This is a genomic window from Microbulbifer maximicatervae (SeqCode) (assembly GCF_052467695.1).
Genome location: NZ_CP174320.1, coordinates 930,240 through 987,910 on the forward strand (window position 1 = coordinate 930,240; position 57,671 = coordinate 987,910).

Sequence of the window (57,671 nt, forward strand, 5' to 3'; positions counted from 1 at the left end):
GAGACTGACGTTGATTTTCCGGGGTATAAAAACTTACGCCTCCGGCAAAAAGTGCTGCCAGGGATTCTAAATTGACACTGATACCGCTAATACCGCCTTCAATAGATATCCCTGAACTATTCCAAAAGCGGCTGCCCCGATGAACCAGATAGGCATATTCACGACGAATAAATAATTCGATACTGACTTCAGTTCCGTTTCGATCCAAACGGTAATCCGCTACCTGACCGACTCGCAACTGACGATAATATACTGGCGATCCTCGACTTAAAGAGCCCAAACGACGGGACTGCAAAACAACACGCAAACCATCCCCACGGATAAATGCAGGAGGCTGATCCAGGGCAACAAAGTTGCGCTTGCGCTTTCCACTACCTGATTCAACGGCAATGTAATTGCCTGAAAGTAGAGTTTCCAAACCGCTAATACCGGTAATAGATAACTCGGGTTTTACTACCCAAAACTCAGTGCCCTCTACCAATAAATATTCGGCACTGCGATTTAAACTAACTTCGGCCAGAACGCCATCGGCTCCATTCAGCTCTTTCGCATTAGGTACAAGGCTCACATCCTGGACCATACCAATATCGACCCCGGAATATTTGACCACCGTTTTTCCTTTTACCAGGCCATCGCCAGAATGAAATAAAATAGTGGCTTTAACGTCTCCCTCTGACAAATCCTGATAGAGCAACCAGAGAGCAATCAGCCCCGCGATCAAAGGTAAAATCCACACTAGGGGTAACCCCCTACTTGCGCGCACTACTCCCCGCTGAGCGCCTCCATCCAAGCGAGACGCATCACTCGTATCCTGCGGGGGCAGCTCATCAGCCATTTTCTGCGGCGCTCCTATGAGCCGTTTCTGGCTCTACTGCAGACTCATATAAATCTCCGTCATAGGCATCCCAAATTAAACGGGAATCGAAAGTTCGTGCCGCCAACATGGTTACCACTACCACAGAGGCAAAAGCTGTCGCACCAGCTCCAGCAGTTACCTGGGAAATAAATCCCATATCCACTAGCGACACCAGAATTGAAATCATAAATAAGTCTAAGAGTGACCAACGCCCGATGCCGGAAACTACTCGATATATTTTCATGGACTGAATGGGGTCGAAGGACAGACGCAACTGAATTTGAATCAGGAGCACTCCCAATCCCAGTAGCTTCATCACAGGAACTGCAATACTGGCAACAAAGACAATTAAAGCTATTCCCCACATTCCCGAGTTATAGAGTTGCATGACCCCGCTAATGATAGTGCTGGGATCACCGGCACCTAAATAAACAACCGTCATTATCGGTAACACATTGGCAGGTAAAAGCAATAAAGTGCCAGTAATCGTCAGAGCCCAAGTTAACATCAAGCTTCCTTCGATTCTGCTGTGTACTCTCGCTCCACAGCGCGGACATCGGCAACGACCATTTTGGGGAAGAATAATTAATTGATGACAGCACAGGCAGCTGGTTAAGCCTTTTTTTAAACCTTTATTTGGTACGCTATTCACAAGCTTGTCCCTTAAGCGCACGACGCTGTGCCAAGCGGTGCCAAATTTCTGTTTGGTCAAAACTCAAGGAAGAGAGATTTGCCAGTAGCATCATGGCACCAAAACAGTACAGCCCCGGTTCTACCTCCATCTTGCCCAAATCCCTTAATTTAATCAGGGCCACCAAAATTCCGAGCATATAGACATCGAGCATGCCCCACTCTTTCAAGTGCTGGTAAAAACGAACAGCATTGGATACCGGCCGGTCAAGCCAGGCCCAAGCACTGCCCCAACAAATAAATAACAACAGGGCAAATTTACCTACCGGAGCCAGAACGCTACAGAAAAGCACCAGCGCCGAGAGCCAAATAAACCCCGCCTTGAAAAGAGAGTAAACGCCATTTAGCAATGTACTTTCTGCACCAAATGAGAACAGGGAGAAGTCGAGCAATGGCAAGCTGACAGAGGGAATAAACAGTAATAGGCCGGTTAGACTGAGAGCCAGTGTGTAGTAAATACTATGATTGCCATTGCGATGCAAAGTACAGCGACATCGTGGGCAAATTAGCTTTTGTCCCGGAGGCGCCAAGCCGCCGGTTAAAAGTAGATCGCATTCGTGACAGACCCTCTGCCAATTGGTCAGCACTGCGTTGCGCCCCTCATTCATGGACAGTCAGTCCTTGCCTTATTCTGCACAATTTTTGCCGCATCCAAATGCTTATGAGGCGCGTCTATTGAAATATAGGCCCTCAACCTTATTCAATGGGCCCTAGTTATTGCCAAGAAATTACCGATAAACGCACATAGGTGTCGGTTTAACGAAGATATAGCAAAAAGCCGATTGCCGTCTCGACGGTCGGTTTGACCCCGGGTAAACTCTCGCGACTGCTATTGGGGAGACTGGCAATATTAGTAATAACCGCAAGCTGGAGCCCTCTATATCCCCACTACATGACACCAGCTCCAAATAACTTGCAAAAGCTTGAAGACCGTACCCTCCACAGGAAGTCGAAACAGATGAAAAGAAGTAACCGCACAGAGCCGCAAGGCCGCAAGTTGCGTCCGCTGAAAAAACTAATCGCCGCTACGCTGCTGGGCCTGGGCGCCATGCAGGCGCAAGCCGACACCCTGTGGGATATCTATACACAGGCCCTGGAGAATGATCCTCAATTAGCAGCTGATCGCGCCGCTTACCACGCGGGTATCGAGGCCAAATATCAGTTCCGCGCATTCCTGCTTCCTCAGGTTAATGCTACTTTCGAAGCCGCTAGAACTCACTCTGATAGCAGCCGGAATTCTGCTCAGTTACTGGATTTGACTGATAATGACGACGACAATGATGTCGAACTAGTGGATTTTAGAAGCCAAACTAGCAATTCCTTACAGGAAAGAACCTATAGTGCCAACCTGACCCAGGCTATTTTTGACGCTCCAGCCTGGTTCGATTATCAACAGGGCAAGAGATTAACAGAGCAGGCGACAGCAGAATTCAGTGCTAATCAGCAAGAAATGATGATTCGTGTCGCCACCGCCTACTTTGATGTATTGCGTGCTTATGACGTCCTCGAGGCAGCTGCTGCCGAAGAACAAGCCCTGGCTAAACAGCTGGAACAGACGCAACAGCGCTTTGAAGTCGGTCTAACAGCAATTACTGATGTCTACGACTCCCAGGCTGCCTATGACAGTTCCGTTGCCCGGCGCTTAACAGCTCAAGACAACCTCCTCAGTAACTTTGATGCCCTATCAGTATTGACTGGAGGCTACCATGATCAAGTAGCTCCTTTGGTAGATGACTTCCAGGTAGCTCCGCCGGTGCCTTCAGATCGCGCCGATTGGGTTGAGTTTGCCCTCGCCAACAACTTTGTCCTTAAAGCTGCACGACTTGGCGCCGATGCCGCCCGCTATAACGCTCGGGCAGAAGCCAGTGAACACCTACCCACTGTCACTGGCTCGCTTTCTTATAATAAACTCACTCAAGATGGTAACGAGAAAAATCGATTCAGCGACATAACGGGCAGCCAATTTGTACGTTACCCGCAAGATATTGACCAATGGGGAACAAGTGCAGGGGTAACTGTAAATGTGCCCATCTTTACTGGTGGCCTTCTCAGTGCCAACCGTCGCCAGGCTAGAAACCAAGCCTTCCAGGCCCAGGACCTTAGCGTCCTTGCAGAGAGAGATACCATACAAACCACGCGCACCCTGCACCGCGCTGTTGTCACCGATGTATCGAGAGTAGCGGCCCGAGAGCAAGCCGTCGTTTCTGCCAAGAGTGCATTGGATGCCACTCAGGCAGGATACGAAGTAGGCACCCGAAATATTGTAGATGTGCTCCTGGCTCAGCGGACCCTGTTTGACTCACAAACTGACTACGCCAACTCGCTGTACGACTACATTCTAAACTCACTGAGCTTGAAGCAAGCTGCAGGACTCTTATCTCCTAAAGACCTTCAGGATCTGGATATGATGCTGAACCCTGCAAGTAACGTCTCTCGCGTGGAGGAAACTGGCGGTACCAGTCTTCCAGCACCTTCGAAGTAACTGCGTATACGCGTCTACCAGAGAGCAGGATTTTTATTCTCTCTCTGGTCTTCATTTTGTGTAGCCAGCCGCTCCACCTCGCCCAGTAAGCGCTGCAAAGCACCACTATTTTCTGAAGCTACTTTTTTCCCTCTCTGACCGGCGGCTTTTCTTTGCCCCACATCTTCCAGCCAAGCCTGAACTTGTAAAGCCATCGATTCACTGTCTTCGACTACAACCATGGCTCCAGCCTCCTGCAACAAACTGGATACAGTGGCGAAGTTATGCAGGTGGGGACCGGAAATAACTGGTACACCCCAGGCAGCGGGTTCAATCATATTGTGGCCACCAACAGAGACCAGGCTACCTCCCACAAAAGCAATATCACTGGCCCCATAGAAGCGCAGCAACTCCCCCATGGTGTCTCCCAGAATAACCTCATCACTAGCTTTAACGGCTGTGCCTTCACTCCTTCGAGCCAAGGTAAAGCCACGCTCCCGACACAGGCGGGCAACACTATCAAAACGCTGTGGATGCCTGGGCACTAGAACGAGCAATAGATCTCTATATTTTTTCTTTAAAATAGAGAAAGCTTCCAGGATAACCTCATCTTCACCCACATGGGTACTAGCCGCCAGCCATATAGGCCTGGAAGACTCCCCCCGCCACTGGTGCGCCAGCGCCTGGGCTTCACTGGCCAGTCCCATATCAATACTGAGGTCAAACTTGATATTGCCGTTAGCTACTGCTCTCTCCGTTGGTAATCCCAGATCGATAAACCGCTGCATATCCGCAGGGTATTGCGCAACAACACGATCCAAGTTGCTCAACATTGTTCGACTCAAAGAGGGAAAACGCCCGTAACCTCGTGCAGATTTTTCACTGAGACGTGCATTGGCCAATAAAATTGGGATCTTCCTGCTCGAGCAGAGCTTGAGTAGGTTGGGCCAAAGCTCAGTCTCTATAATCACCAATGCACTCGGGCTAAGCGCATTGAGAAATGGCACCAGGCATTCAGGGAGATCATAGGGAAGGTAATAGTGAAGTAAGCGGCCACCAAGAATTGGCTGCAGGGCTTCCTTCACCCGCTCAGACCCGGTTGGAGTTGTAGTCGTTACCAGCCACTGCCAGTCTGTATGTCGCGCAGCCAATTTAGAGATCACTGGAACGGCGGCTAGGGTCTCCCCTACAGATACAGAATGGACCCAGATTAACGGTGCCCGGCTATGCCTTTTTGGAACCTGACCCAGACGCTCTCTTAAGCGCAACCGATAGGCCGGCTGGCTACGCCCTCTCCACCAGAGACGTAGAAGGACAACAGGTAAAAACAGGCGGAAGAGCCAGGAATAAAATATTTGCATGAAGCAGGGGTCACCTAAAGATCAATATTGCCACCAGAGAAAACGTTATGATGACGGTTATCTCTCCCAGGTAAAACACCCCCCACAAGGAAGACCTCAGGCTATTAGTGATCGACCACCCGGTAAAACTCAGAGCGCACCCCAAAAACACCACAAGCCATGCCGGCTGAACGGCAGGCGCGGAGCCAAGGCCCAGAACCCAAGCGCTTACCACCGAAAATCAATCCTAAAATACAGCCTATGCTGGAGATCAAAAGTTGCCCCAGAGCCGATACAAAGATACTGGTATGACCGCGACCTTTGGCAAGTTTATGCTTTGCCAGAGTGATACCAGCGGAGAATTTTCTACGCGACAACCAACGCATATTGGCGCGACTCTCCGGTACAGCCTCGTAAACCCTCGCCTCCAGGCAGTAAACAATCTTTCCGCCCTTGGCCTTAAACTCTGTGAAAAAAATCACATCTGTACCGGCACCAAGAGGATCCTGCTCATTAAACCTCAGTCCTAACGAGCGAATACTGCTCATCGGTATTAATACATTGCTGGTCGCACAGTAGTTGAGCTGATCTCCAGTCTTTCGTTTCTGCCGATAAAAAATACGTGAATAATAGGCAGGTACAGAATCCGGCCAACGCCGAACAACACTGCCACAAACCACGCTACTGCCCCCCAGCTTCTGCGCGTAATCATATAGCTGGATTAACCAATCGGGCTCGACCCACTCATCATCATCGATGAAAACCAGATAGTCAGCCCCCATGTTATCCAGTTCATTGATACAGCGATTGCGTGCACAAGGGATTCCCCGCCGCTCTTCTACGGCACAGTTGAGGGAGAAGGGAAAGCTTCCCGACAACTCCTCCACAACTTCTCTACCAGCCTGAGTGTCCGAATCATTATCGACAACCAGTGCAGCCACATTTAAACCTGAAGGTAGCTGCAGGTTGGCCAAGCTTTGCAGAGAACTGCGAAGCCGCTCTGGTCGCTGATAAGTACAAATACAGATCACTAACAAAGGGTGCAATGTAAACTCCAGATTACGACCAAGGACAAATCGGATAAAAGCTTTGTGAGCTGGGTTAAGCAAGAATCAGCCTATACCCTTAAGAATGACCTGTCTATAATACCACTTTTGCCAAACGCTTTATCAGGGCATCTATGCTCTGTATCATGTACTTGTGCCTGACCTTCCCTGCTGAAACACAACCCATTAGTCAAATTAATTAAAAAACTGAACTCATAAGCCCTGGTATATCTCCCCATGAAAATTATGCAGCTTTTACCCGCCTTAAATTCTGGGGGGGTTGAGAGGGGGACCGTTGATCTTGCCCGCTACCTAGTAGCAGGCGGTCATAAGTCAATCGTCGTTTCCAGTGGGGGGAGCATGGTCGAGCAACTGAAAGCTGAAGGCTCAGCCCATATTGAACTTCCAATCCACAAAAAGTCTCTCTTCAGCCTGTTACAGGTCAAACCACTTCGAGAGGTTATCTCTCGTGAGAAGCCCGACATCATCCATGTGCGTTCCAGGGTTCCGGCTTGGCTAGCCTATCTTGCCTGGCGAAACCTTGACCCAGCTGAGCGCCCCTGCCTTGTAAGCACGGCTCATGGCCTTTATTCGATAAATCGATACAGTGCGATTATGGCGAAAACTGAACAGGTAATCGCAATATCAGAGTGTGTGAATAGCTACTTACTGGAGAACTATGCAAACGATCTAAAGCGTCCCCCTCAGATCGTTTACCGGGGAGTAGATACAGATGAGTTCAATCCCGATGTCCAGCCATCGGAGTCCTGGTACCAAAAAGTTCACCAGGATTTCCCCCAGCTTGCTGGCAAGCGCTGGCTCCTCTTACCCGGCCGGCTGACCCGCTGGAAGGGACAAGAAGACTTTATCGATCTAATCCATCAACTAGTCAGAAACCGTTCTGATATTCACGGCATCATTCTCGGCGGAGCGGAGAAGAACAAGCAGCACTACGCCGATGAATTGGAGCAAAAAATTTGCTCAATGAAGCTTGAGAACCACCTTACCCTGGTTGGTCATCGTAGTGATATACGCCACTGGTATAGTGCCTCCAGTTTGGTGTATAACCTATCACGTCGGCCTGAGCCATTTGGCAGAACCGTTATAGAGTCCGCAGCAATTGGCACACCTATCATCGGTTATAACATTGGGGGCCCAGCAGAATCGCTGAACGCCTGTTTCCCTCAAGGGCTAGTTGATATCAATGATCCAGAAGCTTTATTCACGCGTACTCAAGAATTGCTCGACAGCCCGGGGCAAAAGCCTCACTTATCTACCGATTTCACATTGGGGAGGCAGGCCGAACACACTATCGAAATCTACAAAAGCCTACTCACAGAGCGTACCGGAGCGAACCCGCGTGATTAATTTGAGCCAGAGCGAGCCGTTTGCCAGCGGAGGCAATCGCTTTTGCTACCGACACCCGGAGCGGTCTGAACTCTGTGTCAAGGTGATGCGACCCGGCCGAACAGCGGAACTATTGGGACGAGCTCCCTGGTACAAAACCTGGCGAGGGGAATCATATTTTGATGACAACCTTCGCGAACAGGAAGGTTATAGCCAGCGAGCCATTGCAACTAATCGAGATGGACTTTGGCAACATCTGCCTCGATGGTTTGGGATACAGGAGACCAGCTTAGGTCCCGCGGCCGTCACTGATATGATTCTTGACGCTGATGGCAATCCGGCACCTACTCTTCGCCAATACCTGAACAAATATGGACTCAATGCCGAGGTACGCGCATCTTTACAGCATTTTTCTGAGTGGCTGCTTGAGTATGAAGTACTCACCAAAAATCTGATTGCCCACAATCTGGTCCTACGAAAAGAGCAGGGAAAACTACAAACCTATTTGATTGATGGATTGGGTTGTTCCTCTTTCCTGCCTCTGCCAAAAATTTCTAGCTACTTTGCGAAACGCTATATCCATCGCCGCATCGAGCGCATGTGGCTGAGAGTCGAGTGGGAAATTTCCGACAAGGAAACCCCCTGGCGAAAATATGAAGCTGAGGGACTCAAGCGCTAACGGCTTGGCAATCCTGATCGACGCAACAATGCTTGGGCACACAATAAGTATTGATCCAGGGGGTCACGCTGGCCTCCTGCCTTCACCTCGAGCTTTTCACTAACCAAACCTTGATCCAAAAGTCGTAATACCGCTGAACGCACTTTATTGGATTTTCTGCGACTCGGAACCCGAATTACACCGACTTGGGCCCGACTTTGTAACGACTCGAATAGCATGGAGATACTGTCCTCTGTGACCCAGATTGTCTCCGCTTCCGACAACTGCTTCTGAAGCCAGCCCGCCGGACAAGAACGCCAGTCAACCAACTCAACACGGCTTTTCTCCAGCTGCTCCATGGTGCCTACCGGTGTTCTCCGACTATCAGAGATACACCAATTCAAGGGTTGAGCCAATAATTTCTCAACCTGCTCCCGGATTGAGATTGTATCCCAACTGTAGTGCTTGCTGGGTCCACCCAATAAGATAAGCCCCCTTCCGGGCTGCAGCACATCGCTCTCAAGCGGTTCAGTCAGCGCACCCTGACTCACAATCACATTAGGTAGAGGGGGCGGACGATCGTGTTCGGGGACGACCGTAAAATCAAACCAGCTGTAGGGTAACAAAGGGCGGTTAATTGCCACCGTGCGACCACCAAACCGGCAACGGGCAGATAGCATCGGTAGTCGGCTGCGGCGACCTGTGCCAATCAGAAAGTCGGGGAGTGGGAACTCTTCCAGCTCCTCTCCCGCTTTTAGGAGAATACGGCTGGCTGTATATTCTGGCGATATATCAAAAGCCTGCACTTCTCCGATATAGCTCCTGCGCAACCCTTCAATCAGAGCTGCGCTCTGCTTTTCATGGGCCCGGTTGCCATCTAAAAAACGCCAAATAGTAAGTTGCAAGATAGGACCCTAAACTACTAAAACACCGGAATACAAGGCAGTGTACCTAGCGCATTCCAGTGGAGCTACTGTAACAAGGCTATGGGAGCCCCAAAACATCCAGTATACTCCTTCCAGGGAGTTCCAAAGGGTGCCCCAGGTGAATCCATGCCTCTCAGGAGACCCCGTTAAAGCGCTCAGCCAAACAGGCATCCGCTACTACTTTGTGTAAAGCCCCACAATTATCACCAAAAAGCAAAATTAGAGCGTTCATGGACAACAGACTTTTATATAGTACCCACCCACACAGCCTATTTCCGCGCATCTAAATACAAAATTTTCTGAATGGCCGACAGTTGCACCTATGCCTGAACTTGGAAGTACTCTAAACAAGCTTTCCCAGCCCGTTTATCGCCATCAAAGCTCACTGTGGATTTCAAGTCTGCTCAAATGGGCCTTTCTTGGGTTATTTCTGCTGGTATGTGGCTACTATGTTTCCCCCAAAGTTTCAGGGGTACAAACCAGCTTTTATCTAACTTTACTACCCACAGCCTTTCTACTGCTGGCATGGAGGAAGAGCTATCACTTCTTAATTTCCTGGCAATTCCTAACCTTTTGTAGCCTGCCAATCACTCTAGCGCTATCAACACTGTGGGCCTCTCCGGATACCGCAGATGTTTATAGGCAATCTGATTACTACTGGAAATTGGTATTATACCTAGCTCTATTTTACTGCGCTGTTTTCTTCCTGTTGGAGCAGTACGGCGACAACATCCTCCATAAGCTATTACTCTCGCTTATTGTGATTGGACTGCTATCCGGTATTGCCTCGCTAATTGCTTATTCCCTTGATGGCGGTCTCCAGGATCTCCGCCGGATTGGCGGTATATCTCTTGAGGGCAATATTGATAAAACAGGAATGCTATTTGGCTTCCACGCTCTTTTTTGTTGCTATGGTCTCTACCAAAAGCCCCGTATTTGGCGCTGGTTATCAGGAGCAGGCTTACTCACTTCCTGTATCTACATAGTTTTGTCACAAACCAAAGTCCCAATTGTTATGGCGGGCTTTTCAATTTTCTTGGTTGTATTCGGCAACCTTTCGCGCCTGCTGAAAATTTTAGTTGTTGTGGCTATCGTCTGTGTTTTGCCATTGACTTATTTTGCCTTGTATGGTGACTTGCCCCTCCTACACCGGGGTAGCGCTTACTCTATACGTCTGACACTCTGGCAAAAAGCCTTTGAGGAGTTCCTGCAAGCGCCACTATTTGGCCAGGGATTAGTGCATAAGAAATTTATTGCACTAAACAGGATGGTGCCCCATCCACACAATTTTCTTCTGGATATCGCGCGTTTTAGCGGGCTATTAGGGCTGGCAGCCTGTATCTGGCAGGGGCTTGCAACTCTGTGGACCGTGAGATCCAAAGAAAGACTTTTGAGTTGGATTCCTGGTTTGTATTTCACTTGGTTCCTGTTCGGTGTACTGGCAATGCTGATATACGCCCAGCAACCTTTGGCTAAGCCCAATTATATTTGGTTCTTTTACTGGATCCCCCTGGCTATCCTGCTGGCGCGAAGCAGCATTGAAGACCGGGGTTTGAGCCAATGTAAAACTATTCAGGAAAGTAACCCTCAAAAACAGTAACCGCTGAGAGATAGAGTCACACTGATGAATGTAACCGTATTTGGCACCGGCTATGTGGGCCTGGTGCAAGCAGCAGTCTTAGCTGAAGCTGGGAATAAAGTAGTTTGTATCGATATAGACTCGGACAAGATCAACTGCCTCAAGCAGGGAATTATCCCTATTTATGAGCCCGGCCTGGAGCCTATGGTGAAAAACAGTATCACCACAGGCAATCTATCTTTTTCAACCGATGCCGCCTTTGGTGTAGAACACGGTGAGCTAATTTTTATCGCTGTGGGCACTCCTCCAGATGAGGACGGCTCAGCAGATCTTCGCCATGTGTTAACTGTTGCAAGAACCATCGCCAAATACATGGAGTGCAAGAAATATATTATCAATAAGTCCACAGTACCTGTGGGGACTGCCGATAAGGTGCGGGCTGCCGTTGAGGAAGAACTCACCAAGCGGGACCGGTCTGATCTGCCATTCGATATTATTTCCAATCCTGAATTCCTCAAGGAGGGGTCGGCGCTCAATGACTGTATGCGCCCGGATCGAATTATTATCGGCACCTCCGAAGAGGAATCAGAGCAGAAGCTTCGCCACCTGTACGCACCATTCAACCGAAATCACGAAAAAATCCTGGTGATGGACGTAAAAAGTGCGGAGCTGACCAAGTATGCCGCCAACTGCATGCTGGCAACCAAGATCAGCTTTATGAATGAAATGGCAAATATTGCCGATAAAGTGGGCGCTGATATTGAAGCAGTTCGGGCCGGAATCGGCTCAGACCCACGAGTTGGCTACCAGTTTATCTACGCAGGTATCGGCTACGGTGGCTCCTGTTTCCCGAAAGATGTGAAAGCCCTGATTTCCTCGGCTCAACAGCTGGGCATTGCTGCAGATATCCTCGCCGCCGTGGAATCCCGCAACGAGCGCCAGAAACACTATCTCGCCGAAAAAATACAACGTCATTTTAACGGAGATATTCAGGGCAAAACTTTTGCGCTCTGGGGCCTGTCATTCAAACCCAATACAGATGATATGCGCGAAGCCCCAAGCCGTGTGCTGTTGGCTCGATTGTGGGAGCAGGGTGCGAAGGTGCGGGCATTTGACCCTGAGGCCATGGAGGAGTGTCAGCGAATTTTTGGCGATCGCGAAGACCTGACCCTTTGCGACTCCAAGACAGAGGCTTTACAGGGTGCCGACGCCCTGATTGTCGCGACCGAATGGCAACAGTTCAAATCTCTTGATATCGATGAAGTAAGCAGCGCTCTCAGTGCCCCGGTTGTGTTTGACGGACGCAACCAGTACGAACCAGAGGAAATGCGCGAGGCAGGCTTTGATTATTACTGCGTAGGGCGCCCGGACACCACCAGCTCTTACTAAGTAAACCTTACTTAAAATAAAAACCCGGCATTTGCCGGGTTTTTATTTTCCGTCATGCTATTCGCATTTTTACTTCCGCCTGGCCCGCCACATCACTGAGCCAGCCCCGATGCGCGGCACTACGCCCATGTACCACATCAAAATAAAGGTTTTGCAAACGCCCTGTGATAGGGCCGCGACGACCACTGCCGATAGAACGCCCATCCAATTCACTAATGGGCAATACTTCCGCCGCTGTGCCAGTAAAAAACGCTTCGTCAGCGATATAGACTTCGTCCCGGGTGATACGCTTCTCTAGCACCCTATAGCCGCACTCCCGTGCCAGCTCAATAACTGTATCGCGGGTAATTCCATCCAGGCACGACGTCAGCTCCGGGGTATATATAGTCCCATCGCGAACAATGAAGACATTTTCTCCACTACCCTCAGCAACATAGCCCTCGGGGTCCAGTAATAGCGCCTCCTCGCAGCCATTGCGCACTGCCTCCTGTAACGCCAGCATCGAGTTTATATAGTTACCATTGGCTTTCGCCTTACACATGCTGATATTCACATGGTGTCGGGTATATGAGGAGGTATTCACCTTAATCCCCTGCTCCAGCGCCTCGGGGCTCATGTAGCTGGGCCACTCCCAGGAAGCGACAATCACATGGGTTGAAAGATTTTCTGCGCGCAACCCCATTCCCTCTGACCCGTAAAATACCATTGGCCTTAGATACGCTTGGCGCAGGTTATTTTCGCGCACCACAAGCCGCTGAGCTTCATTCAGCTCATCAGTGCTATAGGGCATTGGGATATTCATTATTTTTGCAGAGCGAAACAACCGACGGGTGTGCTCTTGCAAACGAAAGATACTGGTGCAGTTACCGGTTTCATAAGCCCGTACGCCTTCAAACACCCCCATTCCATAGTGCAGGGTATGAGTGAGGACATGCACCCGGGCATCGCGCCAGGGAACCAATTCACCATCAAACCAGATAACGCCGTCGCGGTCGGCAAAAGACATGGGTAACTCCTACAAATCCTGAAAAACAGTTTAATCGGGCAGCAGGTAGAAACCCGGTGTTAACCGAGTAATTGCTGCCAGTTTGTTTGAACGGTCTTTCTTTCCGCTGTGAATTGGTCATCGCTCACAATCCCTGGCAGTTGTTGTAGTGCCAGGCGATGACCTTCAGATCGGTAGGCTTTGTAGGCGTCGATCAGATGTCCGGCTTGTTGGGCCGGCATCAGGCCTGCGTCAATTAGACTTTCGAGAATGCGAATATTATCGGTATACCGCACGATCGAGGGCGAAGTTTTTGCCCAGGCCAGAGCAGCATATTGAACCATAAATTCAATATCGACAATACCGCCCTCACCGTGCTTTAGATCAAACTTTTTATCGTTGCTCTTATCGAGGTGCGCACGCATTTTATTGCGCATTTCCACCACCTCATCACGCAATTTATCGCTCTTTCGCGACTGGCAAAGCAATTGCGTACGCAACTGTTGAAACGACTCACTCAGGCGGAGACTACCGGCGACAGATCGAGCTCTCACCAGCGCCTGATGCTCCCAGGTCCAGGCACTCTCCCTCTGGTATTTTTCAAAGGCAGCCAATGAAGTCACCAAGAGCCCTGAATTACCCGAAGGGCGCAGTCTTGTGTCTACCTCATAAAGAGGCCCGCTCAATGTACGGGTTTGCAATATGTGGATAAGTCGCTGTGCTAGTCGGGTAAAAAAGCTCAGGTTATCAATACTGGTTTTACCGTCGGTAACCTGCATCGCATCTGCATCGTGCACAAAAACAATATCCAGGTCAGAACCGTGGCCAAGCTCCAATCCCCCCAGCTTTCCGTAGGCGATAATGGCAAAGTGCATATCCTCTGCCGAGGCCCCCGCAGGCGCACCGTATTTATCCACCATCTGTGCCCAGGCGAGTTGCAATGACTGCTGCAATATCGCCTCTGCCAACCAAGTAAGGGAATCACTGACTTTCATCAAAGGCAGGGCACCATTCACTTCTTGTGCCGCAATGCGCAGGCTTTGACTCTGTTTAAAATATCGCAGCGCCTCCATTTGCAATTCCAGATCTTCGGGATCAATCCGCAACAATTCGAGACGCAACTCATTGGCAATATCTGCCGCCGTAGAGGGTGCCAACAACCTACGCGAATCCAGCAGCTCATCCAGCAGAATTGGATGGCGTGCCAGTTGCTCAGCAATCCACGGACTGGCACTACAGAGGCGCACCAGCTGGTTGAGCACGGGGGGATTTTCATTAATCAGGACGAGATAGGCACTGCGACGCAGTACTGAGCGCACTAAAGGTAAAACACGGGTTAGCACTAACAAGGGATCAGCCTGTAACCCTGCTGCGGCCAGTAGCGTAGGCATAAATTGGTCCAGGCGCGCACGGGAAGAAGCAGGTAGTGCCGCAACCATTGTTGACTGGCACAGCTCCTTTAAGTGCTCGAGTGCCTGCGGTGGAGGAAGAAACCCTGCACTTTCCAAAATCTGCAAATTCTCTTCATTCGCAGTTTCATCGGCGCAACTTGCCCAGAGTCCCTGCCACTCTTCAGCCACACTGGGGGCGGCCATCTCCTCTGGTGGAGCGATTACAGTATCGAACTCCCGCTCAACTAAGGAACGAACATCGATCAGCTCAATCTCCAATTGCACCCAATTGTCGCGGCCCAGGGCAAATGCCAATTTTTCCCTTTCACCCTCCTCAGCTGGGAGCGCCTGTGTCTGCTGATCCCGGTAAGCTTGAAGTGCGTGTTCAACTCTCCGCAATAGCAAATAACAACTGGTCAGTTCACTGGCCACTCCCGGTTCAACATGGCCATCACTTTCCAAGAGGGGCAGTAGCTTGAGCAAGCTGCGCTCGCGCAGCGCGGGTTCGCGCCCTCCGCGAATTAACTGGAATGCCTGGGCAATAAATTCCAACTCGCGTATGCCGCCCCGCCCAAGTTTGATATTGTCCGTTAAACCGCGAGCGCGCACTTGCCGCTGTATCAGGGCTTTCATTTCACGCAAAGCATCAATAGCACTGAAATCGATATAGCGGCGATAAGTAAATGGGCGCAACAGCTCCATCAACTCTTCAGCAAACTCCTCCCTGCCGGCAACAGGGCGAGCTTTGACCATGGCGTAGCGCTCCCACTCACGCCCTTGAGTCTGGTAATAGTCCTCCAGAGCGGCGAAATGGCTTACCAAGGGGCCACTGTCACCGTAGGGGCGCAAACGCATATCTACACGGAAGACAAAACCATCCGCATTGATTCCATCCAATGATTTAATCAAGCGCTGGCCAAGCTTTTGGAAAAACTGCTGATTCTCTATGCTCTTTCCACCATCGGTATAACCGGGCTCTGGGTAAGCAAAAATCAGATCGATATCCGATGAAAGATTGAGTTCCCGGGCTCCCAATTTGCCCATTCCCAACACCACCATCGACTGACTATCGCCAGCTATACTACGAGGCTCGCCATAGCGCTCAACTAATTTCTCATGGTGCCATTGCATCGCCGTACGAATGGATAGCTCAGCCAATTCACTGAGCCGCAGACATGCCTGGGGAATATCCCACTGGCCGGCAAAATCGCGAAATATGACTTCAGCCGTTACCCGGTTACGCAATAAACGCAATTGAAGATCCAGTTCCTCATCACTTCCTATGATCGGCAGGGAGAGCCCAAGATCTTGTTTAAGTAACAAATCCCGGAAAAACTCTGGGCGGCGACAGCACTGTTGATAAAAAAATTCTGAACCGATAAAACTCCGGGCCACTCCTTGAGCAAGCCGTGAATCTGACAGCAAACTTTCCACCTCAACAACAAGCGCGGCCTCCGTCAGTTCACACCAGTCATGCCAAAGCGACTGAAGTTGAGCGCGGATGGGTTTTGGGCACGGAATGTTGTCAAACATGAGGGTCAATCCTTGGTGCGAATATCAGCGGGCAATTCTGCCTAGCTATCGGCATTCCGATAGCTAGCGGTGGTATCGGATAATGATGAGTGGCCGAGCAAGCCCTCCTATAAGGTCACTTCACTGGCCTCTACATCTTCAAACAGTTATCTCAGAGAGGCCACCCAAGCTAGAAAGCGATATCCGGCGGTGGGGCCACCCTCAATACCTCTGCCACAGTGGTCAAACCCGCCGCTACTTTTTTCGCACCGGAAAGCCTCAGACTATTCATACCTTCGCGCATCGCCTGGCGCCGCAGTTGCTGTAGATCACAATCGGAGGTGACAATAGCTTGTACCGACTCGCTAAATGGCAGGATTTCATAAATTCCCTGACGCCCACGATAGCCCGTATTACGACATTCCAGGCAACCTTCCGGCCGGTAGACTTTCTCCGGCAACGGCGCTCTCCAGGGTTTCACCAGAGACTGCCAATCGGCCTCTTCAATTTTGTCCTCCTGCTTGCAACTGGGACATAGTGTCCGTACCAAGCGCTGGGCCATCACCCCGAGAATGGTGGACTTCAATAAATAATGCGGCAAGCCCAGATCCAATAAGCGGGTAACCGCTGTTGGAGCGTCATTAGTATGCAGGGTTGAGATAACCAGGTGGCCTGTCAGTGCCGCTTGAACCGCCATCTGAGCGGTTTCCAGGTCACGAATTTCACCAACCATGATGATATCGGGGTCCTGACGCATCAGGGTTCTGATACCTGCAGCAAAATCAAAGCCAATCGAGTGGTGAACCTGGGTTTGGTTAAAGCTCTCTTCCACCATTTCGATAGGATCTTCAACCGTGGAAACATTCACTGCACTGGTGGCCAACTGCTTAAGACCAGTATACAAAGTGGTGGTTTTACCCGAACCGGTAGGGCCGGTGACCAGTACGATACCATTGGGTCGTGACAGCATCGCCTGCCAGCGAGCCAAGTCATCACCACCCAGTCCCAGATCGGAATAAGATCGCGCGAGAACCTCTGGATCGAAGATCCGCATTACCAGCTTCTCGCCAAAGGCTGTGGGAAGAGTGGAGAGGCGCAACTCCACTTCGCTGCCGTCGGGCCTTTTTGTCTTGATGCGGCCATCCTGGGGTTTGCGCTTCTCCGCCACATTCATGCGCCCTAGAATTTTCAGGCGACTGGTAACCGCAGCATTCACTTGATCTGGTAACTCATGGATTGGATGCAGTACACCATCAATACGAAAGCGAATACGTCCCACTTCCCGGCGCGGTTCAATATGGATATCACTGGCACGCTGATCAAAGGCGTGCTGCAACAACCAATCGACGATATTGACGATGTGTTGATCGTTAGCTTCAGGGTCCTTTAAGGCGCCCAACTCCAGCAACTGTTCAAAATTATTTGCCGCTGAGGTTCCCTGAAGGCCGCTTGCACCAGAGATTGAATTGGAAAGGGAGTAAAACTCGACGCAGTGTCGTTTGATATCGGCCGGATCAGCCACCACACGGCGTACTCTGCGGCCAGTGGTATGTTCCAGCTGCTCCTCCCAACCATGGTTAAACGGTTGAGCTGTCGCCACCAGAAGTTCTTCGGTACTCGCCTCAACACAGAGAATTTGGTGTCGCTTGGCAAATTGGAAGCTCATCACCTCGGTGACAGCGCTCACATTAACCTTCAGAGGATCAATATGATACAAGGGGTGGGAGGAGCTCTCCGCTAACCAGGCGCTAAGGATTTCACTATTGAGCAGACTACCCGGTTGCTTGCGGTTGGCCAGGTCACAACTGGCGATATAGCTGAGCGGGTGCATCTGGGCCTGCTCTGCTGTCCGCGGGGTCCCGACAATACGGTTGGCATCCTCTCGGCTAACAAAGCCCTGCCCCACCAAATCTTCCAGTAATCCGCGCAGTTCCAGTATGCGGTCTGCAACTCTACTCTCTGCCATTGGTAACCCCTTTATTCTCATATGGCGACGTCGCATTGTAGCCCTATCATCAAGCTGTGAAAGTGCGCTGTTAACGCACTGTTACGAAGTTGCCCCGATTGGGGTACCATGCCGCCGTTTTCGCATTCTGAGCAATGGAGCTAACCATGGCCCTGTCGAATATTGCCAACTTATTTGGCCGCTCTCCGATTAAGCCAATCGAGAAGCATATGGCTACGGCCCACGAGGCATCGGCTGACCTGATCCCCTTCTTTGAAGCACTGATCAAAGGTGACCTCAAAGAGGCAGAACAGATCCAACTGCGCATCTCCGCCTCGGAGAACCGCGCTGACGATATCAAGAGAGACCTGCGCCTGCATCTGCCGGACAGCCTGTTTATGCCAGTGTCCAGGACCGACTTGCTGGAATTGCTGCATGCCCAGGATGAGGTAGCCAACACTGCCCAGGATATCGCTGGTCTGGCTGTAGGCAGGAAGATGCAGATTCCCGCACCTCTCCAATCCTTGATGACCACCTTTGTGGAGAGCGCTGTCGCCACCTCTGCACAGGCACTGCGCGCGATCAACGAACTGGACGAGTTGCTGGAAAGCGGCTTTGCCGGGCGCGAGGTGGATATCGCCAAACGCATGACCGAAGAGCTGGATGAACTGGAGCGCAAGTCAGACAAGCTTGAAGTCGAAATTCGCGCGTCGTTGTTTGCTATTGAGAAAGACTTACCTCCGGTGGACGTTATGTTCCTCTACCGGGTTATTGAATGGATCGGTGAACTCGCCGATCGCGCCCACAGCGTGGGCAACCGATTGCAGTTGTTGTTAGCACGTTAGGGGGTTTGGCGTGGAAATTATTAGTCAATACGGCCATATATTATTGATTTTGGCCTGTGTAGCAGGCTTCTTTATGGCCTGGGGCGTCGGTGCCAACGACGTAGCCAACGCCATGGGTACCTCCGTAGGTTCCCGTGCACTGACTATCAAGCAGGCGATTGTTATCGCCATGATCTTTGAGTTTGCCGGCGCCTATTTGGCAGGCGGAGAGGTTACCGCAACTATCCGCAAAGGCATTATCGATTCTGAAGTCTTCGCCGCCCAACCGCAGCTGTTGGTATACGGTATGCTTTCGGCACTGCTGGCGGCGGGCACCTGGCTGCTGGTTGCCAGTATTCTCGGCTGGCCGGTGTCCACCACCCACTCTATTGTCGGCGCAATTGTCGGCTTCTCTGCGGTAGGTATATCCCCAGATGCAGTGGCCTGGGGTAAAGTGGGCAGCATCGTGGCTAGCTGGGTGGTCTCCCCGGTTCTCGCGGGCACCCTGTCTTTCCTGTTATTCCGCAGTGTCCAGCGCCTGATCCTAGACACGGAAGACCCCTTCAACAATGCCAAGCGCTACATCCCCTTCTACATGTTTGCAGTGGGCTGGATGATTGCCATGGTGACCCTTACCAAGGGCCTCAAGCACGTTCTTAAAGATGCCAATATCCAGCTCAGCTTTATCCAGGATGCCGGTATCGCCGCCCTGGTGGGCCTTGCTGTCGCCGGTATCGGAGTCACCATGCTCAAGCGCGTCCAGCGCGACCCGGCAGCTGAAGCTGAAAACCGTTTCGCCAACGTCGAGCGCGTATTTGCAATCCTGATGGTCTTCACCGCCTGTGCCATGGCCTTCGCTCACGGCTCCAACGATGTCGCCAACGCCGTTGGTCCTCTGGCTGCCGTAGTTAACACCATCCAGAGCGGTGCTATCACCGTTAAATCCACTATGCCTTCCTGGATATTGCTGCTCGGCGGTATCGGTATCGTGGTGGGCCTGGCGACATACGGCTTTAAGGTAATGGCCACTATCGGTAAGAAAATCACCGAGCTGACCCCGAGCCGTGGCTTCGCTGCCGAGCTGGGTGCGGCCTCCACCGTCGTACTGGCTTCTGGTACCGGCCTGCCAATCTCCACGACTCACACTCTGGTGGGCGCGGTATTGGGTGTTGGCCTGGCGCGGGGTATTGGCGCCCTGAACCTGCGTATGATCACCACTATCGCCGCCTCCTGGGTAGTCACCTTGCCGGCGGGTGCTGGTATTGCGATCTTGTTCTTCTACTTCTTTAAGGGCTTGTTCGGCTAGAACTGTAGAATCATTGATAAATCAAAAAGGGGCCCAGGCCCCTTTTTTTATGTCTCTCACTCACCCCATTCTCAACTAAGCTGTGCCAGTAGCAAAACAGATATCTGGCACTTAAGGATTGCGCCTCAACTTCAATTCACTCGTGTAAATTACATGACTGTTAGCAACTGGACAGTGGGAACCTACCTGGCACAAAGATTAAAAGACGCAGGCATAGAGCACTACTTCGCCTTGCCTGGCGATTACAATCTGGTGTTACTGGATCAATTACTACTCCACCCAGATCTCAAAATGATCAGCTGCTGTAACGAGCTAAATGCAGGCTATGCCGCCGACGGCTATGCCCGCGCAACCGGTGGCCCCTCAGCGGCAGTAGTCACCTTCTCCGTCGGCGGCCTCAGCATGATTAATGCAGTAGCCGGTGCTTTTGCCGAAGACCTCCCTTTAATTGCAATCTCTGGCGGACCAAATACGAACTCTGAGGCTGAGTGGGAGTATTTGCATCACACTTTAGGTAAGGTCGATTACAGCTACCAGAGCGAAATCTATTCGCGGGTAACAGCCGAAACCGTGGTTATCCACCATCCATCCCTCGCTCCTGCAGCGATAGACAGAGCAATTGATACCGCCATGCTGCGGCGTAAACCGGTCTACATCGAAATTGCAGCCAATATTGCTAACGCACCTACATCGGCCCCTATCCCCCGTGGATTTGCACGTAGCGCCACTAGTGACCCGGATTCCCTCTCTGCTGCGGTAGAGCATATTGCCGCATTCCTCAATGCTGCCGAACGGCCAGTTCTGATTGCGGGAGGAAGGGTACGCGCTGCCTGTGCGGAAGAATCCCTGCGCGAACTCGCCGCCAGCAGCCGTTACGGTGTGGCCTGTATGGCGGATGCCAAAGGCCTGCTGTCAGAGACCCACGATAACTTTATGGGTATGTACTGGGGACCGGTCAGTACACCGGGCTGCAGCGAGATAGTTGATACCGCCGACGCTTTGCTCTTCGCCGGCCCACTCTTTACTGACTACACCACAACCGGGCACCAGCTTTGCTTCGATCAAAGCAGGACCGTTATCGCACTGCCAACTTCTGTACAGCTGGGTGAGACCTGTTACAGCAATGTACACATGAATGATTTGTTGGAAGCGCTGGTAGATAAACTCACTCCCAACACCGGTGCAGTACAAGCCTATCGCAGGGTCAGCAGTCCAAAACATATCCCCCAACCGGGCAAGCGAAGCGACAATTTGACAGTCCGTCAGCTGTTTGCGCGAATTCAAAAAATGCTTAAAAGCGATACCGCTCTGCTGGTGGAAACCGGGGACTCCTGGTTTAACGGTATGGAGCTGTCGCTACCAGATGGAGCCCGCTTTGAAATACAGATGCAATATGGAAGTATCGGCTGGTCTGTAGGGGCAACTCTAGGTTATGCCCTGGGTATGGGTGAGGGGCGGATGATTGCCTGTATCGGCGACGGCTCCTTCCAGCTGACCGCCCAGGAAATCTCCACCATGATCCGTTATAACGTTAATCCAATTATTTTTCTGGTGAATAACGGTGGCTACACCATTGAAGTGGAGATCCACGACGGCCCTTACAACAACATTAAAAACTGGGAATACGCGCAATTAATCGAAGTTTTCAGTGCAGGAGAAGGCAAAGCCTGGGGTTGTAAAGTCACCACTGAGGGAGAGCTGGACAAAGCAATCAAAGATGCCCTAAAACACGATGGGCTTTGCCTGATAGAGGCAATTATCGATCGCAATGATTGCAATGTGAATTTGCTCAGATGGGGAAACCAGGTAGCTCGGAACAATAGTCGCCCAAGCCGCAGTGTTTAATTATTCCCTCACCTTGCTTGGAGGGCCAGGCTAACCCACAAAAGAGATTTGGAATTCCAAATCCATATCTATTTATTACAAGCAACAGTAATATTCAGTGTCATTACTTGGGCCTGCCCCACCAGTTTACTGTTGCCTGCGAATTTTTCCAGATGCCATTATTGTTGTTTGTCACACTGCTGTGGGCCTTTTCTTTCAGCCTGATAGGCGTCTACCTGGCCGGACAGGTGGATAGTTACTTTTCAGCAATGACACGGGTTCTCCTTGCCATGGCGGTATTTCTACCCATGCTGAAATGGAAGGCTTGCCCTCTCCGCACCGCGATCCGTTTAATTGTGATCGGCGCTGTACAACTGGGGCTGATGTATTTGTTTTACTACCAGTCATTCTTACTGCTCAGTGTCCCCGAGGTACTGCTATTTACTATTTTCACCCCTCTTTATATCACCGCCCTTGAGGACTTCCTTAATAGGCACTTTTCTGTCTGGAACCTCACTATCGCAGCCGTAGCTGTATTGGGAGCCGCCACTATTCGCTGGGACTCCCCCAGTAGCGACTTCTGGATTGGATTTGCAGTCGTCCAGGGTGCCAACCTATGTTTTGCTGTGGGACAGGTAACCTACAAGCGTCTGATGTCCGTCGAGCAAGGCCTCCCCCCGAGGCAAACCTTCGCTTGGTTTTTTATCGGCGCCAGCTTGGTCACCGTTATCGCCTGGCTCCTACTCGGAGAAGCGCAGTACCCACAAGGCTCACAACAATGGGGTGTTCTACTCTGGTTAGGGTTGGTGGCATCAGGTCTGGGATATTTTTTGTGGAACAAGGGTGCTACGCAGGTTTCTACTGGCACCCTGGCCGCGATGAACAATGCACTGATTCCCGCTGGTTTATTGGTAAATCTGTTAATCTGGAATCGGGATGCCGATCTAACCCGTCTCGCCCTTGGGGGAGGACTGATCGGAGCCGCTGTTATCCTGAATGAATGGCGTAACAAAAGTAGGGAAAGTCACCATGGCGAGTATCGCAGTACCTGACCTGAAGACCCAATTACATCAACTGATCGCCAGTCCCAGTGTCAGTGCAACCGATCCTTCCCTGGATATGGGTAACCGCCCGGTGGTTGAGCTACTGGGTGGATGGTTAGAAGGACTTGGTTTCAATGTAGAGATAATGCCTTTAAAGGGCTCTCCCAATAAAGCCAATATGATTGCTACTCTCGGTGGTACAAGTGGTGACAAAGGCGGGCTCGTTCTATCCGGACATACTGATACAGTCCCCTTTGATTCGGGGCGCTGGCAATCGGACCCCTTTAAGGTTTTAGAGCGCGACAACCGCTTATACGGTCTCGGCACCAGTGATATGAAGGGGTTTTTCCCTCTGGTTATAGAGGCTGTGCAGACTTTTCTCGGCAAACCTTTACAAAAACCATTGATTGTTTTGGCAACAGCCGATGAAGAAACAAGTATGAGTGGTGCCCGCGCCCTGGTCGAGGCTGGCAAACCCCAAGCCCGCTACGCGGTAATTGGTGAGCCCACCGGGCTTCGCCCGATACGTATGCACAAGGGCGTTATGATGGAAGCTGTGCGTATTACCGGCCAGTCCGGCCACTCATCAGATCCAAGCTTGGGGGCCAACGCTCTCGAGGCCATGCATAAAGTTATCGGTGAACTATTAACACTGCGAAAAGAGTGGCAGCAAAAGTACAACAACCCCGGATTCGCCGTTCCAGTACCCACGATGAACTTAGGCTGTATCCATGGGGGTGACAATCCCAATCGGATCTGCGGCCACACAGAACTCCAGTTTGATATTCGTCCGTTGCCCGGAATGCAGCTTACGGACCTACGGGAAGAACTAACCAAACGTATCCTTACCATTCCACAAGACACTAAAATTCAGGTGGAAGTGGCCTCTTTATTCCCTGGCACTGCGCCCTTTGAACAGGATTCCCATTCAGAGTTAGTAAAAGTTGCAGAACAACTTTGTGGCCATCCCGCTGAAAGTGTTGCCTTTGGTACTGAAGCGCCCTACTTGAAGAGTTTGAATATTGACACTATCGTGCTCGGCCCCGGCGATATTGACCAAGCTCATCAGCCGGATGAATTTCTCGCCCTGGATCGTATCAACCCTATGGTCAACATTCTGCGCGACTTGATTGGCCGCTTTTGCCTTTAATCTGCCTGCGACAGCCTCCGGGGCTTTAACACCACAAGACTTGCACACGGTAAGAATTAGTGAGCGACGATAACGCTTCCCTGAACTGGTTTCGCCACGCGGCACCTTACATCAACGACCTGCGCGGTCGCACTTTAGTAATTGGTATCCCCGGCGATGCTTTAGAGCACGCCAATTTCCGCAATCTAGTACACGATATGGCGCTGCTTGCCAGCCTTGGGGTTCGCCTGGTTGTTGTGCACGGCGCGCGGGAACAAATTAATCGAGCCCTGGATGAGCGCGGCATAGAAAATCGGTTTCACGAGAACCAGCGTATTACCAATCGAGAGACATTGGAGATTGTTAAGTCCGTCGTGGGTAAACTGCGCTTCGATATTGAAGCTGCTTTTTCCCAAGGACTGCCAGACTCACCGATGGCGCGTTCGGCCCTCAAGGTGGTCTCAGGCAATTTTGTTACCGCCCGTCCCAGTGGCGTGCTAGATGGCGTGGACCTGGGCTGGACCGGCACCGTGCGACGCATGGACACCAACACTCTGGAGCAAAACCTAGATCAGGGTTCCCTGGTACTCCTTTCTCCCCTGGGCACATCCCTGACCGGGGAGCTTTTCAATATCAATTACCTGGATCTGGCCGCTGAGGCTTCCAGAGTATTGCGCGCTGAGAAACTAGTGCTATTCCGCGAACCTGAGCAACTTCAAGTGGACGGAAATCCGGTACACGAGTTAAGTATTTTGCAGGCAGAGCAGGTTTCACCCAAAGTGCAAAGCGCAACCCTGCGCTGCGCCATTCGAGCCTGTAATGCAGGGATCGCCCGTACACACCTACTTAGCTTTTGTAAAAACGGCGCCTTAATTCAGGAGCTGTTCCGCCGTGAAGGGGCCGGTACCATGATTTACCGGGACAGCTACGAAGTTGTGCGCAGAGCGCGAATTACCGATGTGGGCGGCATTCTTGGGCTGATCCGCCCGTTAGAGAAAGATGGCGTTTTGGTACGGCGCTCCCGCGAGAAGCTCGAGGCAGAAATTGAACACTTCACGCTTGTGGAAGTGGATGGTACTCCAGTTGCCTGTGCAGCTCTGTATCCCATTAAGGATGATAAGGGCACTACCACAGCAGCCGAAGTTGCCTGCCTTGCAAGCCACCCGGAATTTCGCGGTGGCGGGCGTGGTGCCAAGCTGATGCGCCACCTTGAGAGACAGGCGCAAACAGTCCAGGTTGATGAGCTCTACGTCCTCACCACCCAGACAGAGCACTGGTTTATCGAGCAGGGCTTTGAACAAGTCGGTATCAGTGAGCTGCCTACCGCGCGAAAGTCCCTGTACAACATTCAGCGCAATTCGAGAATCCTGCGTAAACGCCTGGGGAAAAGTCAGTCCACTTAGTCATAGAAATTTGAAATATCTATCCTTATTACTCCTTTGATGGGTAGTTTGGGCGCAAAAACATCCCAGGAAAGTCCATTTTTTGCTAAGCTGGCGCATTCATTGTTGCCAGCTGGAATCTGTGACTATGCCCCAATACCGCTCCCGCACCTCTACCGCCGGTCGCAATATGGCCGGAGCCCGCGCCTTGTGGCGTGCCACCGGTATGACGGACGAGGACTTCCATAAGCCAATCATTGCCATCGCAAACTCTTTTACCCAGTTTGTCCCCGGACACGTACACCTAAAAGATATGGGTCAGCTTGTCGCAAGGGAGATTGAACGCGCCGGCGGCGTGGCCAAGGAGTTCAATACGATCGCTGTGGATGACGGTATCGCAATGGGTCACGACGGCATGCTCTATAGCCTGCCCAGCCGCGAAATTATCGCTGACTCAGTGGAGTATATGGTCAATGCCCACTGTGCCGACGCCCTGGTTTGTATCTCCAACTGTGACAAGATCACACCGGGAATGATGATGGCAGCCATGCGCCTGAACATTCCAGTTATCTTTGTCTCCGGTGGCCCCATGGAGGCCGGCAAAACCAAGCTGGCTGACCACAAGCTCGACTTAGTAGATGCTATGGTGATCGCCGCTACAGATACGGCCTCCGACGAGGAAGTTGCTGAGTATGAGCGCTCTGCCTGCCCGACCTGCGGCTCCTGCTCAGGAATGTTTACAGCGAACTCCATGAACTGCCTGACCGAGGCCCTGGGGCTTTCACTCCCTGGTAACGGCACCATGCTAGCGACTCACGCCGACCGCAAGGAGCTATTCCTCCGCGCTGGCCGCGAGATCGTAACCCTGACCAAACGCTACTATGAGCAGGATGACGAAACTGCCCTGCCGCGCAACATCGCCAACCGCACAGCCTTCCGCAATGCCATGGCTCTCGATATCGCCATGGGAGGCTCCACAAATACCATCCTGCACCTGCTGGCAACTGCTCAAGAGGGTGAGATTGACTTTACCCTGGAAGATATCGACAGCCTCTCCCGTGAGGTTCCACAGCTGTGCAAGGTTGCCCCCAATACCGAGAAATACCATATAGAAGATGTACACCGCGCCGGTGGTGTAATGGCCATCCTCGGGGAGTTGGAGGCCGCAGGTCTTATCGACTCCTCGCTGCCAACCGCCTACGGTGGTTCACTCGCCGATGCCCTGGCGCGCTGGGATATTTGCCGCACGGACGACCAATCTGTACTGGAATTCTATCGCGCGGGACCCGCAGGTGTTCCCACGCAAACAGCTTTCAGCCAGGATTGCCGCTGGTCCACTTTAGATGCCGATCGCCAGCGCGGCTGTATCCGTTCTGCGGAGCACGCCTACTCCTCTGAGGGAGGGCTCGCCGTTCTCTTTGGTAACCTGGCCCCCAATGGCTGTGTAGTGAAGACTTCCGGCGTCGATGAGTCGCTGTGGAAGTTCGAAGGCCCCGCCCATGTAGTAGAAAGCCAGGAAGAGGCGGTTTCCAATATCCTCGAAGGGAAGGTCAGTAAAGGGGAGGCTGTTATCGTTCGCTATGAGGGTCCTAAAGGTGGACCTGGAATGCAAGAGATGCTTTACCCCACCAGTTATTTAAAGTCCAAAGGACTCGGTGAGCACTGCGCATTGATTACCGATGGCCGCTTCTCAGGAGGAACTTCGGGCCTCTCTATTGGACATGTTTCACCGGAGGCGGCGTCTGGAGGTAACATCGCTCTGGTTCGCAATGGAGACCTTATACGTATTGACATTCCAGGGAGGAAAATTGAAATCGCTATTGAGGAAAGTGAACTCGATAAGCGGCGCAGGGAAATGGAAAAAAATCCCAATGGCTGGAAGCCAATCGAAAAGCGCCCTCGTAAAGTCAGCAAGGCACTGAAAGCCTATGCCATGCTTGCCACCAGTGCAGACCGTGGGGCGGTGAGAGAAATTGACTGATTAAAACGTCTCTACAAAAACGGCCCCTAAGGGCCGTTTTTTATTCCGCTATTTTGTAACTGATTCGATTGCGTACCCCGTAGCGCTCCACTGGCTGGCCATTCTCCATTTGGGGTCGATACTTAAACCGTTCTGCCGCGGCTACAGCGGAGCGATCAAATACGCTCGTGGGGTTACCATTAGAGTCATAGCCCCCAACCACACGAGCATCACGTACCGCCCCCGTTTTGGTTACCGTAAATTCTACAACGGCATACCCCTCTATCCCCCTGCGTAGTGCCGCATTGGGGTATCGCGGTTTAGCTTTATAAACTGGTAAAGGGTCGCGCGATATTTGCACCCCAGTAGAAGTGACAGGAGTGGGCGTACTAATCACCACATTCATCGTAACCGGTGCTACCTCAGTTTCCTCAACCCGCATCGTCGGCTGCTCCAGCACAGCTTGCGGCGGTGTAGGCTCCTCATAAGTTTGGGTAACAATCTCTTTTTTTGGCATATGTACCGGTTTTATCGCAGGCAACAAGCTAACTTTGGGCTCATCGATATCAGTAGCTACTAGTTGACTCATCAAAAAGATCAATCCAACTGTGATTGCAGCGGCAAAACCCAGACTCTTTGTGTAACCCGCGAGTAAATGTGGGGGGAAAAATAAGGGGTTGGAAATCGACTGGCAAGCTCTGTCCATAACACCTCTCCTATTATTGTTAGGGTGCGATAAGCGGCATTCATATGCCGAAAATGGAAAAGCTGATCAGCTACCATTAATCATTAGTCAATTTACAAAAAAATGCAAATAGTCTGTTAATACAGGTTGTTTCAAAACTTTGTGTCGGCATACCGCAGAAGGCAAGCATAAAAAAGGCCGCACATTTCTGTGCGGCCTTTTAAGAAACCTGGAAAGCGGGCCAGCTTTAGATGGCTAACTGCTCTTCACGCTTCTTTTCACCCTCAACAAACGTAATCCACTGTTTGGCGAACTTCTCAGAACGTTCATCTTTCAGTGCAAGCTTGAGGCTCTTTAACGATGAGTCATAACGCTTCAGGTTGGCATTTGCCATACCCATTACGATATGCAGCTGGTCAACCCGCTTGATACCGCCTTTTGCCAGGGCTTTTTTACCCATAGCGATGGCTTTTTCGTTCTGATCCAAATCCAGGTAAATACCGGCCAGGCGTGAATAGATCTCACCTTTATCGGAAAGCTGTGCAGCCGCTTCCAGCTGTGGAATCGCCTTTTGCAGCTCCTGTGCCATCTGGTATGCCTGGGCCAGGGTTTCCAGGTTTTTAGCCGTGCGCGGGATCTTCTTGTCTTGAATACCCTTGGCAATCACCTTGGCTCCTTTATAAGGCATTTCATGCCCCATAAAGAGATACCCCATATTCAGCAGATCTCTATCTTTCTCCAGGGCACCGGCAAGGTAAGCTGCTTCCATCATATGCAACTGGTCCTTGTCACGCTTGAGCTCACCGTACATGGCTGCCAGCGTTTTGTAGTACACCGGCTTAGGGTAGTACTGCACCAGTTTTTCCAGGACAGCGGCTACGCTCTTGTAGTCGTTACGCTCGAAATAAACATACTGCTGCAATCCGTACCAGCTTTCCTTGGGTGTTTTACCCTCTTTCTCGTACATGGACACCGCGATATTAATATTCGCGAGAGCCTTGTTCTGTTCACCAGTCTGATTGTAAGCCTGGGCGAGAAGGGCGTAGGAGTCGGCAGTGATGCGATCGGAAACCTTAAACCACTGGTTCAGATAGTTAATCGCCTGCTTGTAATCCTCAGTGACAAAATAGAGCTGAGCCAGTGTAAACAGGGTGCCCACTTCTAAAGCTACCGGCAGGTTTTTTTCACCCTGATCCAACACCTTTTTAAAGTAGGGAATCGCCTCTTTGTAACGCTCAGTGCTGTAGTAAACAACACCGAAGAAGTTATACATCTGGGCAATTTCATAACCGTTGAAGCGCTTCTTAGCCGCATCCATTTCCTGCAGTGCAACTAGTGCGGCCGCCCAATCCTCTGCATCCGCAGCTTCCTGGGCTTTCTCCAGCTTCTTATACGCAGCTTCACGCATCGCCGGAACTTTACGGGTTTTTTCTTTGCTCGGCTTCTTTTGTTCCTGCGCCTGCGCAGAGGCGAAAGGTGCTGATACACCCACCGCATCCAACACGGTAACGCTGACCGTCGGTGCCAGAACCAAGGGTAGCGCTACTGACGTGCGCAGAGCGAACTTGGACAAACCTTTAGTGATGGTCGTCAACTTCATAGTGCTTCCCCTTTTTAGTCCTTAGCCATGTTAAAGCTAATCTTAGTCCTAACATTAGGAACTTCAGTCGGCTTGCCATCGACTACCCGCGGCTTGTACTTGTACTTCAGCGCGGACTTTAGGGCAGCCCGATTGAAAACCGTGGTCGGTTTACCTTGTAGCGTAAAAGCCTCAATTACAATCGGGTCGCGTACAGAGCCGTTAGTCGTTACGGTGTACTCAACGATTACGTAGCCTTCCATACCGCGCTGCAGAGCGCGACGGGGATATTGTGGCTGTACTTTTACGATTGGCAGGTAATCACCTTCACCAAAGCTGAAACCTGACAGCTTAACGCCGCCTCCGGCCTTCGGAGCGGAAATGTTGATGTTGCCATCAATATTCGGCTCTTCAAACTCGGGCTCAGGCATCTCTGGTGGCGGAGTTTCCGGCTCATCAGGTTTTACCGGCTTGGTGGTGTCGTACTGTGTTTCAATCTTCGTATCAGGCATCACCACATCGGCAACTTTGAAAGTTTCCGTATCCTCAGGAGCTTTCATGTTTGCCGCGATCAGCTGATGCATGGTGAAGATGAGGCCAAAGGTCGTGGCTACCGCCAGCGTACCTGCCCCAAGAAGTCTTACCGGATTCATAGCTGTTAACTCTTCTCTGTAGCGACGGAAACTTTCTTGATACCAATCTTCCTGGCAGCTTCTGCAATCAGGGCAATCTTCTCAATGCTTGCTCCCTTATCGGGCTGAATTACCAACCACCCTTTCGGGTTTTCCGAGTAGAGACGCTCCAGGACAATTCGTACCTGGCGCTCATCAACCTTCTCTTTAGCAATCCAAACCTCGTCACTGTCGTTGATCGCTACCAGGATAGAGGCGGCCTTGAGTTCAGCGGTCGTCGATTCCGGCTTCTCAATATCAGCACCCGGCTCCTTGATAAAGGTCGCGGTGACGATAAAGAAGATCAGCATGATAAACACCACGTCCAGCATAGGCGTGAGGTCAATTGCGCCGGCTTCCTCTTCTGCCGTATTTTGTCTTTTGCTCATAGCAACTCTCTTAGCGAACTTTTCCAGCGGGGGCTCAGGGAGCCCCCGGCGAAAGTATCTGGCTTGGCTAAACCTTCACAGTAAATAAGCAAGCTTATTAACTGGTGTATGCTTAGTGATCCATCGTCAGATGATCTTCCAGCAGCTGGGTTTCACGCTCAGCTTTACGGGCAAGGTAAGTGTTGGCAAATACGCCTGACAGCGCCGCAACCATACCCGCCATTGTCGGGATAGTTGCCATGGATACACCACTGGCCATCTGCTTGGCGTCACCACCACCTGTAATCGCGAGAACATCGAACACGTTGATCATGCCCCAAACCGTACCCAACAGCCCAAACAGAGGGGCCAGGGCGACACAGGCTTGGATCATGTCCATATTGTCCTGAATTTTCTCGGATACCCGGGAAATCATTGCATAACGGATCTGGTGCGAAGCCCAGGATTTGCGCTCGCCGCGCCCCTCCCATTGGTCTACCGCACCTTGAACGTCACTTTTCAACCCTTTGTTAAAGTAGAAAACACGTTCAAAAATCAGCGTCCACATAAAGAAGGTCAGGCCGGCGATCAGGAACAGTACTGGCCCGCCCGACGCCATAAAGGCGTTGACGGCGGCCCATGCGTCATTTAATGCGTGCATGTTGCCGCCTCCTCTTATTTGCGCTCAGCGTTTTCTGCCACGATACCAGCACTCTGCTCTTCCAGAATGTGCAGGACACGCTTGGCACGACCATTAACTACGGTGTGCATCAGAACGGTTGGGATAGCCACAACCAGACCGAGAACAGTGGTAATCAGGGCCGAGGAAATACCGCCTGCCATTGCCTTAGGATCGCCCGCACCAAAGATAGTGATCGCCTGGAAGGTGATGATCATACCGGTAACGGTACCCAGCAGACCCAGCAGCGGAGCAACCATCGCGATGATCTTCAGCAGGTTGAGGCCGGATTCAATCGCCGGACGCTCTTTCAGTACCGCTTCTTCCATCTTCAGTTCGAGAGTTTCACCGTCTACACCTTTATTCTCTTCCGCAACAGCCAGTACACGACCCAGCGGGTTATTGGTGTTCGGAGTAGAGGAGCGCAGCTGTGCATTCACTTTGGCGCCAACGCCAGTCAGAACGATCAGGCGGAAGATAGCCAGCAGCATCGCGAAGGCACCAACAGCGGAGATGATGTAGCCCACGATGCCACCCTGGTGCCAGCGCTCTACGATGTCCGGGCTATTAATCATGGCTTTCAGGTAGGAGCCGCCGGTAGGACCAGTCGGGTCTACACCGAAGGCACTGAAGCCACTGGTAGAAGCCTGTAGAGTTTCAGCCATGCCTTGGAACTTGGCGTCAGGCTGACGGATCAGCTCAGCCATTTTGTAGGCATTGTTCATTTCCAGGTATTTACCATTGGAAACCAGGTTGAAGTTACCTACGCGAACCACTTCCTGATCAGCCTGCTCACCATTGGGCTTGATCACGGTTGCGTTAAACTTAACGATCTTGCCAGATTCAACAGTTTCGCGCTGAATTTCAAACCACAGACGCTCGATTTCTTCGATAGTCGGCAGCTGGGTAGCACTGTTCATCTTAGCCAGAAGACCATCGATGAATTCAGTACGGTTAGGATATTGAGCGGAAACCAGAGAGGAACCGATATTGGCACGCAGGTCAGCAGCAGTAGAGGACATATGGCCGAACAGTTCCTTCAAGGAACCCAGACGCTGGTCCAGTTGCTGACGCTTCTGATCAACAGCAACTTCCTGCTCCTGGTATTTCTTTTCCAGGTCAGAAGAGCGCTTTTCTTCAGCTGTGCGAGTATTTTTGGCTTGGTTTAGCAGAGCATTCTGGTTCGCTTTCTGACGGCGGAACTCAGCTTCACGCTGCTTGTGTTCTTTGGACTCGGCAACTTTGGACTGCTGAACCATTTTCAACAGGTCGTCCAGGGAAGCAGCCTTCTCTTGAGCAACTGCGGAGAAGCTGATCAGACCAGCTGCTGCCGCTACTAAAACGCGTTTGGCGAAAGAGGTTTTCATTGCGCTGCCTCCGGAGCCGGGATCGGCATGGTCATGATGTCGATAGTGGCCTGCTTCTTGGCAATTTTCAGACCGTTCATGAGAGCGCGGCGGTATTCACCTGCGTCGATCTCAACCCACGCTTTTTGCGCTTTGTCATAAGCGAGGGCAATTTCTGCATCAGTAGTCTGAGCCAGTAGGGCGATACGGCCGATTTGCAGAACGCTCACCTCGCGCTCTTGACCAGCAACGGTCAGAGTATCGCGGTAAGAGTCGATCTTACGGGCGTATTCCGCTTCGAAGTTGTACAGTTCCAGTACCTGGCGGAATTTCTCCGCAACACTTACATCGGAACGGTCCATGGTGCTCTTAACACCGTTGAGGTTCGCCATACGCTCTTCGAGCTTGAACGGTGCGTCCAGCTCAATGAACTGCTCCAGACCTTCCAGCATACGCAGGATCAGCGGCTGAATCTGACGTTCAATGACAGTAACGTTGGCAATAGACTCATCCAGCTCATTGATAACTTCGAGCTGATTGGCCAGCTGCTTTTCCAGCTGACGGTTGTATACGCGCAGACCATCGATTTCTTTATTAACCACCTTGAAGTCCTGCAGCAGGCTGCTGGTTTCGTCGGCAATCTTGTCGATGCGTTTTTGCGATGCCTGGGCCGCAGTGGTTTTCTGCTGGCCGACGGCGAGTACGTTATCGAGAGTATCCGCAGTGGCTACGCTGCCGTAGAGCGCGCCGGCAGACAGCGCAGTGGTCAGCGCCACAGCCATGAATCGCTTGGTTTTCATTAGACCCCCCAGTGGGTTCAATATTTCACAACATGGTCGCGATGAGTTAGCTGCCACAACGCGGTGTCCTTTTGTTTTAAAAACATTGGTTAGAAGACAGCTAAGAGCCGCACATTGTAAACAGCCGATTTGATTATTCAAATGCCGATTGCCAGCATCGGCCCGCTTGGGTAGCAAGGTAACACTCGGGTAACATCCCCGGGTTACTTGCACACATTAGCGGCGACGTTCCTTGTGTAAGCTGTTGGAGAATTTAACAGATCGATCAACTTTTGATCAAATTGTTTTTATTTAAATCTGTCATATTGGACTAATGAGTAGTTGTACTCATTCCTGTCCGAGGCCGGGTAACACTCTCGTGCCGACTCGACCCACGAGTCATCCATGTCGGGAAAGTATGCATCCCCGTCGATATTTGCGTCAACTTCGGTGACATATAAGCGGGCAGCCAGAGGCAGTGCCTGGCGATAAATTTGTGCTCCCCCAATAACCATCACTTCAGTGGCACCGCTGTCCTTAGCGCAGCTTTGGGCCAGACTCAGGGCTTTATCCAGAGACTGGACCACCTCAACGCCATCCGCAACCCAGTCAGCATTACGCGTAATGACAATGTTGACACGCCCCGGAAGTGGGCGACCAATAGACTCAAAGGTCTTTCGTCCCATTACTACTGGCTTTCCCATAGTGGTCCGCTTAAAAAACTGCAGATCGCCGGAGATGCGCCAGGGGAGTTCATTATCCTTGCCGATAGCACCATTGCGGGCAACTGCCGCAATCAAAGCAATAGAAACCGTCATTACTGCCCCTTAAACCGCTACAGGTGCCGGAATATGTGGATAGGCTTCGTAACCTTTGAGTTCAAAGTCCTCGAAGCGGAAAGAAAACAGATCTTTCACATCTGGGTTCAAGTGCATTTGTGGCAGAGGCAGAGGGTCGCGCTGCAATTGCAGTTCGACCTGCTCCATATGGTTGGAGTAGAGGTGAGCATCACCAAAGGTGTGGATAAAATCGCCGGGCTTCAAACCGCATACCTGTGCCAGCATAAGGGTCAGCAGGCTGTATGAGGCGATATTGAAAGGCACCCCGAGGAAAATGTCTGCGCTTCGCTGGTACAGCTGGCAGGACAACTTGCCATCAGCGACATAGAACTGGAACAGGGCATGGCAGGGAGCCAGGGCCATACGCCCTTCACGAGCATTATCAGCTGGTGAAACACCTTCATCTGGCAGATCCGCAGGGTTCCAGGCACTAACCATCAGGCGCCGGGAGTCCGGGCGGGTTTTCAATTGGTGGACCAACTGCTCAATCTGGTCGATCTGGCGACCATCAGAAGTGGGCCAGGAGCGCCATTGATGGCCATATACAGGACCCAGATCACCGTCCTCTGTCGCCCACTCATCCCAAATCCGCACCTTGTTGTCCTGCAGATAGCGGATATTGGTATCCCCCTGCAAAAACCACAGAAGTTCGTGAATAATCGAGCGTAAATGGCACTTTTTAGTGGTGATCAGCGGAAAACCCTCCGCCAAATTAAAGCGCATTTGATAGCCAAACACACTGAGAGTACCAGTGCCGGTGCGGTCACCTTTAACGGTGCCGTTATCGCGCACATGGCGCATTAGATCGAGATACTGCTTCATCTACTGCTATGCTCCGCCTTTAACTCGGGAAGACCCTGCTTTCTTACCTTTCTGCTCAGTTCGCCCCTCGGGAAGCGGCTGAGTTTTATAACTCCACACCAGCAATGCGATGCCGGCAATAATCATTGGCAGACTCAAAAGCTGCCCACGAGTCATCCATCCAAATAAATCAAAACCTATATGCCCATCGGGCTCCCGGACAAATTCCACCAGGAAGCGGAATACACCGTAGAGCGTCACGAACATACCACCCACCGCGAGTCGAGGGCGCGGCTTGCTGGAGAACCACCAGAGCAGCGCAAAGAGAACCAGCCCCTCAAGGAAGGCTTGATACAGCTGGGATGGGTGCCGGACCAGAAGGTCCGGGTCCTTTGGAAAGACCATGCCCCAAGGGCCTTCAGTTTCACGCCCCCAAAGCTCCTGGCCAATAAAATTACCGATCCGCCCAAGCCCAAGACCGATGGGCACCAGAGGAGCAACGAAATCAATTAGAGCCGGGAAGGTTGTACCAATTTTACGCGCGTAGAGTGCCGTGGCCAACATTACCCCTATCAGCCCGCCGTGGAAGCTCATCCCCCCTTCCCACAGCCGGATCAGTGATATCGGGTCTTCGAGCAACTGGGGGAAGTTATAAAAGAACATGTACCCCAAGCGGCCACCGATAACGACACCAATGGCACAGTAGAGAATCAAGTCCTCAACTTCGGATTTAATAACCGGTGACCAGGGTTTGGCACTTCGGCGCAATGCCAACCACCAGGCCGCGACAAAGCCAGCCAAATACATCAGCCCATACCAGTGCACTTTTAAGGGGCCTATTGCAAAGGCTACCGGGTCAATTTCGGGATAGGTCAGCATGGGGGAATCGCGATTGCTAATAAAGGGCGTATTATGGTCGTAAAGCCCCCCGCTGTGGAAGGGCAGCTTGCCCCTAGGGAAGATCCCCATGTGTCTACTACTATTCGCCTATCAATGCCACCCGAAATACCCTCTGCTGTTGATCGCCAATCGGGATGAGTTCTATCAAAGGCCAACCGCAGCAGCTGAGCACTGGCCCGGGACCGGGCTAATTGCGGGTAGAGACCTTGAAGCTCAGGGAACCTGGGCCGGCGTATCCCCCGGCCGGGTCGCGGCTGTAACCAATATCCGGGAGCCTGGGACACCGGAATCTGAAGGAGCGCTTTCCCGCGGAGAAATACCGCAGAAATTCCTCAGCCAACAAATTAGCCCTGAGCATTTCATCCACTACCTGGAATCCCAGCAATATCGAGGCTTTAACGCCCTGCTGTTTGATATTCAGAATCAAAACACTCTCTTCTGTGCCGGGAACCGGCACAAGCCATTTACGTTTGAACCGGGCATTCACGGTATCTCCAACGGCGCACCGGACGAACCCTGGCCAAAGGTGGAGAGGGGCAAAGCGGGGCTGGCAGAAATAATACCTGCGGCCGACCAACTGGTAACAATCGATAGCTTTGTGGAGCCAGCACTGGCACTGCTCAAAGATCGCAGCCAAGCGTCGGACCAACAACTCCCTCATACCGGGCTACCACTGGAGATTGAGCGGGCACTCTCTCCGATATTCATTCAAATTGATGCCGATAGCTCGGCGACAGAACCAATGCTTCGCAATGGAGGCTACGGTACCCGCGCGAGTACCGTGATCACCATCGACCAGAGGGGATGTGGCCAACTTTGGGAGCAGACTTTTATAAACGGCAATCAAAGTGGCCCCCTGCGCTACTTCACTACCCAGTCGCCCAATTAAGCAGGCTCAATGCGAATGGCAAACAAATTGTGCATAACTTTTTGTACAAGCCTCTGCACCATATTTAAAAAAGCCCCAGTAAACACGCCCCATTTTCACCCACGGGCGAAAAATTTGACGCAAAACTCATCATTCGCAAATCCTTACTCTAAAAAGAATGAAGCGCCAAGCAAATTTTGCATTTATTGCCATACTTACTTTCACAGACTGAAGTTGGTTGAGTTTCGCGCAAGCAGGACACCGACATCAGTCTTAATAAAAGGAAGTCGCGCGGGACGCATGACACGTGCGAGTCACCGATAATATCCCTGAGTATCTGGATGGGCTCGCCACAGGTTGGGAAGGTATGAACGATCTGGCGCCCGGCATTTTCCAAAATATCGCACCGGGCCCCCGCAGAATCGCTGAGGTACCATGTCGTATTTCAACCCCGAGCATCGTAGACGCAAATCTGTACTTCCACTGCTGACACTGGGTAGCCTCTGTGTCTTCATTCTTTATTATGCTTTCGCAGCAAACCAGAAGACCGTACCCGTTTTACCGGAGAATGCTGTTCGCCCTCATTTAGTACACTGGCTTGAGGAAAACCCCGATGCCTGGCCAGCCCAGGACCCCATTTTTAACCCCGCCGCTGTGCGCAAGATCTACCAGCGCACGGATTACCGCTTGCTTTGGTTCGATAACTACAGCCTAAGTGATAGTGCCAATGACCTGCTGAAACAACTCACAGCTGCCAGCTCCGGCAATCCGAGCAGCATGGTCGACTACCGCTACCACCTGGGATACTTCGATCGCACCCTCCGCGATACTCCACAACGGCTTCAGATGGCTGCAGTATTGGATATCTTACTGACCGATGCCTTTGTCTCCTACGCGCAAGATACCCAGCTGGACAGGCTCAAGCCCAAAACCCGCCCGCGCCGGGGTGTCACACCGGTTCTGCGGGATAGCGAAGGTTTCCGCTTGGTTGCGACCAGCACCGCTCAACAGCAGGCTTCCAGTGAACCCAGCGGGCGCAAGTACTTCCGCGGATATGATCGCGCAGCCAATCTCGGCAGCAATGTTCGCAGCCGCTATTACTCGCGGGAATACAATGCGGATACTTCCGGCAATTACTCAGGACGCAATTATTCCGGTAGCACTCGCACCTATGAACGCAGTCGATACCGTTCCTATCGGGACAACAATAGTGGCTCGGGTTCCGGCAGTCGCGTTTATTACAATCAGGGGCGGTCAAATACTGCCGCCCCACCGGTGAGATCTGAAAACAGTGAGGGGCCTTACTACGAGGAAAACCGGCCCTATGGCAACGATGTAAGAGCGCTGCGCGGTGAGCTGCAACGACTGCGCAAGATTTCTTCCAGCGGTCGCTGGCGTCCGATCCCGGCGGGCCCTGCCATGACCATGGGTGCACGCCACCCACATGTGGGCCTCCTGCGCAACCTGCTCTCCCTATACGGTGATTACCAGTCTTACTACAGCTACGGCGGCACTGATCGCAATCGCTTCGATCGGGGCCTTCACCAAGCGGTGGTGCGCTTCCAAAAACGTCACGGCCTGAGGGCAGATGGTATTGTCGGTCGCTCAACTCGCAAGCGCCTGAATTTATCCCCAGCTGCACGCGCCCGCATTGTGGAAATGAATATCAAGCGCCGCGAAGAATTGCCGGAACAATTGGGCAGCCGTTTTATCCAGGTCAATATTCCCGCGTATCGTCTCAAATACGTGGAAAACGACCAGGTCAAACTGGCGATGAATGTCGTCGTCGGTAAGAAAAAACACGCAACGCCTGAAATAACCACCCGTGTCAGCAAGGTAGTCTTTAACCCCACCTGGACAGTACCGCGCAGCATCCTGGTGAATGAGATCCTCCCCAAAGCTCGTAAAAACCCTGCAGGTATGGAAAAAATGGGATACCGGGTGATTAGCGGTAGGGGTGAAAAACTGCCTCTGACTCCGCAAAACCTATCTGCTGCAGGTGCGGGTTCCTACCTAATGCGCCAAATGGGCGGTGAGGAAAACATATTGGGACGTGTCAAATTTGAAATCCCCAATATTCACGACGTGTACCTGCACGATACGCGCGCGCGCAAACTTTTTTCCCTGACCTCACGGGGCTATAGCCATGGCTGCATCCGCCTGGAAAAACCCCGCCACTTGGCCGAAGCGCTGCTTCGTCCCCAAGGGGATTGGGATCAGTGGCGTATCGATCAATTGACCACAGGAGAGGAAACCACGGAAGTGGATATGTCCCAACTGGTGAAGGTTTATATCACCTACTGGACTGCCTGGGTCGATGGTCAGGGCAACCTGAACTTCCGCCCGGATATTTATGGCAAAGATGGACTGACCGATAATCAATTTTAAAAGAAACCGGGGCGGCTATACGTCGCCCCGGTTATAACCAGGGAATTATTGAGCGTGTTATTCCATTAATTAGACTTTCTTAAGCAGCACCATTCCTGAAAATTATTTAAAGACTATCAGTCACAAGTTATCAATGTGAGCACAGTGATAAATCTCAGTGCTTGCAGGGGTGACTTATGGGTGCTGCCAACAATTCACTTTGCGCTTTTTTGCCACGCAACCAACTAACCTCCCTCCGGGCGAGTGCCGCTGCGATTGCCATAGCAATATCGGTAGGCATTCACTCACCACAAATACTCGCCGAAGCTAAAGATACCGCCGAACCTGACCTGATCGGCAGTCGCGATCCTTTTTTACCTCAGGGCAGGCAATTTTCCCTACTCAGCGAAGCGTTAGCACGCTATCAAACCCTGGCACAAGGTAATTACTGGAAACCGCTCAGTGCTGGACAACCTATCGCACCGGGCAGTCGCAGTCCCCGGGTTGCGCAATTGAGAAGCCTGTTAATGCTCTATGGTGATCACCATCCCGAAGAGTACGGAGCAGATACTTCTAAAGCAGATGTCTACGACAAAAAACTGCAGCAGGCCGTTAAACGATTTCAGAAACGTCATGGATTAAAGCAAACGGCACTGGTTGATGAGGGAACCCGGAGTCGACTCAATACCCCGCCAGATAAAGTTGCCAAAATTCTGGCAGCAAATATTGAACGCTGGAAACAACTCCCCAAGGATTTAGGGCCTCGCTATATCATCGTGAATGTCCCGGAATTTAATTTGCGCCTAATTGAAGGCGATAAAGAGCAGTTCCGTATGCGTGTGGTTGTGGGAAAACCAAAACACAAAACACCGCAAATCGCTACCCGTATGACGCGACTGGAATTTAATCCTGTATGGCGTGTCCCGCCCAGTATTGCGCTGCGGGAACTTTTACCCAAGGGCAGTTCCGCCCTCAGGGCAAAAGGTTATCGCCTGATGAATCATCGGGGCAGATCGGTGCCTTTTACTCGTGGAAATGTGGCTGCAGTGCGTCGAGGGCAAGTTTCGCTGCAACAAAAAGGCGGACCGGGGAATGCTTTGGGAAGAGTGAAATTTGTTATCCCCAATCGGCAGGCCATTTTTCTCCACGACACAAATAGCAAGCACTTATTCAAAAAATCCCAAAGGGCCTTTAGCCACGGTTGTATTCGCCTGGAAAAACCATTGCAGTTTGCCCGTATGATGTTAGCCCAGCAAAACAAGTGGAGTGATGCTCGCATCAATCGCGCGCTGGGAAGTGGTCGCACCCATGGCGTTGCCCTTAAAAATCCCCTGCCGGTTTATATCGCTTACTGGACTGCCTGGATAGATGAAAATGGGCAGCTTCAGTTTCGGCCGGATATCTATAACCGGGATCAGTAATAGGAGGTAGAGAGTGAAACGGATAAAGAGCTATAGGGACTACTGAGTTATCAGTATGGCAAATGGCCCATTCCAGCTCGGCATCGCCGCACTGATAAGCCTCGTAATTACCTCGGCCAGCCCTTTGAATGCTTCATTTACTGGGCAGACCGATGTCATTATTGAGCCAATCAGTTCAACCCAGCAATTGCGCGATACCGCTCAGGCTTACCGAGTTTTAGCGAAAAACTGGCGACCTATCGCCCAGGGAAAAACTTTACAGCCTGGAGACAAAGGCCCTCGTGTCCTGCAACTACGTAATTTGCTGGCACTTTATAAGGATTATCACGGTCAGCCCGGGCCGCTTTCCGCTCCGCAAAAAGACCCCCGAAGATTTGACAGTGCGCTCCAAGCTGCAGTGGAGCGCTTTCAGGAACGCCACGGATTGAACGTTACCGGTATCGCCGATGAAGACACACTTGCAGCCTTGGCTATATCGCCAATGGAACGCGCTAAGCAAATGGAATTAAATGCATCCCGATGGGAGCAGCTAAAGCTCCCAGAGGATGATCGCTACGTAATCGTCAACGTGCCCGACTATCGATTGCAGCTTATTGAAGATGGTTCGGTCGCTCTCAATATGAAAACCGTCGTGGGAAAAAGCAGTACGCGCACACCAAATTTACGCACGCGGATAACCAATATTGTTTTCAGCCCAACCTGGACTGTCCCCCGAAGTATTCTTGTCACCGAGCTTTTGCCCAAGGCACGACACAACCCAACAGCCATGCACAAGCGGGGTTATCGAGTAGTGCAATATCGCAGCGGTAAATCGTCCCCTATTACAGAGGAGACTATTGCCAAGGCAGCCGGTGGGCACGCTACTTTGAGGCAATTGAGTGGCCCTGAGAATACCCTGGGAAAAGTGAAATTTGTTATCCCCAATAAGCAGGCTATTTTTCTCCATGACACCCAGGCTCAAAGCCTGTTTAAACTTCGCCAGCGGGCATTAAGTCACGGATGCGTAAGGCTACAAGCACCAGAAGAATTAGCTTATTTTCTTCTTCGTGACCAGGGGTGGGACAGAACCCGGGTAGCGCAGGCAGCCAATGGGCACGATGCTCTGAATGTAAAGGTTAAGGGATCACCCCGTATTTACATCGTTTATATGACCGCCTGGATAGATAGGGATGGGCGCCCCCAATTCCGGCCTGATATTTATCATCGTGACAAAGAGCTGCCTTATCCAAATTAGGGAGCCTATCGGCAAGTGAAAAATATTAAGTATCGCTAAAGGATTTTGCCTGTTCTCATTTTCGCTGGCAGCGCTCTATAACGCTAAAGCTCCCCAGGAAATAGAACTTGAAAGACACCGGTCAAAATAACCACCTAAGCAAGTTTGATTTAATTTTCAAAGCACTACTCACACTTCTATTTAAACCCTGGCTTTGGTTTGGAAACTACATCCTTGTCATCACAAAATTAGAGCTTTGCCATATTCACAACCGTGGTAGCAATACTGGCCGGATCTAATTTTTCCAGGTTTCTTTTTATCGCCCGCCGCTACTGGCGGGCTCCAGGAAATCGAGATCAATACGCCCCCCAAATATCGGGCGGTCCAGAGTCTGCCGGATACCCTAAACAGATGTATGCCCGGAGAAATACTACGCTGGCAGCACCTAAGCTGCATGTATATACATGTACACACAAGCTCCTGCCTTCTATATATCTAGGGTGTCCTCTGTCTATAGATGGGTAAACCATCCACTAATAAAGAAGGCTATCAAGCTCATGACCGAAGAGGTGATCGGATAGCTCCCAAGTACACTGACGAAACAGCCCGATAAAACTTATAAGTCGCAGAAAAATAATTTTTTAGTGATTAGCGCGCAATGACAACGCTGTCTCCTCCCTATTCAACACCGTCGACTGATCAGCAATAAAAATTCCGGTTTCAAGTAGCAGAAAAGAAAAAATATACCACCCAGGCTATCTAATTATTTCTGAATTAGCAGCTTCAGGTTTGTAACAACTGGTTATTTTTTGTACATTTTCCGCCGTACCCGGTTGCGCCAACTAAGGCAAACCGACGAGAGATTTAACGACGAGGCGGAATTATGAAGAATCCATCCAGACGTCGATTCCTGGCAGTGACCTGCGCAACTGCGGCGGCCGTCAGCGCCGGACCGACTTTCGCAAAAGTAGGTAGCTCCCGCACCCTGAAAATGCGCAACCTGCACACTGGGGAGAAGCTGGAGGCCGCCTACTGGACTAACGGAGATTACAGCAGCGGAGGCCTGAAGCAGTTCAACAAATTGCTTCGCGACCACCGCGCCAACGAAGTGACCCGAATGGATCCCAAGCTTCTAGATATCGTCTACAAGCTGAAGGAGAAGTTCAATTACAACGGCACCATTGAGATTATCTCTGGATACCGTTCACCTAAAACCAATGCCAAGCTGCGTGCAGCTGGCCGAGGCGTAGCGAAACGCAGTTACCACACTCGTGGTATGGCCTTGGATATCCGTATGCCGGGAGTGTCCCTGTCGAAGTTGCGCCAGGCAGCACTCAACCTGAAAGCGGGCGGTGTCGGATACTACCCGAAGAGTAACTTCGTACACGTGGATACTGGCCCTGTACGTCGCTGGTAATCCCCACCCAACAGATACAAAAAAACCCGGCAGTCGCCGGGTTTTTTGTTATGCCTGTGAGAGCAAGATTTATTCACCATCAACCGGTAGGCTAACCGGCATCACATCCTGATCGGATACTGGCACTTGGGTAGTACCTGCCATCAACCCGGCGATACGCTCGAGAAGTTTGCGTGCCTGGGCCAATTGGGTCAGCTCCGCCAGTTCAATCGGGTCTTCCATTTGCAACAACAAGCTCTCGAAATCCACAAAAGCCTGCTCTAAAGCCGTCACCTGATGTCGATCCAGCAACAGCTCCGCTAAGCCGCCCCCACCAGTGGGAATCCAGTTTGACTGGAGAGTTGCCATAATTGCCAATATCGCCTGCTTTGAATCGGCAGCGCGGCTACTTTCCACATCGCTCTCGGAACTCTCCGGCAACCTGCGCAACAGCTGCTCATCAATCACCCGGGTGTGCGATGCACGGATTTGCTGCAATCGGGCAACCGGTCCAAGGGATAGATAGGGCCGCGAAAGGCTGTTGGCCGCCGTCGGCCAACGACGGGCCAAGCCTGCCATATCCTCTTCCACACCTTTGACGATCAAGCGGGTTAGTTCACGACGCCGATTGACGGCCAGGGCCTCGGGTTTTTCCCCATCGGACTTAGCCAAAAACTGCTCCGCAACCCGCTCGCTGGTGGGCCCCCAGAGCATAATTTCCAGGGCGTGAAAACCAGTGCTGGCCTCTTCATGAGCCGTCAGGCGGTGCTGCTTGCGCAGGTTCGTTAAAGTCAGATCAATGGCCGTATCGTTAACGATACCGCTCTCAGAATAACCCGGCACTGTATCCAGATAGCCCGCCTGGGCCGGCCAACTATCTACTGATAACAGTAATTTTCTACCCTGGCTGCGCAACTCTCCCGAAGAAAAAGCCAACTTTATATAAGGCAGTGCAGCGGCAAATTCCCTATGGGCATCCAGCCAAGCGAGCCTGGCATTCTCCAGCTTATTTTCATTCGGCTGAGCCAGAAGGCCATCCACTTCACGCTGCAAAGTTTCAACAGCGGCATGGGCGTGGATAACCTGGGCCTCACCCGCCTGCCAAATTGCCAGGGATAACTCGGTCGCAGCCTTTTCATTCACAGGTTGCGGCGCAATACTTTGTTGCGATACCTGCTGCGGTTTTTCTACCGCTTTTTGTTCACAGGCAGAAAGTCCGGCCAGGGCCCCGATTAAAACAGCCAGGGCCCGGTACTGGATAATAGATCCGTTCACTCAATTCCCCATCTTGTGCATTTCACAAATACTGGCAAGCACCTACTCACTCTCTTCCCGCAAACTGATCACCGGCCAGCCGCGAGCCTCAGCTTCTACGCGCAGGCGATCATCCGGGTCCACCGCAATTGGGTGCTCAACTTCGCCCAGTAAGGGCAGATCATTGATGGAGTCACTGTAGAACCACTTTTCACTGTTGGCGTATTCCGGGTTGTGGGCCAGCCATTGTCGCAACCGGACAACTTTCCCCCCCTGGTAACAGGGTTCACCAACGACCTTTCCGGTGAACCGCCCCTCATCCTCCTCTGGCTCAGTGGCCAGCAGGGTATCGACACCGAGGCGCGAGGCAATGGGCTCAACCACAAAGCGATTGGTCGCAGTGATAATCATGATGTGGTGGCCTTTGCGCCGGTGTTCGCCGATCAGCGCCTGAGCCCGAGGCAGCCACAATTCACTGATAACTTCCTGCATAAACTCGCTCTGCAAGTTTTCCAATTGGCCACGGGAAAGCTGCGCCAGGGGTTCCAAGGCAAATTCCAGGTAGGCAAAAATATCCAATTCACCGCGCTGGTAATCTTGATAAAAGCGGTCGTTAGCCGAGCGGTAACGGGTCCCGTCGACATGTTCACGCTCCACCAGAAATTCGCCCCAGGCATGATCGCTATCACCACCTATCAGCGTGTTATCCAGATCAAAGATTGCCAAGTGCACTGTCGACTCTCCCATAACTATAGGTTCCCCAAAAGCATTTGACCGCCAGGAAGCCGGAAACGTCCCCTGCGCGGCCGCTAATTTTACCTTGCGCCGCACGACAGCACACGGACTGCGTCACTGAATTGCTGTAAACCCCCTGCTGTGGAACAATGCAGAACAAGTAAGTGCAGCGCACGGCCGCACACAACAGTATTGAGGATGGTATTTTGGGCGACGGCAAGCCGGCACAGGCCGGACGAAAGAACCGCCGTAAGCCCGCCAAGCATTCGAATCGCAATGATAAAGCTCCGGCCGGTAACAAGAACCGGGGCACGAGTGGCGAGAGCAGCAATATCGATGCCGAGGGGTTCCGCCCCAATGTCGGTATTATCGTGCTCAACGCCCGCGGTCAGGCACTGTGGGCGCGGCGGGTAGGTGGCAAGGACGCCTGGCAATTTCCCCAGGGTGGTATTAATCCGGGCGAAACCCCTGAACAGGCGCTATATAGGGAACTGTACGAAGAAGTAGGCCTTACTCGCGATCAAGTCAGTATGATTGCCTGTACCCGAGGCTGGCTGCGCTATCGCCTGCCACAAAGGCTGATTCGACGTCGCTCCGAACCACTGTGCATCGGGCAAAAGCAAAAGTGGTACCTGCTGAGCCTCGAGGCAGATGAGGCCTCCATCAGCTTCGACAATGGTTACAAACCTGAATTCGACCACTGGCGCTGGGTAAGCTACTGGCACCCACTGAGTAAAGTGGTGACCTTTAAGCGTGAAGTATACCGGCGCGCACTGACCGAGCTGGCCCCACAACAAATACAGCTGGAGAGACGCTGGCTGCGCGGACAGGACAGCTGACCGCACAGGGTAGTTAGCAGCGTATCTTCACAAAATGGCCCCGATCAGCATCGAACTTCTACTTTCCGGGGTCATCGAATTTCTCCGTTGATTGGCGAGGACAGGCCATTGCTCGGATCTCTGCGCAGTATCGTTCAGGAAGTAAATGCCGCCCGGAATCTCACCGCGGTGCTGGAAATCATTGTGCATCGCGTGCGGGAAATCATGCACACCCGCGTCTGCTCCGTATATCTGCGCGACAAGCAACACGGCAACTATGTCCTTATGGCCACCGATGGCCTCAACCCCAAAGCGGTTGGCCAAGTCCACCTGGCCCCCGGCGAGGGACTGGTAGGCAATGTAGTCACCCGCGAAGAACCAATTAACCTGGAAAGAGCTGAAGCCCACCCCGCCTTCCAATATTTCCCCTCTACAGGAGAAGAGCGCTTTAGCGCCTTTCTCGGCACACCGATTATTCACCACCGCGCCGTACTGGGTGTCCTGGTTGTGCAGCAAGAAGAGAAGCGCCGATTCGACGAGTGGGAGGAAGCTTTCCTGGTCACACTCTCAGCGCAGCTCGCCGGCGTTATCGCCCACGCTGAGGCCACCGGTCTTCTCGCCTGTATTGGCAAGCAACAACGGGAAACTCACTTCTCTGGCATTGCCGCATCCCCCGGTGTGGCTATCGGGCGGGTACATATTGTCACCCCGCATGCGAATCTCGGCACAGTGCCCTACTCCGAATGCGAGGATGTGGACACTGAATTGGCCCTGTTTCAACAGGCCCTGAGCGCTGCCCAGGAGGAAATTCGCGAAGTCGGTGAGCGCCTGAAGAGCGACCTCAGCCCTGAGGAACGGGCGCTATTCGATGCCTATATCAGCATGTTGGATGACAGCTCCCTCGCCGTCGAGGTATGCGATCGCATCCAACAGCAGCTCAGTGCCCAGCGGGCCTGGGCCGAAGTCATGTTGGAACATGTGCGGCGCTTTGAAGCCATGTCCGACTCCTACTTTCGCGATAGGGCCGCCGATGTTCGCGACCTGGGCGCCCGAGTGCTGATGCACCTGCGGCAACAGCAGCAGAGCGACCGGGACTTCCCCGATAACACCATCCTGATCGGCGAAGAGCTAACCGCAGCGGTATTGGCAGAAGTGCCCAGGGAAAAGCTGATCGGAGCCGTATCCGTTAAAGGCTCCTCCAACAGCCATGTGGCTATTATTGCCCGAGCCATGGGACTGCCCGCTGTCATGGGAGTCCAGGACCTACCTTACGAAACCATCGACGGTGTCGATATGGTGGTGGATGGCTACCGGGGCGACTTACATATTCACCCCGGCGCAGAACTCAAGCGCCGGTACGACGATATTGTTGCAGAAGAGCAGCAACTGGCCCGCAACCTGGACCACCTGGCTCAACTCCCGGCAATCACCTCCGATGGCCATCGCATTCGCCTGATGGTAAATACCGGGCTGATGGCCGATGTTGTTCGCTCCCTGGAGCGCGGCGCTGAAGGAGTAGGACTTTTCCGTACCGAAGTACCTTTCCTATTGCGAGACCGTTTCCCCTCCGAGGAAGAGCAGCGCGAAATTTACCGGGAGCAACTGGAAGCCTTTGCCCCCCTACCCGTCACCATGCGCACCTTGGATATCGGCGGCGATAAAGCACTGGCCTATTTCCCTATCGAGGAAACCAATCCCTTTCTGGGATGGCGCGGTATTCGCGTAACTCTCGACCACCCGGAAATATTCCTGGCGCAAGTACGCGCCATGATGAAAGCCAGCCTGGGACTAAATAACCTACGGATTATGCTCCCCATGATCAGCGGCCTAAACGAGCTCGAAGCCGCGCGCAAACTGGTGGAAAGAGCCTACCGGGAGCTGCTTGAAGAAGGTTACGAAATTGTTATGCCCCCACTCGGGGTAATGGTAGAGGTACCCTCCGCCGTCTACCAAGTGCGGGAACTCGCCGTACATGCAGACTTTATATCGGTGGGCAGTAATGACCTCACTCAATATCTCCTGGCGGTGGATCGTAATAACAGCCGCGTAGCCAATATTTACCACGCCCTGCACCCAGCGGTATTGCGCGCTTTGCAGGAAATCGTAACGGCAGCCCATGCCGTTGGCACCAAAGTGGGGATCTGTGGAGAACTAGCAGGAGAACCTAGCGGTGCATTGTTATTAGTAGCCATGGGCTACGATATGCTATCGATGAACGCCACTAACTTACCGCGAATAAAAGCTACGCTACGCGCCGTTAGCCGAGCTGATATTGAGCTGCTCCTGCAACAGGTTTTGCAGATGAATAGCCCCGAGCAAATTGAAAGTACCGTGAAAGGGTTTCTTAATGAGGCTGGATTGAAGGTCTCTTTGCAGCCGTAAATGATGAGGTATTTAAATCTAAATTTACCCGATTTTATAAAGCCTGCGCTCAATAGCTAACAACCAGACCGTTAGCCCCTCGCAACAGCAAGATATTTGCCCAAGCGACTAATGAAGAGCTATATCGTTCAACATTATTCTGACCCACTAAATAGCTTCTCAATATTTCCTAATCCTTAAGCTGCTTTTCAGAAATGGCAATCTCACTTTATTTTTAAGTGTGCCAATGGAATAGCAGAATATCCCCCACCCAAAGAAAAAAACAAATAACCACTAAATACGCGTGATACTCAATTAGTACACTCAAACCAAAAAAATATCTAACCCTCCACAACACTCAATCCTGAAGCCTTGGCCTCATCACACTTCTAAATTCCCGATAATTCTGACAAGTTAGTGAGTGCCAGCTCAGGTAATTATGATCATTTTGACCGTTATTTTTGAGCTTTACATAGAATGTATAAAAATACCTTACAAATCAGTTAGTTATAAGTTGAGTTAAAAACTGGGATAGTAGTCAAAGTGATCATTTTTGTAGTTTGTACTTTAGCACCAAATACATCTAACCCTATGATTTTTATTTAAAATTTCCGTTATATCGGGAAAGTTGATTCCGAAATAGTAATCATGATAAAAGTGGTCAGAATGATTACTGTATAAATGTTAGCCATATGATCATGAAAAATATATCTAGACAAGAATTTGTAAGAGGAAGTGGCGGGTTCATAATACTGGCCATCTTTTCCTACGTTACTTTTCTATTTTTGCGGGGGATTTTCAATATCTCTGTAGAGGGGTGGGTGTTCCTTGGATATATCGCCATTATATTTTTAGGTTTCTACACAACATCGCTTTTAATCAATCGTCTGGTAGAAAGATACCAATCTGCACATGGCGACAAAGCGAAGAAAACTATAGCAGCCTTATCGCTCACCATTGATGCAGTCATGGTCGGTATTTGTTCTGCCATGGCAGTAAGGGCGCTCTACGAAGATCGCTTTGATAACATCGTTATGTGGTTTTGTATGGTCGCATATAGTATTTACTATATGTATAAGCATTCGAAGGAAAAATTGGAAAATGGCTAACAAGGTCAAATGCTAACGGCGTTAAACATCTAATGGATATTATCGAGTTGCATGATTTGATCTCTGAGGTTGTTGAAAGTCTCCCCGAACAAGAATCTAGAGAGCTGATTGCCCTTTGTGATTCTTTAGAAGAGCTTGGCCCTAATGAATGGAGTATTAGGATTGCGAAATTCTCAAACAAAATGCTCCTAAACAATATTGGCGATACCGAAAAACTACTGAAGCTAGAGGCTGAGGCAGAGAATGCCGGCTCCATCGAGATCAAACCAATCTACCTGTTGTTAATTTTAGTTCTAGTGGCACTGGTGGTGTATTATGTTTAAATCGGGTAGCCAGTAGTTTCTAGCTACCGGCCCCCACACCACCCATCGTGCGGGTCCGCAATGGGCGGTTCCCTACCCGTAATGAATTTCTACCCAGCGATCACGTAACGAGACCAACCCCATCTTTTGGAAAACCTCATTGTTTAGTGCAATATGAATACCTTCTGTCTTTGCATTTCGCCAGTAACTTTTACCGGACGATCCACAAGTGACAGCCAGTGATTCACTCACACCCATGCGTAGCAAATTTCGAATTTTCGTTCTTACCCTACGCCAATTCTTCCAATAGCTCATTCTTAATCGCCGCCGTATCCAGCAGTCAAGATCAATACATTTTTGGTAGCCTTGTGCTATACCAAAATAATTAATCCAGCCACGGAGGAATACGGTAAGCTCTTTCATTTTCTTCTCCATCGAAATACCACGGGATCGCCCTGTAATCTGACGGACGTGATATTTAAATTGGCGCAGCGACTTATCATGCCAGACAAGCTTTGCTCCACTGAAAGAAAACCCCAGAAACTTACACCGGCTAACGGGGACTACTTGGCTTTTAGCATCGTTAACTTTGAGTTTAAGCTTGCGCTCAACAAAGCGTTTGATGCTGGCCATAACCCGTTCGCCGGCACGCTTAGAGGAAACGACAATCACGAAATCGTCCGCATAGCGGACGAAATTGTGTCGGCGTTTTTCCAGCTCTTTGTCGAGCAGATCGAGTACAATATTGGAGAGCAGCGGCGATAAAGGGCCACCTTGCGGCACCCCCTCATAACACGCTTGCCAACATCCATCTTCTACCCAGCCTACGCGCAAGTAGCTTGCGATCAGTTTGAGTAAACGCTTATCGTTAATTCTTTGGCCGAGTAAGCTCATGAGAAAGTCATGATTCACTCGATCGAAGAACTTGGATAGATCGACATCCACCGCTATTCGCTTGCCACCCTCGATATACTTTTGTAGCTTTTTCACCGCGTGATGCTGTGATCGCTTTGGCCGGAAGCCATAGCTAAACTCTGAAAAAGTCACATCGAAAATAGGGTTGATGATTTGCGCGATTGCTTGCTGAATAACACGATCAAAAATCGTAGGTATCCCTAGACCTCGCTGACCACCGTCTGACTTGCGAATGTAGACGCGTCTAACAGGCAGCGGCTGGTAATGACCTTGCCGAATGGCTTCGATAATTTCATCGCCGACTGCCTTGAAGTGCTGCACAAAATCATCAACGGTAATCCCATCAATGCCTGCGGCACCTTTATTCGCTCGAACGTGCTTCCATGCAGCATTGAGGTTTTCTTTGCTGAGGATAGCATCGAGTAGATTTTCATTTGAGTTGAGTGTCATGGCAGTGCGCTACGTCAATTTTATATCCGGCTGGCAACATATCGGTAGGCTAGCCCTGTCTTTTAACTCGTGGATTTTGGGTTCAGGCCTTCACCCTGTCCAAGGTATTAATCTTGGCATTTGGCTACTATGCCGTCGGCTGACTTCTGTTTAATCACCTTGATCATTACTGACCAAGGCGCCGCTGTGTCCCACCATTTTTGTCTACCCCACGATGGTGGCTAGCGAGTTGGGCCTATTTATGATTCAGCGGCCACGCTGACAGCTTCACAGCGGCAAGTTAAACAGATCTCCCCAGATAAGAACGTGAACTTTCACTACACAACTGCATCATTTACTCTACCCGTTAGACCACATGGCTTTGGTATCCTTGGCTACCTCGCCTCCAGGCTAAGCCTTATATGATGTTTCTGTTCGTCAGCTCGTAGTTTTGCTAGCGGCTTCCTCCCCACAAAACCTCGCGGTATTGCAGTTGCCATTCGCTAGTAGTTAGCATTTAATGGACCCATTAAATGGTGATCCTCCTACAGGGGACTTTCACCCCATTAGTTCACGCCCATGCTGGGCGTACCAAGTAAAGACACCCGACGTCAAAACCTTCGTTTTGGTTTTGTCGCAGGTGCTTTAAACGTTATGCAGCACAAGGAATTGAGTAATGTTTGAAATTCTTAGTCTTTTACTATTTTTTGTATGCGTAGTTCTTTTACTTACTTGTTTAAAACTTGTGAAGATTAATAAAACGCTAAAGAGCGAGAAAATGTTCTGGAGGTATGCTGCTATAGAAATCTTTGATAAGTCTTTTGAAGTTCTAGAAGATATCCGAGAAGCAGCGAAACTGGAAATCAACGAAGGAAATATAGAAGCTGAGGATATGCCATTTATTTTTCTAGGGGGGAAGGAGCTCGCAGACTTTCTCGGCAAACCATACGAACCAGTTATAGAATCCATCGAAAAATCTGCTTATGAGCTATTCCAAGATCAAGTTAAATCCATTGCCAACGACTGTAGTAGAGAAGGCTATCAATGGTTAACTAATGATGATTCATCTTGGTTGGTTAAAAGGGCGCTCAAACATGCATAACCAGTTTGGGCAGTACGCCCAGGCGCACTTCGTGCGCTACTGCCAAAGGCATTAGGCGCTTCTTGCCATGAGATATCTCATTGTAACTCTTCTAGTCTTATGCACGCCGTTAATGGCTAATACCTCTTGCGACAACGCAATACTAATCCCAGGAAAACAGATCTACCCTAGCAAGACTGCTGCAGGTGTAGACATACTCTCATTTGGCCCCTGTGAAGTTTATGTCTCTTTTGACCTTGAAAGCTCAAAGCCTGTAAATATTGACACAAGTACAGCCACTGACCGCTGTGCACTATTCTATCGATCAGCATCTAAATTCGTTGAAACAACCACATACGTTAAAGATTCAAATATTAAAGGCTGCAACACTAAAGTCATATATGTTGAAGGTGGTGGCACCTAAATCGGGTAGCCGGTAGTTTCTAGCTACCAGCCCCCACACCACCCACCGTGCGAGTCCGCAATGAGCGGTTCCCTATCCGTGATGAATCTCTTCCCAATGATAGTATCAAGCAGATCTTCATCTCAGTTGAGTGTCACAGATCTCCCCAGATATGAACGTAAACTTTCACAGCACACTGCATCATTTACTCTACCCATTAGGTCACTTGGCTTCGGTATCCTTCGCTACCTCACCTCCAGGCTAAGCCTTATATTATGTTTTTGTTCGTCAGCACATAGTTTTGCCAGCGGCTTCCTCCCCACAAGACCTCGCGGTGTTGCAGTTGCCATTCGCTAGTAGTTAGCATTTAATGGAGCCTATTATATGGTGATCTTCCTACAGGGGGCTTTCACCCCATTAGTCCGCAGCCATGTTGGGCGTACCAAGTTTAGGTTGCGGAACCAGCTGATGCTGTTTCGGAAATAAAAACGTTAGGTCGTAGAATTCAAGTGGAGAAGTTAATAGTGAATAAAATTATTAAAGTAATAGTATTGTCCTCATCCCTCATCGCTACTGGTGCGGCATATGCCAGCCAAGAGGCGCAGCAGCTTAGTATATGCCTCACAGACTCAATGAACGGTAAAGAAAGGAAAAATTTGGCCAAATGGATTTTTTTTGGCATGTCCTCGCATAGCTCGATCAAACCTTTTTCAAAGGTTACCGAGTCAGATATTGGCGATTCAAGTAAGTATGTTGGGGCATTAATTACCCGGCTTATAACTGAAGATTGCCCCAGTCAAGCTAAGGCGGCTTCAAAAGTACTGGGTTCAGCTGCCTTTGATCAAGCATTTAAGGTTGTTGGAGAAGTAGCAATGCAAGAACTAATGGCTGAGCCCTCGGTTGGTCAGTCGCTAGGAGCATTTGAGAAGCACCTTGATAAAGAGAAATTTAACGCGGTATTTCAGTAGTGTATCCATTTTATCAGGGCAAGATCACACAAAAAGACTAACGAATTTTCTGTCTGCGACTAAAGGCGTTATATCCAAGACTTACCCACATTTAGTAGACGCCCTATATAGTTAGATTTAGCCATAACACAAAGGTACACCTAAATTACGTAAGGTAAGGAAAATTTTGAAATTAAAGCTCACGATATGTTGATAGTCACATCTTACGGTGTTTAACATATCGATGAAATTTAATTAAAATACAAAAGGATTTGCTTTGAATATTTTCAAAATTCTTCTTTCAATAATATTCATACTCATCAGCTCCACTGCTTCATCAAGCATAGTAAAGATGAAGATATCTGAACAATTATATATCTTAAGTGGAAAAGAGTATGGTACTAATATCGGTTTAATAGACGTAGGAAATGGCTTGGTATTAATAGACCCGATGCCGGGAGATAATCATCTGAGTGAATTAGACCAAGTAATTCATTCGACCTACGATAAGCCTGTTATTTTTATCTTAAATACACATGCACACTCTGATCACACTGGAGGCAATAAGTATTTTGAGAATAAAGGTGGAAAGCTTCTAGAGGGTGACCTTCCCCTAGAAGGGTTTACTCACATAAGAGTTAGATCTCATTCATCGATTGACAATATATTTTATCATAAGGAGAGTAACGCAATATTTGTTGGTGATATTTTCGATACTAGCTGGCATCCCACATTTTATGCTGGTGGAGTTAAAGGCTTCAGCAGCGCAGTTGATACTATTTTAAATATGGGTGATGATCAAAGCTTAATCATACCCGGGCATGGTGTTACTGCCAATAAATCATCTCTAATTGAATTTAGAGAAAATACTTTTTCATGGATAAATAGAGTTCGAGAACTTTATCATAAAGAATCAGATCTAGAGAAAATAATGGCGGATACACAATTAAAGAGTATTTTACAGAAATTCAACGCGAGCGATAAAGCCACATTTATACCTGAAAAGACTTACAAAAGATTCATAGAGAGAACAATCTCCGTGATAGATAATGAAGAGAGCTTGCAATAGGCTCATTGATAGGGGGATTTAGCACTCATCTTTTGTTATTATTCTTCTGAGGAAGAACCCTTCACTGTAAAACTTGTTAACTACAAGAGCCTACGCTCTATTGAAAGTCTTGGTATTTGATTTGAAGAAACTATTGATTTTTACCATTACACTCCTACTTGCACTTGCTGCATATTATCTTACTTTTACAGCTTTCTATGAGTCATGGTTCCCTTATTATTATGAGGAATATCTTTCATACTTCTTCTTAGCTGGACTAGCAATAGCTGTATTATTACCATTCGCCATTGCAGCCACTTCAGGCCAAAAGAATGGCCTGGGTTATCTTTCTAAGTACGCCAATTCAGCAACGAAAGTTCATTTAGCTGTAGTTATCTTATCTTTGTTAATTTTTGCTTATATGATGTCCAATGGCGTTTTACTAGATGAGGCCGGTATTTATCAAGTGGTACCATCAGGTGAATAGACGTAACTAGCAACGGCACCTGGCACCAAGACCGCGGTTCTGCTAAGGTTTTGATACCGATGCTTTGGATGCTCCACAATTAGGACCAAGCTCTCAACAGTTTCTATTCCCCTGCACCCTTCCCTTCTGGACACGTTTGTAAATTTCTTCACGGTGAACTGGAAGTGATCTGGGAGCTTGTATTCCTATCTTTACCTGATTTCCCTTAACTTCCAATACTGTGATTGAGACATTGGCTCCGATCCTTAGGTTTTCACCAGTTCTGCGCTTTAAGATCAACATATTTCTATTCTCTGCTTTTCAAGCTATGGGTAGACTTTTTATTGATGGACGGCTGAGAAACAAATCTGTTGAAGAATGCAGGGGGAGCGCGAGAACGATAGGCATAGAAGAAGAAAAGGCGGACGCAACGCTGCCAGAGCTTGGGGAGTCTCTCCAAGCCGCTGGATGTACTCCAATTTATTGGAGACGAGCGGGTTTCTAGCGTATGATCCATATAGCCATTTTGATAGTCTAGTTATCAATTTGGTTAGCTGGCCCCTGGTGTTCCCGCACCTTGGGTCAGCGCCTTTTACTTACTCTTACATCACACTACCGTTCTCCTTTAAGAGGGTGGTTCTTACAGAAAAATCTTGTTCTATTGAATCTCTTTGGTTATAGGCCTTCAAAAGCGACTCATTTACGACCAAAATACCAATAAATATCTATCGATTTTACGCAGATTTGACACTGAAACAAACTTAATAAATTTCAATAAGATCATTTTTGTGCCTATTTTTTAGGTTATCGCCTTGGAAAATATCGGAGTATGTAGAAAATAGCCAATTAGATTTGCAATCTTTAATGGTCCTTATATTAGAAGCTCAAGGCACTTGATAATAAAAAATAGCTACGTGAACGCACTCCTCATTTCAAAAGAATAAGGCGAAATATATTGCAAACATTGCCATGGATTTTATGTGGCTTACCCATTGGTATTGGCACTCTGATTTTCCGCCAGGAATTTAGGGGAGACATCCTGCATGATCGTACCTATTTACAAGTTCAGTGCCCCTGAAAACTCATTAATTACTCTTCTTAAGCCGTCTGTTTTGGCTGGGTGCTACTTATCATACATTCTGATATTAAAAATACTGCACCAACCATCCTAACCCACTGATTTATTACGGTTTTTGTGTTTTCTAAAAGAGGACTCAAAGCGAATATACTGTACGCGTGATATGGCCACTGGAATTTTATTCAATCGATACTGGTTAGTTTATTAGTGAGTATCTTTCCCTGATTTGAGTCATTTTCCATTCTCTGGGCATGCTGATAAATGATATGATTTCGTCCACTTTCGAATATACGAATAGACCAGCCAAGGAGAGTAAATGGTCAGTCAGAGAATTAACTATTTGCAGGTAGCAGGGATACTCACAGTGTTGGCTGCTTTAGTTCATATCGGGTGTATAGTATTTGGCGGTGATTGGTATCGGTTTCTTGGTGCCGGTGAGCATATGGCTCAACTAGCTGAAAGTGGCCACCCCTACCCAACTATTGTAACTAGCGTAATTTCAGCCGTTCTACTGCTTTGGGCTAGCTACGCTTTTTCTGGGGCGGGTTTAATTATTAGGTTACCGCTGATTCGGCTTGGTCTGATACTAATTTCAACGATATTTTTGGCTCGTGCGCTGGGTTTTTATTTTATAATGCCAGCCTTCCCAGATAATTCGCTAACTTTCTGGCTAACCAGCTCTGGCATATGTTTAATTCTCGGCTTAACCTATTCGCTTGGTTTAATACAGAGGTGGAACCTAATTAGCGGAAAGGCCTAACAATGGGTGTGTTACTAAAAACTTTTATTCGTGTAGAACTCTCCGAGCGCTTGATTGGGCGTATTGAAGCCACTATTGAAGAAGCTAAGCTTAACCCATCGATAGCTTTTAGAGAGTTTAATGGAAATGTTTATGACCTTGTATTTAATTTTGAAAAGTCAGAAGTAAGTGTAAATAATGTCTTAGATGCTAAGTTCAACCGGCACTGAGAACTTGTCAATAGATGTATTTTTATTAGCAATAGGGTCCAATCTCAATTGCCACGTAAATTTGTAAAATTCAAATTTCTAGTTTTTGTGGTATGTACAACTTTAATTATAAGTTGTGGTGAAAGCGCGTGCACAGCACAGTCTGATAAAGTGGTCGCAGCAAAGAGTTTGACTAATAAACAGTTAACATCTCTTTATCATTCAGCACTAGAGCTTATGGATAGCTCTGAAAATATAATACTTACAGGCGA

50 protein-coding genes (1 of these 50 only partly in view) are annotated in these 57,671 nt (G+C 50.3%); 27 read left to right on the plus strand and 23 right to left on the minus strand.

From position 1 onward, the window contains the following. The 3 genes from ACJJI8_RS03900 to ACJJI8_RS03910 form a co-directional block, all read right to left on the minus strand. Positions 1 to 835, minus strand: the 5' portion of a protein-coding gene (locus tag ACJJI8_RS03900) for a PqiB family protein (RefSeq protein ID WP_444934341.1). Its footprint begins 1,550 nt before the window's first position; the window shows 835 of its 2,385 coding nt (coding positions 1-835); it begins with the start codon at positions 833 to 835; the stop codon falls past the left edge of the window. Next, a complete protein-coding gene (locus ACJJI8_RS03905; RefSeq protein ID WP_444934342.1) occupies positions 828 to 1,364 on the minus strand; it encodes a paraquat-inducible protein A in 537 nt (178 codons plus the stop codon). The genes ACJJI8_RS03900 and ACJJI8_RS03905 overlap by 8 nt, the downstream gene beginning before the upstream one ends. A 136-nt stretch (positions 1,365 to 1,500) precedes the next feature. Beyond that, positions 1,501 to 2,154: a paraquat-inducible protein A gene (locus ACJJI8_RS03910; protein ID WP_444934343.1), complete on the minus strand. Its 654-nt coding sequence runs from the start codon at positions 2,152 to 2,154 to the stop codon at positions 1,501 to 1,503. A gap of 350 nt (positions 2,155 to 2,504) precedes the next feature. Here ACJJI8_RS03910 and ACJJI8_RS03915 point away from each other — a divergent pair, with 350 nt between their 5' ends. After that, positions 2,505 to 4,028: a TolC family outer membrane protein gene (locus tag ACJJI8_RS03915; RefSeq protein ID WP_413663552.1), complete on the plus strand. Its 1,524-nt coding sequence runs from the start codon at positions 2,505 to 2,507 to the stop codon at positions 4,026 to 4,028. A gap of 14 nt (positions 4,029 to 4,042) precedes the next feature. Here ACJJI8_RS03915 and waaA read toward each other — a convergent pair whose 3' ends face one another. After that, positions 4,043 to 5,368, minus strand: a complete 1,326-nt coding sequence (waaA, locus tag ACJJI8_RS03920) for a lipid IV(A) 3-deoxy-D-manno-octulosonic acid transferase (RefSeq protein ID WP_444934344.1) — start codon at positions 5,366 to 5,368, stop codon at positions 4,043 to 4,045. A gap of 104 nt (positions 5,369 to 5,472) precedes the next feature. Next, a complete protein-coding gene (locus ACJJI8_RS03925; RefSeq protein ID WP_444934345.1) occupies positions 5,473 to 6,393 on the minus strand; it encodes a glycosyltransferase family 2 protein in 921 nt (306 codons plus the stop codon). 237 nt (positions 6,394 to 6,630) lie between these two features. Between ACJJI8_RS03925 and ACJJI8_RS03930 the strand changes: the two genes are divergently transcribed. Next, positions 6,631 to 7,761, plus strand: coding sequence for a glycosyltransferase family 4 protein (locus ACJJI8_RS03930; protein ID WP_444934346.1), 1,131 nt, complete (start codon positions 6,631 to 6,633; stop codon positions 7,759 to 7,761). Further along, positions 7,754 to 8,419: a YrbL family protein gene (locus ACJJI8_RS03935; RefSeq protein ID WP_444934347.1), complete on the plus strand. Its 666-nt coding sequence runs from the start codon at positions 7,754 to 7,756 to the stop codon at positions 8,417 to 8,419. Before ACJJI8_RS03930 ends, ACJJI8_RS03935 begins: the two co-directional genes overlap by 8 nt. On the opposite strand, the gene ACJJI8_RS03940 is transcribed toward ACJJI8_RS03935, so the two are convergent. After that, positions 8,416 to 9,303: an ELM1/GtrOC1 family putative glycosyltransferase gene (locus ACJJI8_RS03940; protein WP_444934348.1), complete on the minus strand. Its 888-nt coding sequence runs from the start codon at positions 9,301 to 9,303 to the stop codon at positions 8,416 to 8,418. The two genes, ACJJI8_RS03935 and ACJJI8_RS03940, sit on opposite strands and share 4 nt — an antisense overlap. A gap of 343 nt (positions 9,304 to 9,646) precedes the next feature. Here ACJJI8_RS03940 and ACJJI8_RS03945 point away from each other — a divergent pair, with 343 nt between their 5' ends. Together ACJJI8_RS03945 and ACJJI8_RS03950 are read left to right on the plus strand one after the other, a co-directional pair. After that, a complete protein-coding gene (locus ACJJI8_RS03945; protein WP_444934349.1) occupies positions 9,647 to 10,924 on the plus strand; it encodes an O-antigen ligase family protein in 1,278 nt (425 codons plus the stop codon). A 24-nt stretch (positions 10,925 to 10,948) separates the two neighbouring features. Further along, positions 10,949 to 12,292 (plus strand): UDP-glucose dehydrogenase family protein, encoded by a 1,344-nt coding sequence (locus ACJJI8_RS03950; RefSeq protein WP_444934350.1) that lies wholly within the window; start codon positions 10,949 to 10,951, stop codon positions 12,290 to 12,292. Between the two features lie 52 nt (positions 12,293 to 12,344). Here the strand turns inward: ACJJI8_RS03950 and ACJJI8_RS03955 are convergent, their stop codons facing one another. The 3 genes from ACJJI8_RS03955 to tfpB all read right to left on the minus strand — a co-directional run bounded on the left by ACJJI8_RS03955 (position 12,345) and on the right by tfpB (position 18,146). Further along, entirely contained in the window at positions 12,345 to 13,298 is a 954-nt protein-coding gene (locus tag ACJJI8_RS03955; protein ID WP_444934351.1) for a branched-chain amino acid transaminase, read from the minus strand. Positions 13,299 to 13,357: 59 nt separating this feature from the next. Next, complete coding sequence (glnE, locus tag ACJJI8_RS03960) at positions 13,358 to 16,201, minus strand: bifunctional [glutamate--ammonia ligase]-adenylyl-L-tyrosine phosphorylase/[glutamate--ammonia-ligase] adenylyltransferase (RefSeq protein ID WP_444934352.1); 2,844 nt, start codon at positions 16,199 to 16,201, stop codon at positions 13,358 to 13,360. A 169-nt stretch (positions 16,202 to 16,370) separates the two neighbouring features. Then, on the minus strand, positions 16,371 to 18,146 hold the full coding sequence (gene tfpB, locus ACJJI8_RS03965) for a type IV pilus assembly ATPase TfpB (RefSeq protein WP_444934353.1): 1,776 nt from the start codon (positions 18,144 to 18,146) through the stop codon (positions 16,371 to 16,373). Positions 18,147 to 18,292: 146 nt separating this feature from the next. On the opposite strand from tfpB, the gene ACJJI8_RS03970 reads away from it, so the two are divergent. From ACJJI8_RS03970 to ilvD, 7 genes are all read left to right on the plus strand, one after another. Continuing rightward, the gene (locus tag ACJJI8_RS03970; RefSeq protein WP_413663563.1) at positions 18,293 to 18,970 is read left to right on the plus strand and encodes a TIGR00153 family protein; all 678 of its coding nucleotides are present in this window, start codon (positions 18,293 to 18,295) and stop codon (positions 18,968 to 18,970) included. A 10-nt stretch (positions 18,971 to 18,980) separates the two neighbouring features. Next, on the plus strand, positions 18,981 to 20,255 hold the full coding sequence (locus ACJJI8_RS03975) for an inorganic phosphate transporter (protein ID WP_282930993.1): 1,275 nt from the start codon (positions 18,981 to 18,983) through the stop codon (positions 20,253 to 20,255). Between the two features lie 153 nt (positions 20,256 to 20,408). After that, positions 20,409 to 22,100: a thiamine pyrophosphate-binding protein gene (locus tag ACJJI8_RS03980; protein WP_108734747.1), complete on the plus strand. Its 1,692-nt coding sequence runs from the start codon at positions 20,409 to 20,411 to the stop codon at positions 22,098 to 22,100. 152 nt (positions 22,101 to 22,252) lie between these two features. Continuing rightward, complete coding sequence (locus ACJJI8_RS03985; protein WP_444934354.1) at positions 22,253 to 23,131, plus strand: carboxylate/amino acid/amine transporter; 879 nt, start codon at positions 22,253 to 22,255, stop codon at positions 23,129 to 23,131. Further along, entirely contained in the window at positions 23,109 to 24,272 is a 1,164-nt protein-coding gene (gene argE, locus ACJJI8_RS03990; RefSeq protein WP_444934355.1) for an acetylornithine deacetylase, read from the plus strand. The genes ACJJI8_RS03985 and argE overlap by 23 nt, the downstream gene beginning before the upstream one ends. A gap of 59 nt (positions 24,273 to 24,331) precedes the next feature. Then, positions 24,332 to 25,654, plus strand: a complete 1,323-nt coding sequence (gene argA / locus ACJJI8_RS03995) for an amino-acid N-acetyltransferase (protein WP_413663566.1) — start codon at positions 24,332 to 24,334, stop codon at positions 25,652 to 25,654. A gap of 127 nt (positions 25,655 to 25,781) precedes the next feature. Continuing rightward, positions 25,782 to 27,614, plus strand: coding sequence for a dihydroxy-acid dehydratase (gene ilvD, locus ACJJI8_RS04000; RefSeq protein ID WP_444934356.1), 1,833 nt, complete (start codon positions 25,782 to 25,784; stop codon positions 27,612 to 27,614). 40 nt (positions 27,615 to 27,654) lie between these two features. On the opposite strand, the gene ACJJI8_RS04005 is transcribed toward ilvD, so the two are convergent. From ACJJI8_RS04005 to lgt, 10 genes are all read right to left on the minus strand, one after another. Beyond that, a complete protein-coding gene (locus ACJJI8_RS04005; protein ID WP_444934357.1) occupies positions 27,655 to 28,299 on the minus strand; it encodes an energy transducer TonB in 645 nt (214 codons plus the stop codon). Positions 28,300 to 28,525: 226 nt separating this feature from the next. Then, positions 28,526 to 29,878, minus strand: a complete 1,353-nt coding sequence (locus ACJJI8_RS04010) for a tetratricopeptide repeat protein (RefSeq protein WP_444934358.1) — start codon at positions 29,876 to 29,878, stop codon at positions 28,526 to 28,528. Between the two features lie 14 nt (positions 29,879 to 29,892). Then, positions 29,893 to 30,510: an energy transducer TonB gene (locus tag ACJJI8_RS04015; protein WP_444934359.1), complete on the minus strand. Its 618-nt coding sequence runs from the start codon at positions 30,508 to 30,510 to the stop codon at positions 29,893 to 29,895. Between the two features lie 5 nt (positions 30,511 to 30,515). Further along, positions 30,516 to 30,917, minus strand: a complete 402-nt coding sequence (locus tag ACJJI8_RS04020) for an ExbD/TolR family protein (RefSeq protein WP_444934360.1) — start codon at positions 30,915 to 30,917, stop codon at positions 30,516 to 30,518. Positions 30,918 to 31,029: 112 nt separating this feature from the next. Then, on the minus strand, positions 31,030 to 31,557 hold the full coding sequence (locus ACJJI8_RS04025) for a MotA/TolQ/ExbB proton channel family protein (protein WP_282930984.1): 528 nt from the start codon (positions 31,555 to 31,557) through the stop codon (positions 31,030 to 31,032). A gap of 14 nt (positions 31,558 to 31,571) precedes the next feature. Continuing rightward, positions 31,572 to 32,942, minus strand: a complete 1,371-nt coding sequence (locus ACJJI8_RS04030) for a MotA/TolQ/ExbB proton channel family protein (protein ID WP_444934361.1) — start codon at positions 32,940 to 32,942, stop codon at positions 31,572 to 31,574. After that, a complete protein-coding gene (locus tag ACJJI8_RS04035; protein ID WP_413663573.1) occupies positions 32,939 to 33,721 on the minus strand; it encodes a DUF3450 domain-containing protein in 783 nt (260 codons plus the stop codon). The genes ACJJI8_RS04030 and ACJJI8_RS04035 overlap by 4 nt, the downstream gene beginning before the upstream one ends. Positions 33,722 to 34,008: 287 nt before the next feature. Continuing rightward, on the minus strand, positions 34,009 to 34,518 hold the full coding sequence (locus ACJJI8_RS04040) for a dihydrofolate reductase (protein WP_444915341.1): 510 nt from the start codon (positions 34,516 to 34,518) through the stop codon (positions 34,009 to 34,011). A 9-nt stretch (positions 34,519 to 34,527) separates the two neighbouring features. Beyond that, the gene (locus ACJJI8_RS04045; protein WP_444915340.1) at positions 34,528 to 35,361 is read right to left on the minus strand and encodes a thymidylate synthase; all 834 of its coding nucleotides are present in this window, start codon (positions 35,359 to 35,361) and stop codon (positions 34,528 to 34,530) included. Between the two features lie 6 nt (positions 35,362 to 35,367). Further along, positions 35,368 to 36,219, minus strand: coding sequence for a prolipoprotein diacylglyceryl transferase (lgt, locus tag ACJJI8_RS04050; RefSeq protein WP_413665894.1), 852 nt, complete (start codon positions 36,217 to 36,219; stop codon positions 35,368 to 35,370). An 88-nt stretch (positions 36,220 to 36,307) separates the two neighbouring features. Here lgt and ACJJI8_RS04055 point away from each other — a divergent pair, with 88 nt between their 5' ends. The 5 genes from ACJJI8_RS04055 (at position 36,308) to mepK (ending at position 43,526) form a co-directional block, all read left to right on the plus strand. After that, complete coding sequence (locus ACJJI8_RS04055) at positions 36,308 to 37,129, plus strand: NRDE family protein (protein WP_444934362.1); 822 nt, start codon at positions 36,308 to 36,310, stop codon at positions 37,127 to 37,129. 414 nt (positions 37,130 to 37,543) lie between these two features. Further along, the gene (locus tag ACJJI8_RS04060) at positions 37,544 to 39,496 is read left to right on the plus strand and encodes a L,D-transpeptidase family protein (protein WP_413663577.1); all 1,953 of its coding nucleotides are present in this window, start codon (positions 37,544 to 37,546) and stop codon (positions 39,494 to 39,496) included. A 176-nt stretch (positions 39,497 to 39,672) separates the two neighbouring features. Beyond that, complete coding sequence (locus ACJJI8_RS04065) at positions 39,673 to 40,896, plus strand: L,D-transpeptidase family protein (RefSeq protein ID WP_444934363.1); 1,224 nt, start codon at positions 39,673 to 39,675, stop codon at positions 40,894 to 40,896. Between the two features lie 55 nt (positions 40,897 to 40,951). Then, positions 40,952 to 42,130 (plus strand): L,D-transpeptidase family protein, encoded by a 1,179-nt coding sequence (locus tag ACJJI8_RS04070; protein WP_444934364.1) that lies wholly within the window; start codon positions 40,952 to 40,954, stop codon positions 42,128 to 42,130. Positions 42,131 to 42,992: 862 nt separating this feature from the next. After that, a complete protein-coding gene (mepK, locus tag ACJJI8_RS04075; RefSeq protein ID WP_282930973.1) occupies positions 42,993 to 43,526 on the plus strand; it encodes a peptidoglycan L,D-endopeptidase MepK in 534 nt (177 codons plus the stop codon). Positions 43,527 to 43,595: 69 nt separating this feature from the next. On the opposite strand, the gene ACJJI8_RS04080 is transcribed toward mepK, so the two are convergent. Together ACJJI8_RS04080 and ACJJI8_RS04085 are read right to left on the minus strand one after the other, a co-directional pair. Then, on the minus strand, positions 43,596 to 44,780 hold the full coding sequence (locus ACJJI8_RS04080; protein ID WP_444934365.1) for an imelysin family protein: 1,185 nt from the start codon (positions 44,778 to 44,780) through the stop codon (positions 43,596 to 43,598). 42 nt (positions 44,781 to 44,822) lie between these two features. Then, positions 44,823 to 45,491 carry a histidinol-phosphatase gene (locus ACJJI8_RS04085; RefSeq protein ID WP_444935140.1) on the minus strand — a complete coding sequence of 223 codons (669 nt, stop codon included), beginning with the start codon at positions 45,489 to 45,491 and terminating at the stop codon, positions 44,823 to 44,825. 335 nt (positions 45,492 to 45,826) lie between these two features. On the opposite strand from ACJJI8_RS04085, the gene ACJJI8_RS04090 reads away from it, so the two are divergent. The 4 genes from ACJJI8_RS04090 to ACJJI8_RS04105 all read left to right on the plus strand — a co-directional run bounded on the left by ACJJI8_RS04090 (position 45,827) and on the right by ACJJI8_RS04105 (position 50,105). Then, complete coding sequence (locus tag ACJJI8_RS04090) at positions 45,827 to 46,333, plus strand: RNA pyrophosphohydrolase (RefSeq protein ID WP_444935141.1); 507 nt, start codon at positions 45,827 to 45,829, stop codon at positions 46,331 to 46,333. 108 nt (positions 46,334 to 46,441) lie between these two features. Then, on the plus strand, positions 46,442 to 48,694 hold the full coding sequence (gene ptsP, locus ACJJI8_RS04095) for a phosphoenolpyruvate--protein phosphotransferase (protein WP_444934366.1): 2,253 nt from the start codon (positions 46,442 to 46,444) through the stop codon (positions 48,692 to 48,694). A 677-nt stretch (positions 48,695 to 49,371) separates the two neighbouring features. Continuing rightward, positions 49,372 to 49,782: a hypothetical protein gene (locus ACJJI8_RS04100; RefSeq protein WP_444934367.1), complete on the plus strand. Its 411-nt coding sequence runs from the start codon at positions 49,372 to 49,374 to the stop codon at positions 49,780 to 49,782. 32 nt (positions 49,783 to 49,814) lie between these two features. Then, positions 49,815 to 50,105, plus strand: coding sequence for a hypothetical protein (locus ACJJI8_RS04105; protein ID WP_444934368.1), 291 nt, complete (start codon positions 49,815 to 49,817; stop codon positions 50,103 to 50,105). Positions 50,106 to 50,177: 72 nt separating this feature from the next. Here the strand turns inward: ACJJI8_RS04105 and ltrA are convergent, their stop codons facing one another. Next, entirely contained in the window at positions 50,178 to 51,449 is a 1,272-nt protein-coding gene (gene ltrA, locus ACJJI8_RS04110) for a group II intron reverse transcriptase/maturase (protein WP_444934286.1), read from the minus strand. 655 nt (positions 51,450 to 52,104) lie between these two features. On the opposite strand from ltrA, the gene ACJJI8_RS04115 reads away from it, so the two are divergent. The 5 genes from ACJJI8_RS04115 (at position 52,105) to ACJJI8_RS04135 (ending at position 55,394) form a co-directional block, all read left to right on the plus strand. Continuing rightward, positions 52,105 to 52,530, plus strand: a complete 426-nt coding sequence (locus ACJJI8_RS04115) for a hypothetical protein (protein WP_444934369.1) — start codon at positions 52,105 to 52,107, stop codon at positions 52,528 to 52,530. 67 nt (positions 52,531 to 52,597) lie between these two features. After that, the gene (locus ACJJI8_RS04120; RefSeq protein WP_444934370.1) at positions 52,598 to 52,933 is read left to right on the plus strand and encodes a hypothetical protein; all 336 of its coding nucleotides are present in this window, start codon (positions 52,598 to 52,600) and stop codon (positions 52,931 to 52,933) included. 503 nt (positions 52,934 to 53,436) lie between these two features. Then, positions 53,437 to 53,880 carry a hypothetical protein gene (locus ACJJI8_RS04125; RefSeq protein WP_444934371.1) on the plus strand — a complete coding sequence of 148 codons (444 nt, stop codon included), beginning with the start codon at positions 53,437 to 53,439 and terminating at the stop codon, positions 53,878 to 53,880. 331 nt (positions 53,881 to 54,211) lie between these two features. Next, complete coding sequence (locus tag ACJJI8_RS04130; RefSeq protein ID WP_444934372.1) at positions 54,212 to 54,928, plus strand: MBL fold metallo-hydrolase; 717 nt, start codon at positions 54,212 to 54,214, stop codon at positions 54,926 to 54,928. Positions 54,929 to 55,049: 121 nt separating this feature from the next. Continuing rightward, positions 55,050 to 55,394, plus strand: coding sequence for a hypothetical protein (locus ACJJI8_RS04135; RefSeq protein WP_444934373.1), 345 nt, complete (start codon positions 55,050 to 55,052; stop codon positions 55,392 to 55,394). Positions 55,395 to 55,487: 93 nt separating this feature from the next. On the opposite strand, the gene csrA is transcribed toward ACJJI8_RS04135, so the two are convergent. Further along, the gene (gene csrA, locus ACJJI8_RS04140; protein WP_444934374.1) at positions 55,488 to 55,676 is read right to left on the minus strand and encodes a carbon storage regulator CsrA; all 189 of its coding nucleotides are present in this window, start codon (positions 55,674 to 55,676) and stop codon (positions 55,488 to 55,490) included. 1,537 nt (positions 55,677 to 57,213) lie between these two features. On the opposite strand from csrA, the gene ACJJI8_RS04145 reads away from it, so the two are divergent. Then, a complete protein-coding gene (locus ACJJI8_RS04145) occupies positions 57,214 to 57,420 on the plus strand; it encodes a hypothetical protein (protein WP_444934375.1) in 207 nt (68 codons plus the stop codon). Positions 57,421 to 57,671: the final 251 nt, after the last annotated feature.

Bases quoted from the DNA above. Each gene is read 5' to 3' on its own strand.
- ACJJI8_RS03905 (WP_444934342.1), bottom strand. From the start codon at position 1,364: ATGTTAACTTGGGCTCTGACGATTACTGGCACTTTATTGCTTTTACCT.
- ACJJI8_RS03910 (WP_444934343.1), bottom strand. From the start codon at position 2,154: ATGAATGAGGGGCGCAACGCAGTGCTGACCAATTGGCAGAGGGTCTGT.
- ACJJI8_RS03915 (WP_413663552.1), top strand. From the start codon at position 2,505: ATGAAAAGAAGTAACCGCACAGAGCCGCAAGGCCGCAAGTTGCGTCCG.
- waaA (WP_444934344.1), bottom strand. From the start codon at position 5,368: ATGCAAATATTTTATTCCTGGCTCTTCCGCCTGTTTTTACCTGTTGTC.
- ACJJI8_RS03930 (WP_444934346.1), top strand. From the start codon at position 6,631: ATGAAAATTATGCAGCTTTTACCCGCCTTAAATTCTGGGGGGGTTGAG.
- ACJJI8_RS03945 (WP_444934349.1), top strand. From the start codon at position 9,647: ATGCCTGAACTTGGAAGTACTCTAAACAAGCTTTCCCAGCCCGTTTAT.
- ACJJI8_RS03950 (WP_444934350.1), top strand. From the start codon at position 10,949: ATGAATGTAACCGTATTTGGCACCGGCTATGTGGGCCTGGTGCAAGCA.
- ACJJI8_RS03955 (WP_444934351.1), bottom strand. From the start codon at position 13,298: ATGTCTTTTGCCGACCGCGACGGCGTTATCTGGTTTGATGGTGAATTG.
- glnE (WP_444934352.1), bottom strand. From the start codon at position 16,201: ATGTTTGACAACATTCCGTGCCCAAAACCCATCCGCGCTCAACTTCAG.
- tfpB (WP_444934353.1), bottom strand. From the start codon at position 18,146: ATGGCAGAGAGTAGAGTTGCAGACCGCATACTGGAACTGCGCGGATTA.
- ACJJI8_RS03970 (WP_413663563.1), top strand. From the start codon at position 18,293: ATGGCCCTGTCGAATATTGCCAACTTATTTGGCCGCTCTCCGATTAAG.
- ACJJI8_RS03980 (WP_108734747.1), top strand. From the start codon at position 20,409: ATGACTGTTAGCAACTGGACAGTGGGAACCTACCTGGCACAAAGATTA.
- ACJJI8_RS03985 (WP_444934354.1), top strand. From the start codon at position 22,253: ATGCCATTATTGTTGTTTGTCACACTGCTGTGGGCCTTTTCTTTCAGC.
- argE (WP_444934355.1), top strand. From the start codon at position 23,109: ATGGCGAGTATCGCAGTACCTGACCTGAAGACCCAATTACATCAACTG.
- ilvD (WP_444934356.1), top strand. From the start codon at position 25,782: ATGCCCCAATACCGCTCCCGCACCTCTACCGCCGGTCGCAATATGGCC.
- ACJJI8_RS04005 (WP_444934357.1), bottom strand. From the start codon at position 28,299: ATGGACAGAGCTTGCCAGTCGATTTCCAACCCCTTATTTTTCCCCCCA.
- ACJJI8_RS04010 (WP_444934358.1), bottom strand. From the start codon at position 29,878: ATGAAGTTGACGACCATCACTAAAGGTTTGTCCAAGTTCGCTCTGCGC.
- ACJJI8_RS04015 (WP_444934359.1), bottom strand. From the start codon at position 30,510: ATGAATCCGGTAAGACTTCTTGGGGCAGGTACGCTGGCGGTAGCCACG.
- ACJJI8_RS04020 (WP_444934360.1), bottom strand. From the start codon at position 30,917: ATGAGCAAAAGACAAAATACGGCAGAAGAGGAAGCCGGCGCAATTGAC.
- ACJJI8_RS04025 (WP_282930984.1), bottom strand. From the start codon at position 31,557: ATGCACGCATTAAATGACGCATGGGCCGCCGTCAACGCCTTTATGGCG.
- ACJJI8_RS04030 (WP_444934361.1), bottom strand. From the start codon at position 32,942: ATGAAAACCTCTTTCGCCAAACGCGTTTTAGTAGCGGCAGCAGCTGGT.
- ACJJI8_RS04035 (WP_413663573.1), bottom strand. From the start codon at position 33,721: ATGAAAACCAAGCGATTCATGGCTGTGGCGCTGACCACTGCGCTGTCT.
- ACJJI8_RS04040 (WP_444915341.1), bottom strand. From the start codon at position 34,518: ATGACGGTTTCTATTGCTTTGATTGCGGCAGTTGCCCGCAATGGTGCT.
- ACJJI8_RS04045 (WP_444915340.1), bottom strand. From the start codon at position 35,361: ATGAAGCAGTATCTCGATCTAATGCGCCATGTGCGCGATAACGGCACC.
- lgt (WP_413665894.1), bottom strand. From the start codon at position 36,219: ATGCTGACCTATCCCGAAATTGACCCGGTAGCCTTTGCAATAGGCCCC.
- ACJJI8_RS04055 (WP_444934362.1), top strand. From the start codon at position 36,308: ATGTGTCTACTACTATTCGCCTATCAATGCCACCCGAAATACCCTCTG.
- ACJJI8_RS04060 (WP_413663577.1), top strand. From the start codon at position 37,544: ATGTCGTATTTCAACCCCGAGCATCGTAGACGCAAATCTGTACTTCCA.
- ACJJI8_RS04065 (WP_444934363.1), top strand. From the start codon at position 39,673: ATGGGTGCTGCCAACAATTCACTTTGCGCTTTTTTGCCACGCAACCAA.
- ACJJI8_RS04070 (WP_444934364.1), top strand. From the start codon at position 40,952: ATGGCAAATGGCCCATTCCAGCTCGGCATCGCCGCACTGATAAGCCTC.
- mepK (WP_282930973.1), top strand. From the start codon at position 42,993: ATGAAGAATCCATCCAGACGTCGATTCCTGGCAGTGACCTGCGCAACT.
- ACJJI8_RS04100 (WP_444934367.1), top strand. From the start codon at position 49,372: ATGAAAAATATATCTAGACAAGAATTTGTAAGAGGAAGTGGCGGGTTC.
- ACJJI8_RS04105 (WP_444934368.1), top strand. From the start codon at position 49,815: ATGGATATTATCGAGTTGCATGATTTGATCTCTGAGGTTGTTGAAAGT.
- ltrA (WP_444934286.1), bottom strand. From the start codon at position 51,449: ATGACACTCAACTCAAATGAAAATCTACTCGATGCTATCCTCAGCAAA.
- ACJJI8_RS04115 (WP_444934369.1), top strand. From the start codon at position 52,105: ATGTTTGAAATTCTTAGTCTTTTACTATTTTTTGTATGCGTAGTTCTT.
- ACJJI8_RS04120 (WP_444934370.1), top strand. From the start codon at position 52,598: ATGAGATATCTCATTGTAACTCTTCTAGTCTTATGCACGCCGTTAATG.
- ACJJI8_RS04130 (WP_444934372.1), top strand. From the start codon at position 54,212: ATGAAGATATCTGAACAATTATATATCTTAAGTGGAAAAGAGTATGGT.
- csrA (WP_444934374.1), bottom strand. From the start codon at position 55,676: ATGTTGATCTTAAAGCGCAGAACTGGTGAAAACCTAAGGATCGGAGCC.
- ACJJI8_RS04145 (WP_444934375.1), top strand. From the start codon at position 57,214: ATGGGTGTGTTACTAAAAACTTTTATTCGTGTAGAACTCTCCGAGCGC.